This is a genomic window from Amycolatopsis sp. WAC 04182, assembly GCF_003947465.1.
In the GTDB taxonomy this organism is placed as follows: Bacteria; Actinomycetota; Actinomycetes; order Mycobacteriales; family Pseudonocardiaceae; genus Amycolatopsis.
Genome location: NZ_QHJJ01000012.1, coordinates 57,672 through 107,660, shown reverse-complemented (window position 1 = coordinate 107,660; position 49,989 = coordinate 57,672). Strand labels below are relative to the sequence as shown.

Below are 49,989 nucleotides of genomic sequence, written 5' to 3'. Positions count from 1 at the left end.
TAGTGTTTCGGTGGTTATAGCGTCAGGGAAACGCCCGGTCCCATTCCGAACCCGGAAGCTAAGCCTGACAGCGCCGATGGTACTGCAACCGAAGGGTTGTGGGAGAGTAGGACACCGCCGGACTAACTTCAGGACAGGGTCCTGACCAGGGTTGAGAACCCCAACAGGTTCTCCCCGGTCAGGGCCCTGTCTCTTTTCATGTCCATGGACCGACTAGAATGGTCCGTTGGCCCACCTGACGGGTGGGCGCACGTGTCGAAACTTTTCAATAGTGGCAGGAGGCCAGGTGTCCGAGTTCGGTCGACGTGACTCAGATGATGGCGCGTCCGGCCGGTCGGGTCGCCGGGACGACAGTCCCCGCGGAGGCCGGTCTGACGCGCAGCGAGGTGACCGGCGCGGTTCCGCCGGCGGCAGGCAGGACCGGGGCGGCCGCGATGGCGGCTACCAGGGCCGCCCGCGCAGGGACGACCGTGGTGCCCGCGGTTCCGGTGGCGGTTACGCCGGCAAGCCCGCGCGCAGCGGCGACGGCCCCCGTGACCAGCGCCCCGGTGGCAGCCGATTCGCAGGCCAGGGGCGTGACGAGAACCGCCCGCGCTACAACAACAGCGACGACCGTCGTGGACCTGGTGCCGGCGACCGTCGTGACGACCGGTCCGGTGGTCGCGACAACGACCGTCGTGGCGGGTTCCGTTCCGACGACCGGCGCGACAGCCGCGACAACAGGGGCGGCGACCGCGGTGGTTACCGCTCGGACAGCCGTGGGGGCGACAGCCGCGGCGGCTACCGCTCGGACAACCGGGGCGGCGACAACCGTGGCGGTGACCGCGGTGGCTACCGGTCCGACAACCGCGACAGCCGGGACAACCGCGGCGGCGATCGCGGTGGATACCGCGGCGGTGACAACCGGGACAACCGCGGCGGTGACAATCGCGGCGGCGACAACCGTGGGGGCTACCGGTCCGAGAACCGGGGTGGCGACCGCGGTGGTTACCGCTCGTCCGACAGCCGTCCCGAGCGTCGCTACGACAACCGCTCCGACAATCGGTCGGACAGCCGTTCGGACAACCGTTCCGAGGGCCGGTACGAGAAGCGCACCGACAGCCGCCCGGCTCGTTCCGGCTACGGCTCGGACAACCGCGGCCGTTCCGACGACCGCCCGTCCGGCAACCGCTACGAAGGACGCCCCCAGGGCAAGTCCTACGGCGACCGCGACAACCGGGGTGGCGACGACAAGCGTCCGTCCTATCGCGACGATCGTGGTGGCTCCCGTTCCGGTGGCTACAGCGGCGACCGCCGTCCCAGCAGCGGTGGCTACGAGCGCAAGAGCTTCGGCGACCGCGACAACCGCGGCGACGACAAGCGCGGTTCGTACCGGCCGTCCGGCGACCGTCCCGAGCGTCGCCCGTCCGACCGGCCGGAGAAGCGCTACGACGACAAGCGCGGCGGCTTCGACCGCAAGCGCGACGACCGTCCCCAGCGCGACCGTTCCGAAGGCCGCAAGGACTTCCGTTCGTCTCCGCGTACCGAGGACAGGCCGGTCGACGACGAGACCTTGGCGCGTGAGCTGCTCGAGGCTCCCGAGTTGCCCGAAGGCATCGAGTTCTCCGATCTCGACGAAGAGGTCCGCCGGGAACTCCGCACCCTGCCCAAGGCACTCGCGGAGACCGTCGGCAAGCACCTGGTCGCGGCCGGTGGCCTCGTCGACGAGGACCCCGAAGCCGCCATGGAGCACGCCAAGTACGCGAAGGCCAAGGCGTCACGGGTCCCGATCGTCCGTGAGGCGCTCGGCCTGGTCGCCTACCACGCGGGCAACTGGTCCGAGGCGCTGTCCGAGCTGCGGGCCGTCCGCCGGATGACCCGGGCCGACGACCACATCGCGATCATCGCCGACGCCGAGCGCGCCATCGGCCGCCCGGAGCGGGCGCTCGACCTCGCGAAGGAGGTCGACAAGGAGCGTCTGTCCAAGGCGACCCAGGTCGAGCTCGCGATCGTCGCGGCCGGCGCGCGGCGCGACCTCGGCCAGCTGGACGCCGCCGTCGTCTCCCTCCAGAGCGACGACCTCAAGGCGGAGAAGCGCGACCCGTGGAGCGCCCGGCTGTTCTACGCCTACGCCGACAACCTCGCCGCCGCCGACCGCAAGGACGAGGCGATCCGCTGGTTCCTGAACGCGGCAGAGGCCGACGAGGAGGACGAGACCGACGCCGCCGAGCGCGCCGCGGAGCTCACGAATGGCTGACGCCCTGTCGGCCGGGTACGACGCGGTCCTGTTCGACCTCGACGGCACGGTCTATCACGGCAGCAACGTGGTCCCGGGCGCACCGGAAGCGCTCCGGGCGCTTCGGGATCACGGCACGGCCGTCCGTTGGGTGACCAACAACGCCTCCAAGGCACCCGCGGAGGTCTCCGCGCACCTGGAGGCACTCGGGCTGCCCGCCACCCCCGAAGAGGTCCACACGAGCTCTCAGGCCGCCGCCGCCCTGCTGGGTGAGCGGCTGCCTCAGGGCGCGGTGGTCCTCGTCGTGGGCACGGACTCCCTGGCCGCCCAGATCGAGTCCGTGGGACTGCGGACGGTCCGGGAAGCCGGTCCGGACGTGGCGGCCGTGGTCCAAGGCCACTCGCCGCAGAACACCTGGGCCGCGCTCGCGGAGGCGTGCCTCGCCATCCGCGCGGGTGCGCTCTGGGTGGCGACCAACGTCGACGCGACCCTGCCCAGCGAACGAGGACTGCTTCCGGGCAACGGGTCGATGGTGGCCGCGTTGCGCACCGCCACCGGCGTCGAACCGCTGGTGGCGGGCAAGCCGGCGCCGGGGCTGTTCACGACGGCGGCACGGGACGCGGGCGCGGAACGGGCCCTCGTCGTGGGCGACAGGCTGGACACCGACATCGAAGGTGCCGTCGCGGCCGGGATCGACGCCCTGTGCGTCCTGACCGGCGTCGCCGACGCGGCGTCCCTGATCTCGGCGAGGCCCGAGGAGCGTCCGCGCTACCTCGCGTGGGACCTGTCCGGCTTGGCCAGCCGCGCGGATCTGCTCGAAATCGGGCCCAAGGACGGCTGGCGTGTCACCGCACAGGGTGACGTGCTCGAAGCCGACGGTGAAGGCGACTCCCTCGACCTCTTGCGCACGTTGTGCGCGGCGGCCTGGGAGTCGGGGATCACCGAGGTCCGTGGTGTGGGCGACACCGCCCGCGCCGCGCTCGCCGAGCTGCGCCTCGGCTGACCAGCGCTGCTAACTTGGTGGGGTGCAAGACCACTTCCACCCCGTGCCGCGACCGCCGGTGCCGGGCCCGCCGCCGGTGCCCGGGCCTCCGGCGGTCCAGGCCGATCAGTACGCGCAGCAGGACACGGATCCCCGAGCCGGGATCGACGAAGCCGTGGCGGGGCTCGACGACCTCGCCGCGCTTCCGCTCTCGGAGCACGTCGACCGGTTCGAGGCCGTGCACACCGAGCTGACGGTGGCGCTGTCCACCATCGACAAGGTCTGACCGCGTGCCCAAACGCGCCCGCCTGGACGCGGAGCTCGTCCGGCGGGGACTCGCCCGATCCCGGGAGCAGGCGTCGGCGCTGATCGCCGAAGGCAAGGTCACCGTGCGCGGCATGGTGGCCACCAAACCCGCGACCGGGGTCGAGTCCGGCGCGCCGATCGTGGTGCGCGACAACGACGACCCCGGCTGGGCGTCGCGCGGCGCGCACAAACTGCTCGGCGCACTTGAAGCCTTCACCCCGCAAGGCCTTTCCACCGAGGGAAAACGCTGTCTCGACGCGGGCGCCTCGACCGGTGGCTTCACCGATGTCCTGCTGCGCAACGGCGCCGCCACGGTGATCGCCGCCGACGTCGGCCGCGGTCTGCTGGATTGGCGCCTGCGCACCGACGACCGCGTGGTCGTCCTGGACAAGACGAACGTCCGCAACCTGACCCCGGAAGACCTCGGCGGGCAGGTCGACCTCGTGGTCGGGGACCTCTCGTTCATCTCGCTCAAACTCGTGCTGCCCGCGCTGGCCGCCTGCGCGCGGGACGGCGCGGATCTGGTGCCGATGGTGAAACCGCAGTTCGAGGTGGGCAAGGACCGGCTCGGCAGCGGCGGCGTCGTCCGGGATCCGGAACTGCGCGCCGAATCGGTGCTCGGTGTGCTCGCCGAGGCCGAGAAGTTGGACCTGAGCCTGCGCGGCGTCGTGGCGAGCCCGCTTCCCGGGCCGTCGGGGAACGTCGAATACTTCGTCTGGCTTACCCGCGGGGCGGGGGAGACCGCCGGCACCGACGCCGAGCGGCTCGTCCGGACCGCAGTCCTGGAGGGACCCCAATGAGCGATCGCGAGGTGCTGCTCGTCGTGCACCCGGACCGGGACGCGACCCGGGACGCGGCACGCGAGGTTTCGGCCCGTTTCGCCAAGGCGGGTGTGCGGCTTCGGGTACTCGACGAGGACGTCCGGGAGATGCTGGAAGCCGATGGCGGCATCGGCGCGCCCTGCACGGTCATGGCGCCGGAGCAGGACCCGGCCGCCGGTACCGAGCTGGTGTTCGTGCTCGGCGGCGACGGCACCCTGCTGCGGGCCGCGGAACTGGCGAGGCCGAACGGCGTTCCCGTCCTCGGCGTGAACCTCGGCCGGGTCGGCTTCCTGGCGGAGGCCGATTCGGACAAGCTCGCCGACACCGTCCAGCGGGCCGTCGACGGCGACTACCAGGTCGAAGAGCGGATGACCGTCGACGTCGTCGTGACCGTCGACGGTGAGGAGACCGTCCACACCTGGGCGCTCAACGAGGCCAGTGTCGAGAAGAGCTCGCGCGAGCGCGTGCTGGACGCCCTCATCGAGGTCGACGGAAGGCCCGTATCGTCCTTCGGCTGCGACGGCGTCCTGTGCGCCACTCCGACCGGCTCGACGGCGTACGCGTTCTCCGCGGGCGGGCCGATCATCTGGCCGGACGTCCAGGCTCTGCTGGTGGTCCCGAGCAACGCGCACGCGATGTTCTCCCGGCCGCTGGTCGTCTCGCGTGACTCGGAGATCACCGTCGCCATCGATCCGGACGGTTCGCCCGCCGTCCTGACCTGCGACGGATCGCGGACCTTCGATCTTCCCGCAGGCGCGGCCGTGCGGGTCACCTGCGGGCGGGTGCCGGTGCGCCTGATCCGGTTGTGGGAAGGCCCGTTCACCGACCGGCTGGTGCACAAGTTCTCGTTGCCGATCAAGGGCTGGCGGGAGCGGCACGCCCGCTGACGGATGTCAGGAAAGGGTCTTTCAAGACAATTTTCGTCCTGAACGACCCTTTCATGACGTGCCGGGTGCGGGAATGGTCGGGGTGGGCCGCTACGGTGGGCGTCGTGCTGGCCGAGATGCGCATCCAGGGCCTCGGAGTCATCGAGGACGCCCTGCTGGAACTGCACGCGGGCTTCACCGTCGTCACCGGTGAGACGGGTGCGGGCAAGACCATGGTCGTCAGCGGGTTGCACCTGCTCTCCGGCGGCCGAGCCGAAGTGTCCAAGGTGCGGACGGGAATGCTGAAGGCCTTCGTGGAAGGCCGCTTCGAGCTGGGCGGCGCCGAGGGCGCCACCCGGATCGTCACCGACGCCGGGGCGGAGGTCGACGAGGACGGCAGCGTCATCGCGCTGCGCGCGGTCTCGGTCGACGGCCGGTCCCGTGCCCACCTCGGTGGCCGTTCGGTGCCGGTCGGGGTTCTGGCCGACCTGTCCGAACAACTGATCGCCGTCCACGGGCAGAACGATCAGCTGCGGCTGCTGCGGCCCGCCGAGCAGCGCGCGGTGATCGACCGGTTCGCCGGCGAGGCCGTCACCGAACCGCTCGAGCGCTACCGCGCGGTCCGGGACGAGTGGCTCGCCGTCGTCGCCGAACTGACCGAACGCTCCACCCGCTCCCGCGAGATGGCACAGCAGGCCGACCTGTTGCGCCACGGCCTCGCCGAGATCGACGCCGTCGCGCCGGAACCAGGCGAGGACACCGAGCTCACCGAGCAGATCAAACGGCTCGCCGCGGTCGACGAACTGCGGGCGGCGGCCAGCGCGGCGCACGCCGCCGTCGCCGGTTCGGCCGACGGGGATCCGGACGCGCCCGGCGCACTGGGGCTGATCGGGGAGGCGAGCCGCCATCTGACCGGTTCCGAGGACGCGGTGCTGCGCGAACTCGGACCCCGGCTGGACGAGGCTTCGGTGCTGCTGTCCGAAGTGGGCACCGAGCTGGGCAGCTACCTCGAAACACTCGACGCCGACCCGGCGTTGCTGGAGAAGGTGCTCGCGCGCCAGGCGGATCTGAAGCGGCTCACACGCAAGTACGCGGCCGATGTGGACGGCGTGCTCGCTTGGGCCGACGACGCCCGCCGCCGGATGTCCACGATGGACACCTCCGAAGAGGCGCTGGCCGAATTGGCCAAGCGTCGCGACGAACTCGCCGTCACGCTGGCGGAACACGCGCTCACGCTGTCGGAGGCGCGGGTCGAGGCCGCCGCCGAGCTCGCCGAGGCGATCACCGCCGAGATGTCCGGGCTCGCCATGGGACAGGCCGAGATCGAGATCACCGTCGAGCGGCGCACCGTGGACGAGAGCGACGCGCACGCGGTGAAGGTCGGCGGCAGGCTCGTGCACGCCGGGCCCGACGGCGTCGACGATGTCGAGCTGCTGCTGAGGGCGCACAACGGCGCGCCGCCGCTTCCGGTGCACAAAGCCGCTTCCGGTGGTGAGCTTTCCCGCGTGATGCTGGCGATCGAGGTCGTCCTCGCGCACGCGGACACCGTGCAGACACTGGTGTTCGACGAGGTCGACGCCGGGGTCGGCGGCCGGGCCGCGGTCGAGATCGGCAGGCGGCTCGCGCGGCTGGCGCGCAGTCACCAGGTCCTGGTGGTCACGCATCTGCCGCAGGTGGCCGCGTTCGCCGATCAGCATCTGGTGGTGGACAAGGGCACCAGCGGCGGAGTGACGCGCAGTGGCGTGCGCGTGCTCAAACAGTCGGAACGTGTCGTCGAGCTCGCCCGCATGCTCGCCGGAATGGAAAGCACCGAGACCGGCCGGGCGCACGCGGAGGAATTGCTCGCCGTGGCCGAGGCCGACAAGAGCGCGCCGGACAAGCCCAAAGCCCGTCGCGGAGGGAAGCGAAAGAAGGCGAAGTAGTGCCTGTCACGACCGGGTAGCCCGATCCGGTGTGGGTTAATCGGCGTGTTTCCATCGGCGTGGCGGACACGGAAGGCCGCGCGGATTTGTCACTATCGGTCGCATGAAGCTCACCGGCTTGCTCTCGCGTAACCAAGAGACCCTCCCCGGGATCACCGGCGTCGCCAGGGTCGACCGGCGTACGCGCGAGCTGCTCCGCCGGCTGAGCCCCGGCGACATCGTCGTCCTCGACCAGCTCGACCTCGACCGGTCGACGGCCGATGCCTTGGTGGAGGCCGAAGTCGCGGCGGTGGTGAACGCCTCGCCGTCGATCTCCGGCCGTTTCCCCAATCTGGGCCCGGAGATCCTGCTCGAGGCCGGGATCCCGCTCGTCGATTCGGTCGGCGGCGAACTGCTGCGCAAGGTGAAGGACGGCACGAAGCTCCGTCTGCACGAAGGCGTCGTCTACATCGGTGAGCGGCAGCTCGGCTCGGGTGTCCAGCAGACGCGGGAAAGCGTCGCGGACCAGATGATCGAGGCCAAGGCCGGGATGTCCACCCAGCTCGAGGCGTTCTCCGCGAACACGATCGAATTCCTCCGCCGGGAACGCAGCCTCATCCTCGACGGGGTCGGTGTCCCGGAGATCCGGGTTCCGCTCAAGGACCGGCACGCCCTCGTGGTCGCGGGCGGCAACGGGCACGCCGAAGACCTCAAGAAGCTGAAGAAGTACATCGGCGAGCACCGGCCGGTGCTGATCGGTGTCGACGCCGGGGCCGACACCCTGCGCGCGCAGGGATATCAGCCGGACGTCATCGTCGGCGATCCGCACGGGATCGGTGCGGAGACGCTGCGCAGCGGCGGCGAGGTCGTGGTCCCGGCGCAGCCGGACGGGCACGCGCCGGGTGTCGAGCGCATCCAGGACCTCGGGATCGGCGCGGTCACCTTCCCCGCGACGGGCAACGCCGAGGACCTGGCGCTGCTGCTGGCCGACGCGCACGAGGCGAGCCTGGTGGTCACCGTCGGTTTCCAGGCGACGCTGCGGGAGTTCCTCGACCACGGCCGGTCCGGCTCGAACCCGTCGACGTTCCTCACCCGGCTCAAGCTCGGCACGAAACTGGTCGACGGCAAGGCGGTCGCGACCCTGCACCGCAGCCGGGTGTCCATCGGCGCCATCGTGCTGCTGGTCGTCGCGACCCTGGTGGCCGTCGCGGCCGCACTGCTGGTGTCCGATGTGGGTTCGGTCTACCTCGACTGGATCCGCGACACCTGGAACTCGTTCATCGCCTGGGGCAAGGGACTCTTCACGTGATTTCACTGCGGTACCACATCGTTTCCATCGCCGCCTGCTTCCTGGCGCTCGCCCTCGGAGTGGTGCTCGGGTCCACGGCGCTGAACGGTGCCCTGCTTTCCGGTCTGGCCGGTCAGAAGGAGGATCTGGGTTCCCAGGTCGCGGATCTGGAGGCGCAGCGCAACACGCTCAACGCCAGGCTCGGCGACGCGGACGCGTTCGCCGGCGCGATGGGGCCGAAGGTCGTCGCCGGGCAGCTGGACAAGCGTTCGGTGGTGCTGGTGACCACGGAGGACGCGAAGCCCGCGGACCGCGACGCGCTCAAGCAGCTCGTCGGTCAGGCCGGCGCCGCCGTCACCGGGGAGATCCAGCTGACCGAGGCGTTCTCCGACCCGATGCGGTCCGATCAGCTGCGTGACGTCGTTTCGCGGCTCCAGCCTGCCGGTGTCCAGTTTCCGACCGCGGGTGACCCCGGCACCCTCGCGGGCGCTCTGCTCGGCTCGGTGGCGTTGCTGAACAAGGACAACGCTCAGCCGCAGTCCACGCCGGTGGAGCTGGCGGCCGCGCTCGGCGGGCTCACCGACGGCGGTTTCCTCAAGACCGGCGGGGAGGTGAAGCCCGCGCAGCTCGCGATCGTGCTCACCGGTTCCAAGTACACCGGGGACGGCGCCGGTGACCGCGCCTCGACCATCGCGCGGTTCGCCGCGCAGCTGGACCGTTCCGGCGCGGGCACCGTCCTGGCGGGCGACGCGGGATCCGCCGACGGCACCGGCGCGATCGGCGTCGTGCGCGCCGACACCTCGTCGACCTCGATCCTGTCCACTGTGGACAACGCGGAGACCGCGGCGGGCCGGGTCACCACGATCTTGGCGCTGCGCGAGCAGCTCGAAGGCGGCGCGGGCCGCTACGGCATCGCGGGCAACGCCCAGGCTCCGGCCCCCGGTATCGCCGCGGCCGGCAACTAGCCCCGACCGCATTCAGAGGACTAAACGCGGGGCCAGAGGCGGTTTTTGGGGAGCGGGCGGGCGTAGGAGCCGGCCCGGCTGGTCTTGAGATTCAGCGCCACCAGCGATTCGGCCAGGCGGACGGCGGCGGCGACGCCGTCGATCACCGGGATGTCCAGCATCGCCGAGATCCGGCGATCGAGTCCGGTCATCCCCGCGCAGCCGAGGACGAGGACTTCCGCACCCGCGTCCCTGGCACGGCGTCCGGCGGTCAGCAGCGCCGATTCCGTCCGGCGTTCGTCGGTCAGTTCGAGGACGCCGAGCCCGGCACCGAGGACGCCGACGCAGTTCTGCGCGACGCCCGCGGCGTGCAGGCTGTCTTCGATGAGCCCGCACGTCCGGTCCAATGTGGTCACGACGCCGTAGCGTCTTCCCAGCAGACAGGCCAGATGCGCGGCGGCCTCGGTGATGTCGACGACCGGGACGTCGAGCAGCTCCCGGGCGCCTTCCCGGCCGTGCTCGCCGAAACCGGCCATCACGAGCGCGTCGAACGGCTCGTCCAGTCCGTTGAGAAGGTCGAGGACGGCCGCGGCGCTCAGAAAGCTGTCCAGCCAGCCCTCGGCGGATTCCGGGCCCCACAACGGGGTTCTGGCCAGGATTTCGGTGCCGGCACTCGCCGCGGCGCGGGCGCCCGCCTCGATCTCCTTGGTCATCGCCTCGGTGGTGTTGCAGTTGGTGACCAGGATCCGCATCACGCGACCCGCTGTTTCCGCGAAACGGCGAAGTACAGCGCCGCCGCGGAAGCGGTGCCGATGAACCACGAGTACGGCGCGGCGGGAGCGAAGAACGGCACCAGCGCGATGATCGCGGACAGCGCCGCCGTGGGCAGGAAGGTGACCATCGCGCGCGGGTTGAACCCATGCTTGTAGTGGTACGGCGAATCGGGCCCGGCCACGAACAGCTTGTCCACGTCGACCCGGCCGCGTTTCACCAGGTAGTAGTCGACGATCATGATGCCGAACAGCGGGCCGAGGAAGGCGCCGAGGCCACCGAGGAAGTAGTTGACCACCGCGGGGGAGGAGTACAGCTTCCACGGCAGCACGCACAACGCCGCGACCGCGCTGATCATCCCGCCGATGGTGAAGGTGATCCGTTTCGGCCAGATGTTGGCCAGGTCGTAGGCGGGGGAGACGAAGTTCGCGACGATGTTCACGCCCATGGTGGCGATCGCGAAGGTCAGCGCGCCGATGATGAGCACGGGCGTGTTGTCGATACGGGCCAGCAGTTCGGCGGGGTCGGTGATGGCTTCGCCGAACACCTGGAGGCTGCCCGCGGTCACCAGCACCGACAGCAGCGCGAACGCCGTCGAGTTGATCGGCAGGCCCCAGAAGTTCCCGCGCCGCACCGTTTTCTGGTTGGGGGCGAACCGGGAGAAGTCGCAGAAGTTGAGCATCAGGGTGCCGTAGATGGACAGGATCAGGCCGACGGCGCCGAACCACTGCCGTACTTGCTCCCCTGTGGACAGTGCCTTCGGGTTGCTGGTCAAGGAGATGTTCCAGTCGGCGGCGGCCAGGATCCACACCGCGAGCGCGATCATCACGACCCAGATACCGGGGCCGCACCAGTCCTGGAACTTGCGCACGGCCTCCATCCCGCGGGTGAGCACCAGCGCCTGCGCGAGCCACAACGCGATGAAACAGATCCAGCCGAGCGCGTGCAGACCGAGGAAACCGACCTCTGTCAACGGTTTCAGGCCCGGGTCGATCGCGAGCACGAGCAGCGTGATGGCCACGGACGCGAGGTAGGTCTGGATGCCGTACCAGAAGATCGCGATGATCGCGCGGATCAGCGCGGGCAGGTTCGCGCCGAAGGTGCCGAAACTGATACGGGCGACCACGGGGAAGGGGACGCCGGTCTTCTGGCCGATGCGGCCCATCAGGTTCATGCCGAAGTAGATGAGCACGAAACCGGTCAGCAGCGCGGTGAACACCTGCCAGGCCGAGAGCCCGAGGACGAACAGGCCCGCCGCGAAGGTGTAGTTGCCGAGGTTGTGCACGTCCGACATCCACAGCGCGAAGATGTCGTAGACCTTCCAGCGGCGTTCTTTCGCCGGGGCGAGATCTTCGTTCCAGAGCCGGGGATCGGCGTTCTCGGTGGTAGGCGCTTCGGACCGGGTTGCTGGGGCGGCGGTCATGCGGGCCTCCGATCGACGGGGACGTCCGGTCGATTTGGTATCCCAAAATTTGGCATCCCAAATATCACCCCGCGGTGGCCCGTCGTCAAGGTTTCTGCCGATAAACTCGGTGTTACAAGCTGTTACAGCGGTGGTGAAGGGGGCTCAGGTGGCCGAGGACGGACCGCGTCAGCCGCTGGCCGCGACCCGGCAGCGGGTCCGCGACGAGCTGCGTGAACGCATCCTCGCCGGACGGCTGAAGCCGGGGGACAGGCTGGTCGAACGCGAGCTCGCCGAGGACCTCGGAGTCTCGCGGGTCCCGGTGCGCGAGGCCATCCGCAGCCTGGAGGCCGAAGGGTTCCTCGCCGTCCAGTCGCCACGGCGCATCGTCGTGCGCCAGCTGGCCAAGGCCGACGTCGAAGAGCTGTTCGACGTCCGCGAGGCACTCGAAGGGCTCGCCGCCGGACTGGCCGCCGAACGGGCGGGCAAAGCGGAACTCCGCGCGCTCGAACGACTGCTCACCGACGCCGCCCGTGCGACCGAAAGCGGCGACCCGGCCAAGATCACCCTGCTCAACACCCGCTTCCACGACCAGATCGTCGCGCTCGCCGGCAACGGGCTGCTGCACGAGATCCTCCGCCCGCTCGAGGGCAGGCTGCGCTGGCTGACCAGCCAGAACGAGCACTGGGGCGAACTGCTCGACGAGCACCGCCGCCTCTACGACGCGATCGCTTCGGGCGACGCCGATCGCGCGCGGGCCCATGCCGTCGAGCATGTGCGGGTGAACCGGGCGGTCACGCTGAAGGCGTTGTTCCCCGAGGGCGGCGGCGAGCGTTCCGCGGGCTGAAGGGGACCTTCACCTCATCTCACGCGATGAAGGGCGCTTTCACCGCATCGCATGCGGTGAAAGTCCCCTTCAGCCCCAGCGCCCGCGAGCGACCGCGCCGACGCCCGGTGCTCGTGTCGCGAAAGCCACTTTCGGGACACCAGGCGTCGCGAAAGTGGCTTTCGCGACACGCCACGTTCGACTTACCTCTCTATAACCCGAACAGCCCACTCGTGGACCTTCAACGGCCGAGCATCGAGGTCCAGGCTTCGGCGAATCCGGGGAAGGTCTTCCCGACCGTCTCCGGATTCTCCACCTCGACCCCTTCGACCTTCAGGCCGAGCACCGCGGCCGCCATCACCAGCCGATGGTCGTCGTAGGTGCGGAACTTCCCGCCGTGCAGCGGCGCCGGCGTGATCCGCAGGCCGTCCTCGGTCTCGCGGACGTCGCCGCCCAGCGACGACAGTTCGGTGGCGAGCGCGGTCAGCCGGTCGGTCTCGTGGCCGCGAAGATGCGCCACCCCGGAGATGACCGACGGTCCCTCGGCGAAGCACAGCAGCGCCGCGATCACCGGGGTCAGCTCGCCGACGTCGTGCAGGTCCAGCTCGACGCCGGGGATCGTGCCGCTGCCGGTGACCGTCAAGCCCGCCGCGTCGAGTTCGGCGGTGGCGCCCAGGACGGGCGCCAGGCTGCGCAGCCAGTCCCCGGGCTGCGTCGTCCGCTGCGGCCAGCCCGCGATCCGCACCGTGCCGCCGGTCGCGATCGCCGCGGCGACGAACGGCGCCGCCGTCGAGAGATCCGGCTCGACGATGTACTCGGGGCAGGAAAGCCGTGTCGGCGCGACATGGAACTCGGCGCCCTCACGGTCCACCGTGGCCCCGAACCGGCGGAGCATCTCGACGGTCATCGCGATATGCGGCTCGCTCGGCACCTGGCCGCCCACGAGACGCACGGTGACACCCTGCTGGAACGACGGCCCCGCGAGCAGCAGCGCGGACAGGAACTGGCTCGACGCCGAGGCGTCCAGGTCGACCCTGCCGCCCCGCAAGCCGCCTTCGCCGTGGACGGTGAAGGGCGGCGCGTCGCGGCGGTCGTCGTCGATGCGGGCGCCGAGGTCGCGCAGCGCCTTCAGCAGCGGCCCGATGGGACGGCGGCGGATGGCCTCGTCGCCGTCGAACAGCGCCGGGCCGGTACCCAGCGCGGCGAGCGCGGGGGTGAACCGGGCGACCGTGCCCGCGTTGCCGAGTTCCACCCGGACGGTGTCGTTCGGATGCACGCGCCCGGGGCCGAGCGGGTGCACGAGGTAGCCGGAGATGCTTTCCTGCGAGTGGGCGCCGAGGGCGTAGATGGCGCCGAGCATCAGGCGCGCGTCCCGGGAGTCGAGCGGGGTCCGCACCCGCGTCGGCGCGCTGGCGAGCGCGGCGAGGACGTAGGCCCGGTTGGTGATCGACTTCGAACCGGGGACACGGATGTCCGCGTCGAGCGGGCCTTCCGCGACCGGTGCGGTCCAGGTGTCGTGCGCGTCTGTCACGTCGCGAGGGTAGCGGTTTTCCACTCCATCGGACGCTTGCGGCGTGGCCGGTGAGCGCCCCGGCGGGCGTGCGATAAGGTGGAAGCCCGTGGGACTTCAGTCGCGGGCTACCAAGTATGTCTTTGTCACCGGAGGCGTTGCCTCCTCTCTGGGTAAGGGACTCACGGCTTCCAGCCTGGGTCAGCTCCTTACCGCACGTGGGCTCCGGGTCACGATGCAGAAGCTGGATCCGTACCTCAACGTCGATCCGGGCACGATGAACCCGTTCCAGCACGGTGAGGTGTTCGTCACCGACGACGGCGCCGAGACCGATCTGGACATCGGGCACTACGAGCGTTTTCTCGACCGGGCTCTCGACGGCAAGGCGAACGTCACCACCGGGCAGGTGTACTCCGAGGTCATCGCCAAGGAGCGCCGCGGTGAGTACCTCGGCGACACCGTGCAGGTCATCCCGCACATCACCGACGAGATCAAGGCGCGGATCACCGCCGCGGCGGGCGCCGACGAGGACGGGAACAGCCCGGACGTCGTGATCACCGAGGTCGGCGGCACCGTGGGCGACATCGAGTCGCTGCCGTTCCTGGAGGCCTGCCGTCAGGTCCGCCACGACGTCGGCCGCGACCAGTGCTTCTTCCTCCACGTCTCCCTGGTCCCGTACCTCGCCCCGTCGGGTGAGCTGAAGACCAAGCCGACCCAGCACTCGGTCGCCGCGCTGCGCAACATCGGTATCCAGCCCGACGCGCTCGTCTGCCGCGCCGACCGTGAGCTGCCGGAGGACCTCAAGCGCAAGATCGGCCTGATGTGCGACGTCGACACCGAAGCCGTCATCGCCTGCCCCGACGCGCCGTCGATCTACGACATCCCGAAGGTGCTGCACCGTGAGGCGCTCGACGCCTACGTGGTGCGCCGCCTCGGGCTGCCGTTCCGCGACGTCGACTGGACCGTGTGGGGCGACCTGCTCGACCGCGTGCACAACCCGTCGGAGACGGTGCGGGTCGCGCTCGTCGGCAAGTACATCGACCTGCCGGACGCGTACCTGTCGGTCACCGAGGCGCTGCGCGCGGGCGGGTTCGCCCACCGCGCCAAGGTCCAGATCGAGTGGGTCCCCTCGGATTCCTGCGAGACCCCGGCCGGTGCGGCCGCGGCCCTGTCCGACGTGGACGGTGTCCTGGTGCCGGGCGGCTTCGGCGTCCGCGGCATCGAGGGCAAGGTCGGCGCCATCGCCTACGCCCGTACCCACGGGCTGCCGCTGCTGGGCCTGTGCCTCGGCCTGCAGTGCATGGTGATCGACGCGGCGCGGAACCTGGCGGGTATCAAGGACGCGAACTCGGCCGAGTTCGAGGACGGCCCGAACCCGGTCATCTCCACGATGGCCGACCAGCGTGACGTCGTCGCCGGCGAGCGCGACATGGGCGGCACCATGCGGCTCGGCGCCTACGTCGCCAAGCTCAAGCCGGGTTCGCAGGTCGCGAAGGCGTACGGCAGCACCGAGGTCTCCGAGCGGCACCGTCACCGCTACGAGGTCAACAACGCCTACCGCAAGCGCCTTGCCGACGCCGGTCTGGTGTTCTCGGGTACCTCGCCCGACGACCACCTGGTCGAGTTCGTGGAGCTGCCCGCCGACAAGCACCCGTTCTTCGTCGGCACCCAGGCGCACCCGGAGCTCAAGAGCCGCCCGACCCGCCCGCACCCGCTGTTCAGCGCGTTCGTGAAGGCCGTCGTCGACCGCAAGGTCGCCGAGCGGCTGCCGGTCGAGCTGCCCGAGGCCCCTCAGACGGTGGCCCGGTGACCGAACCCGGTAAGCACGAATTCACCGTCGCGTCCACAAAGGACGTCCACATCGGACGCGTCGTGGGGCTTCGGGTCGATGAGGTCGTGATGCCCGGGGGCGGCACCGCCCGCCGCGAGGTCGTCGAGCACCTCGGCGCGGTCGCCGTCGTCGCGCTCGACGAGGACGGCGCGGTGACGCTGATCCACCAGTACCGCCACCCGATCGGGCGGCGGCTGTGGGAACTGCCGGCCGGGCTGATCGACAAGGCGGGGGAGGACCCCGTCGGCGCGGCCCAACGCGAGCTGGTCGAGGAGGTCGGGCTCAGCGCCGAGCGCTGGGAGACCCTGGTCGACGTCGCGGCGTCGCCCGGCTTCACCGACGAGGTCGTCCGCGTGTACCTCGCCCGCGGCCTGTCCGAAGTGGACAGGGAGGTCCTCGGTGACGAGGAGGCGGACCTCGTCATGCGGAAGTTCCCGCTCGCCGAGGCGGTCCGGATGGCGCTGGCCGGTGAGCTGGTGAACGGGTCGACCGTCGGTGGCGTGCTCGCCGCGCATGCGGTGCTTTCGGGGGCGGCCTCGTCGCGGCCCGCGGACGCGCCTTGGGAGGACCGGCCGACGAAGTTCGCTTCGCGCGGTCGCTAGCGCTTCGCGCGTGACATGAAAGGCCCCTTCATTGCGAATTTTGGAATGAAGGGGCCTTTCATGTCAGTTCCGGGAGCGGAGGTCAGTCGCGGAGACGGCGGCCCTGCGCGTCGGTGCCGCCGTTCGCCAGCAGCACGATCCCGTCGACGATCGGCCAGACCACCCCGATGCCGCAGGTGACCACCACGACCGCCAGCTGCCCCAAAGCGAGCCCGACGTGGCCGGTGTAGAAGCGCCCGATCCCGACCGGCAGCACGATCTGCAGCACCCCGGCGGCGACCTTCGACTTCGGTGAATACGGCATGACCGCGGCGGGCTGCTGGTACACGGGCACGAACGGCGGCGGGTCGAACCGCGGCGCCAGGTACGCCGGATGCGGGGCGGGCAGGTCCTGGAACAGCGGCCGGAGTTCGCCGAGCGTCACGGCCTCGTACGCGGCGAGGACGCGGCCCTCGTACTCGTCCGGCGTGATCCTGCCCTGGCTGTAGTGGTCGGCGAGCAGCCGCGCCGCCTCCTCGCGCTCGGCGGTGCCGGCGCGCATTCCGTCCGGGTCCGGTTGCTGCGACATACTCCCAAGGTAGCCCGTCTCACACCCGCGACGCGGTCCCCGAGTGCCACCAAGAAGTTCTCGGTGGGTTCTAGAGTGTCCGTGTGTCACGGGCAGGCGGTACCGGAGTCGCCCAGGTGGTCGCCGCTTACCTCGACCATCTGGTGGTCGAGCGCGGAACCGCGCGGAACACCCTCGACAGCTACTCCCGCGACCTGCGCCGGTACACCGCGTACCTCGGCGCCGCCGACGTCGAGCGCTTCAGCGACGTCACCTCTTCGCACATCACCTCCTTCGGCGCGGCGCTGCGCGAAGGCGACGAAGAGCATCAGCCGCTGGCCGCGTCCTCGGCGGCCCGCGCGCTGGTCGCGGTGCGGGGGCTGCACAAGTTCGCGCACGCCGACGGCATCACCGAGAACGATCCGGCCCGCGAGGTCCGCCCGCCCGCCGCGGCCAAGCGGCTGCCCAAGGCGCTGCCGGTGGACGACGTGCTGAAACTGCTGGAAACCCCGCCGCCCGAGGGCGAACGCCCCCTGCGGGACCGGGCGTTGCTGGAACTGCTCTATTCCACCGGCGCGCGGATCTCCGAGGCCGTGGGGCTCGACGTCGACGACATCGACGACGCCGAACGGACCGTGCTGCTCGACGGCAAGGGCGGCAAGCAGCGCATCGTGCCGATCGGCCGTCCCGCCCTGGAAGCGGTGCACGCGTACCTCGTCCGCGCGCGGCCGGCGCTCGCCACCCACGGCAGGGGGACGCCGGCGATGTTCCTGAACGCCCGCGGTTCCCGGCTTTCCCGGCAGAGCGCGTGGCAGGTTCTCAAGGACACCGCGGAATCGGCGGGGATCACGGCGGGCGTCTCCCCGCACACGCTGCGCCATTCCTTCGCCACGCACCTTCTCGAAGGCGGCGCCGACGTCCGCGTCGTGCAGGAACTCCTCGGCCACGCTTCGGTGACCACCACCCAGGTGTACACGCTGGTCACGGTCAACACGCTCCGCGAGGTTTACGCGACAGCACATCCCCGCGCGCTCGGCTAGAACGGGGCCTAATCGACCCGGTCGGTCCCGGCGTGCCTCGTTGGCTCGACTCACGGATCGCGCATAGGCTGCCGAGGATCCTGCCGAAGAGGAGCTTTCGCGTTATGTCGACACCGAACGAGCCGGCGAAGCCGTCCGCGTCCGCCGGTTCGGCCGCGGCGAGCCTCAGCCAGGTGACCATCGCAACCCCCGCCGAACACGACGGCGACGAACCGTCGGAGGACACGATCTCTTCCCGCGGCCGCAAGGCCAAGCGCGCCAAAGAAACCAAGCAGCAAGAACTCGAGAGGGAAGGCATCGGCCCCACGGGCCGTCCGTTCCGCGAGATCCCCGATCCGCCGCCGCTGGACCGGCATGGTCCCGCACTGGTGATGGCCATGTGCAACCAGAAGGGCGGGGTCGGCAAGACCACCTCGACCATCAACCTCGGCGCGGCGCTGGCCGAATGCGGCCGCCGGGTACTGCTGGTCGACTTCGACCCCCAGGGCGCGCTCTCGGTCGGCCTCGGCATTCAGCCGCACGAGCTGGACCAGACGGTCTACAACGTCATCATGGAGCGCTCGGTCAGCATCACCGACGTCATCCGGAAGACCCGGGTGGACGGCGTCGACCTGCTGCCGAGCAACATCGACCTGTCCGCGGCCGAGGTCCAGTTGGTCGCAGAGGTAGGGCGCGAACACACTTTGTTACGGGTCCTTCGTCCGGTCATGAACGACTACGACTATGTTCTTGTCGACTGCCAGCCCTCGCTAGGCCTGCTGACGGTGAACGCACTGACCGCCGCGGACGGTGTGATCATCCCGCTGGAGTGCGAGTTCTTCAGTCTGCGAGGCGTAGCGCTCCTGATCGACACCATCGAGAAGGTGCAGGAACGCCTCAACCCCAAACTGGACATCACCGGGATTCTCGCCACCATGTACGACCCGAGAACCCTGCACTCGAAGGAGGTCATGGCGAGAGTGGTGGAGGCATTCGGCGACACCGTGTTCGACACGGTGATCAACCGCACCGTGCGGTTCCCCGAGACGACGGTCGCGGGCGAGCCGATCACGACCTGGGCTCCCAAATCAGCGGGCGCGGCGGCCTATCGCGCGCTCGCCCGTGAGGTGATCGCTCGGTGAGCAGGCGAGCTTCCCTGCCCGGAGCGTCCGAACTTTTCAGGATCACCTCCAGCCCCGCCCTCGATCTCCCGCCCGCGCCCGAGCAGCCCGCCCCCGCGAAGGGGAACGGCAACGGGAACGGTTCCGGGAACGAGACGGGGCCAGCGCACAAGGAACAGCTGACCCGTGCCGCGCGCAGCGGATCCGGGCGGACCAAGCACGACGCGAAGATCACCGTCTACGTCTCCAGCGACGAACTGCTGGCGATGGAGCAGGCCAGGCTGAACCTCCGGGCGAAGCACGGCCTCGTCCTCGATCGCGGCAGGCTGGTCCGCGAGGCGGTGGCCGTGCTGCTGGCCGACTTCGACGCGGCGGGCGAGGACTCGGTCCTCGTCCAGCGCCTGCGGGCGGGCAGCGAGGACGGGAAAGAGACCGAGAGCTGATGGACGACCCGGCCGCGGCTGCTCCCAGCGGCTCAGAGCCGGTCGAGCGGACAGAGGCAGACGAGACCCCCGTCGTGCACGAGACCGTGCACGGCGGGATGGTCCCCGAAGGACTGGCCAGCGAAGAGCTGAGCACGTCCAAGTTCAAGGTGAACCTGTCGAACTTCCAGGGCCCCTTCGATCTGCTGCTCCAGCTGATCTCGCAGCACCAGCTCGACGTCACCGAAGTCGCGTTGCACCAGGTCACGGACGATTTCATCGCCTACACCCGTGCGCTCGGCACGGAGTGGAACCTCGACGAGACGACCGAGTTCCTGGTCATCGCGGCGACCCTGCTCGACCTCAAGGCGGCACGGCTGCTGCCCGCCGCCGAGGTGGAGAGCGAAGACGACCTCGCCCTGCTCGAAGCTCGGGACCTGCTGTTCGCGCGCGTGCTGCAGTACCGCGCGTACAAGCAGGTCGCGGCGCTGTTCGGGGAGCTGGAGGCCGGCGCGCTGCGACGCTATCCGCGGTCGGTCGCGCTCGAAGACCGGTTCATGGGCCTGCTGCCCGAGGTGATGCTCGGCGTCGACCCGGCGAAGTTCGCCGAGATCGCGGTCGCGGTCTTCAAGCCGAAGCCGCCGCCGACGGTGTCGATCGCGCATATCCACATGGGCCGGGTCTCGGTGCGCGAGCACGCCGCGCTGCTGCGGCTCAAGCTCGCGGAACTGGGCGAAGCGACCTTCGGTGAGCTGGTTGAAGACTGCGAGCACACCGTCGAGATCGTGGCGCGATTCCTCGCGCTGTTGGAGCTGTACCGGGAGGCCACGGTCCAGTTCGAGCAGCTGGAGGCGCTCGCCGAACTGCACGTGCGCTGGACCGGCGGGTCCGTGGAGGAGGCGTCGGTGGCGGCCGAGCACGATCGCGCCGTCGCTGAGGACGAGGAGTACGGGTGAGCCCCGAAGAGACCGAGAAGACCGAAGCGACCCCCGAGACCGAAGCGACCACCGAGGCCAGTGATGGGCCGAAAGCTCCCATCGCCGAGTCCGACGAGGCGAAGGACGCTTTCGTCGCGTCGGATGAGGTGAAGGACGCTTTCAGCCCGCCGGAGGCCGAGACGGAGCCGGCGGCCGACGAAGGTCTCGTCGCAGCGGGCGACGGCGACTACCCCGACCTCACCTCCGACGAGGCGCTCGAAGCGGCGCTCGAGGCGTTGCTGCTGGTCGTCGACTCGCCGATCAACGAGGAATCGCTCGCCGACACGGTCGGCCAGCCGGTGTCGCGGGTGACCGTGGCGCTGCGCACGATGGCGCAGAAGTTCACCGAGCGGACCAGCGGAATCGACCTGCGCCGAGTCGGCGAAGGGTGGCGGTTCTACACTAGGGACGTCTATGCCCCGTTCGTGGAGAAGCTTCTGCTCGACGGCCAGCGTTCCAAGCTGACGCGAGCCGCTCTGGAGAGCCTCGCCGTGATCGCCTATCGGCAGCCGGTGACCAGGGCCAGGGTCGCCGCCGTCCGAGGGGTGAACGTGGACGGGGTGATCAGGACGCTGCTGGCGCGCGGCCTGATCGAGGAGATGGGGACCGACCCCGAAACCACAGGCACGCTGTACGTGACGACCGAGCTGTTCCTGGAGCGACTGGGCCTCTCGTCCCTGGCCGACCTTCCGCCCATCGCTCCGTTGCTACCCGAAGTGGACACCATCGATGACATCTGACCCGCATCCCGACGGCATTCGGCTGCAGAAGGTCCTTTCGCAGGCGGGCGTCGCCTCGCGGCGCGCGGCCGAGGACCTGATCGTGCGCGGTCGCGTGAGCGTGGACGGCAAGGTGGTCACCGAACTCGGCCGCCGCGTCGATCCGGACAACTCCGTGATCCACGTCGACGGCACCCGCGTCCAGGTCCGCGAGGACCTCGTGTACCTCCTGCTGAACAAGCCCAAGGGCGTGCACAGCACGATGAGCGACGACCGCGGCCGTCCGTGCGTCGGCGACTACCTGCGCGGCCGGTACGAGGAGACGCCCGGCATCGTGCACGTCGGCAGGCTCGACGAGAACACCGAAGGCCTTCTGCTGCTCACAAACGACGGCGACCTCGGCCACCGGCTGATGCACCCGTCGTTCCGCGTGCTGAAGACCTACTTCGCCGAGGTCGAGGGCATCGTCCCGCGCGGGCTCGGCAAGGAACTGCGGGCGGGCTTCGAGCTGCCGGACGGCATCGTCAAGGTCGATCAGTTCCGGGTCAAGGACATGCTGGCCGGGCGCACCCAGATCGAACTGGTCATCCACGAGGGTCGCAAGCACATCGTGCGGCGGCTGATGGCGGCCACCGGGCACCCGGTGCGCAAACTGGTCCGGACCGCGCTCGGGGACGTCCAGCTCGGCGCCCAGCGCTCGGGCTCGATCCGGCGGCTGAACCGCGGCGAGGTCGGCTCGCTGTACCGCGCCGTCGATCTGTAACCAAGACTTTCCGCTCTACTGCACAGGTGATCTCCGCGTTTAGCTCTCCCTGACGGGCTTTCAGCCGACGGGGAAGGGCTCAACCGTGAAAACAGTTGTGCTGGCAGGGATCTTGGCGGTCGCCGCGGCCGTGGTCGCGGCACCGCAGGCCGCGGCGAAACCGCGGAGCAGCGAACCGGTCTACGACTTCGCCCAGGCCGTCCGCGAGACGGCTTGGGTGGACATCGGGCTCGACGGGGACGGCGACGGCCGGTCGGACCGGGTCGCCGCGGACATCATCCGGCCGAAGGAACCGGCGGCGCAGGGCAAGAAGGTCCCGGTCATCATGGACGCGAGCCCGTACTACTCGTGCTGCGGGCGGGGCAACGAGAGCGAACTCAAGACGTACGACTCGGCGGGCAGGCCGGTCGGCTTCCCGCTCTACTACGACAACTTCTTCGTCCCGCGCGGGTACGCCGTGGTCCTGGTCGATCTGGCCGGTACCAACAAGTCCCGCGGCTGCACCGACATCGGCGGGCCCTCGGACGTCAACTCGGCGCGCAAGGTCGTCGACTGGTTGAACGGCCGCGCGAACGGCTACACGACGGCGACCGGTCCGGCCAGGACGAACGCGACCTGGTCGACGGGCGCGGTCGGCATGATCGGGAAGTCCTACGACGGCACGGTGGCCAACGGCGTCGCCGCGACCGGCGTCGACGGGCTCAAGACCATCGTGCCGATCGGCGCCATCAGCTCCTGGTACGACTACTACCGCTCCGACGGCGCGAACCTGCGCCAGGGCAGCCCGGCGGGGTTGGCGCAGACCGTGTCCCGGCGCAACGGCGGGCAGAACTGCGGTGCGGCGAGTCAGAAGCTCACCGCGGGAGCGACGGCGAACGGCGACTACAACGCCTTCTGGCTCGACCGGGACCACGTGCAGAGCGCCTCGAAGGTGAAGGCCAGCGTGCTCGCTTCGCACGGCCTCGGTGACCTCAACGTCAAGACGATCAACTTCGGGCAGTGGTGGGAAGCGCTGAACGTCGAGCGCAAGATCTGGCTGACGCAGGCCGGTCACGTCGACCCGTTCGACTACCGGCGGTCGGCGTGGGTCGACACCCTGCACAAGTGGTTCGACCACTACCTGCTCGGCGTGGACAACGGTATCGAGAAGACGCCGGGCGCCAGCGTGGAACGCGAGCCCGACGTCTGGGTGGACCAGCCGGCCTGGCCCGCGGGCAGCGCCGTCACCCTGCGTCCCGCGGCCGGGAACACTCCGGGAGTCGGCACCCTCGGCACCACCGCGGGGACCGGCACGGCGTCGTTCACGGATTCCTCCGGTCAGTCTTCGAACAGCTGGGCCGCGAAGCCGACCGAGACCGCGAGCGGACGCGTGCTGTTCAGCACCGGCGCGCTCGCGAAGGACCTGCACGTCTCGGGGACGGCGAAGGTGACCGTGACCGCGACGCCGTCGACGTCCACGGCGCGGCTCTCGGCGGTCCTGGTCGATTACGGCCCGGCGATGATCCGGAACTACACCGGACCGAAGGAAGGCATCAAGAACGAGCTGACTCAGTCGTGCTGGGGCGCGAGTGCGCCCGGTAACGACGCCTGCTATCTGAACACGAGCACCGACGCAGTCTCGGTGGGGCTGAACATCATCAGCCGCGGCTGGGCGGATCTGGCCAACCACGGTTCGCTGAGCCAGGAGTCGCCGCTGACGCCGGGGCAGCCGTACACGATGACGTTCCGGCTGGCGAGTACGGACCACGTCGTCCCGGCGGGCCATCAGCTCGCGCTGATCATCGGCGGGACGGACGGCTCGTTCATCTCCGGCCCGGCGCAGTACCCGAAGATCACGGTGGATCTGGGCAAGACTTCGCTGGCTCTGCCTGTGGCGGGCTCGGGACCGGTGGCGGTTCCGGCTCCGCTTCCGGCGGCTCCGGCGCAGATCGCTCCTGCCACCGTTTCGGGGCTTGAGCGCGGCTAGGCGAATGCCAGGAACGGTCCTTTCCTGGCAAATTTTGCCAGGAAAGGACCGTTCATGGCGTCAGCGCCCGGCGGTGACGATCCAGACCCCGCCGGGGATCCGCACTCCCCGCGGTGTCTCGAATTCGCCGAGCGCGTCCCGCACCCGGTCGCGGAGGCCCGCGACGGAGGCCTCCTCGACGCTCCGCAGATTGTGCTGGATCGGGGCCATCGAGAAGACGAAGTCGGTCGCGTCGGAAGCGTTCGCGCCGAAGCCCATGTCCGCGTCGACCGGACTGATCTCGATGTCGCGGAAACCCGCGGCCGTGAGCACTTCGGTGATCCGCTCCGGGGCCAGCAGCGAACCCATCCCTCGGGCGGCGGGGGAGGGCTCGCGGAGGTAGGGCGCGAGCGCCGCTGTCGCGCGGGCGTAGGCGCTGTCGACGTCGCCTGACCGCGGCCCCAGGAACGCCAGCCGGCCACCGGGGACGAGCGCGCCGTGAAGATGAGCGAACGCCGCCACCAGATCGGCGAAGAACATCACGCCGCCCCGGCTCATGATGACGTCGAAGCCAGGCCCTTCGAACGGGTGTACCTGCGCGTCTCCCCGGACGAACTCGACGTTGGCGATGTTCTCGGCTGCCGCGTCCAAGCGAGCCCGCTCCACCAGCGGCGCCGAAATGTCGATCCCCAGCGCGTGCCCGCTCCCGGCCTTTCTCGCGGCCAGCCGGGTGGTGAGCCCGGCGCCGCAGCCCACGTCCAGGACCGCGTGACCGTCTTCGATGTTCGCGGCGGCGAAGAGCGGCGCGTCGAAGGCTTCCATCATTCCGTTGTAGCGCTCCGGGTGATCCGCCCAGAGCCGTCCCTCCCAGCCGTTCCACGCTTCGGCCTGCTGCCGGTTGGCGATCGCCACCATCGGACACCCCATCGTCGTAGTTACTAGAGTTGAACTCTAGTGATTGACTCTAGAGATAGACTCCAAACATGAGTGGTGTCAAGAGCGCCCGGGCGGCGGAAACGCGGCGGCGGATCATCGCGGCCGCCGAAGAACTCTTCCTCGCCGACGGCTACGGGGCGACCAAGCTTCAGCAGGTCGCCGACCGGGCGGGGGTGGCCGTCCAGACCATCTACTTCACGTTCCGCAACAAGCCGACGTTGCTGAAGGAACTGGTCGACGTCGCGATCGCCGGGGACGACAGTCCGGTGGCGACGATGGAGCGGCCATGGTTCGCGCGAGTGCTGGACGCGCCGGACGCGCGCACCGCTCTCGCCGCCCTTGTCGCGGGTAGCCGCGCCGTGCTCGAACGGGTCGCCGCCGTCAACGACATGGTCCGCACCGCGGCCGCCGCCCACCCCGAAGTGCGTGAGCTCTGGCCTGATCGCGAAGACCCGCGCCATACCGTGCACGCGGCGGCGGCGAAGGCTCTACTGGAGAAGCCCGGCGTCAGAGCCGATCTCACGGTCGAGAAGGCGGCGGACATCCTCTATGCCGTGCTGAGTCCGGAGCTGTTCCTGATCCTGACCCGTGATCGTGCCTGGGCTCCCGGCGACTGGGAGCCTTGGGTGGAGGAACTCTTGGCCGCGCAGTTGCTCGAGAACGGCTGACCCCATGCAATGAAGGGGCCTTTCATAGCAAAATTTGCTATGAAAGGACCTTTCATGGCGCGTGTGGGGCGGGGTCAGCCGGTCTGGGAGGCGGGGCTCTTCGAGCCGAAGGGCTTCCGCTGTAGAGCGCGCGCCACCGGTTCGACGATGCGCGCGGCCGTCGGCCCGAGGATCGCCATCAGGAGCACGTACGCCGTCGCGAGTGCCGCCAGTTCGCCGGTCACCGCGCCCGCCGCCACCGCCAGCCCGGCGATGACGATCGAGAACTCGCCTCGCGCGACCAACGCGGCGCCGGCCCGGGCCCGGCCCATCTTCCCGATGCCCTGTCTGCGCGCGGCCCACCAGCCGGTGCCGACCTTCGTGAGCGTGGTGGCGACCGCCAGGACGACCGCCCAGCCGAGCACGGGCGGAATCGAAGCGGGGTTGGTGTTGAGCCCGAACACGACGAAGAACACGGCCGCGAACAGATCCCGCAGCGGTTCGAGCAGGTGTGTCGCGTTCTCCGCCGTCGAACCCGAGATCGCGATACCGAGCAGGAACGCGCCGACCGCGGCCGAAACCTGCATCGCCGAAGCCAGGCCGGCGACCAGCAGGGCGGCGCCGAGGACCTTGAGGAGGAACACCTCGCGGTCCGGGCTGTCCACCGCCGCGGAGACGTACCGGCCGAACTTCAGCGCGATCACCAGGACGACGGTGATGACCATCAAGGAGATCCCGACGGCCTTCATCCCGCCGAGGAAGCTCACCCCGCCGAGCACCGCGGTGAGGATCGGCAGGTACAGCGCCATCACCAGGTCCTCGAACACCAGGATCGACAGCACCACCGGCGTTTCCCGGTTACCGAGCCTGCCGAGGTCGCCCAGCACCTTCGCGATGATCCCGGACGACGAGATGTAGGTGACGCCCGCCATGACGATCGCGCCGATCGGCCCCCAGCCGAGGATGAGCGCGACGATCGCGCCCGGCGCGGCATTGAGCACGATGTCCACGAGCCCCGCCACCCACGAGCGTTTCAGCCCGGTGAACAGTTCGGCCGCCGAGTACTCCAGGCCCAGCAGGAGCAGCAGCAGGACGACGCCGATCTCGCTGGCGAGGTGGGTGAAGTCGCCGATGTCGCCGAGCGGGATCAGCCCGCCCTGCCCGAAGCACAGGCCGCCGATCAGGTACAGCGGGATCGGGGACATCCCGATCTTCCCGGCGAGGCGGCCCAACGCGCCCAGCCCGAAGAAGACCGCCCCGAGTTCGATCAAGGACAGTGCGGTGTGATCCATCGGCGATCAGCCGTACTTCAAGATCTTGACGGCGGCCTCGAGACCTTCCGAGGTGCCGACCGCGACGAGGACGTCGCCCGCGGTGAGGTTGAAGTCCGGCGTGGGGGACGGGTGGACCTGCCCGGCCCGCATCACCGCGACGACCGAGACGCCCGTCCGGGTCCGCATGGCGGTGTCGCCCAGCGTCCGGCCGTCGAACGGCGACGACGCCTTGATCGGCAGCTGCTTGGTGTTGATGCCGGGCAGGTCCCGGTGCTCTTCGGTCAGCTGGGCGACCAGCTGGGGCGCGCCGAGCAGGTTCGCCAGCGCGCCCGCTTCGTCGGTGGTGAGCGGAAGTGAGGCCAGGCAGGCGTCGGGATCGTCCGTTTTGGACACGATCAGCTCGACGTGCCCGTCGCGATGGGTCACCACGCCCACGCGGCGGCCGTTGCGGGTGGCGAAGTCCTTGCGGACGCCTATTCCGGGGAGCGGGGTCACTTCGACGTTCACGTGAACAACAGTAACTCACCGTTCGTTTCGCGCGGGACGGATCAGGAACAGCGCCGAGATCCCGAGCATCAAGGCACACGTCGCGCCGTGGATGCCGAGCGCGGCGCCCACGGATCCGTTGTGGGTCACCACGATCAGCATGTCGCCGAACGGGATGAACGCCAGTGCGAGCATCGCCCAGCCCAGCGCGCGGGCATTACGGAACAGCAGGAGCGCGAGCACCACGAGCGCTGTGCCGATGTCGCGGACGCCCTTGACGGCGAGGATCGGGTCGCCCTCGGACGGCATCACCGGCAGCCCGAATCCGCCCGTCTGGGTCGCCGGGAAGAACACGTAACCGCTCCCGAAGTAGAGGACGAAGAGCACGAGGGCGGCGGACAGGATGTAAGCGATCTTGGTTCTGGTCATGATCTCCGACTCCAAAAACTAGCAGCGCTAGGAACAAGACGGAGACTAGCGCTAGCACTGCTAGCTTGTCTAGCGGTGCTAGCATGTTCGTATGGTCACCAACCCCCGGCGCGAGCGGGATCGCTCGCAACGCGAACAGCTGATCGTCACCACCGCCCGCGAGATCGCCGAAGAAGAAGGCTGGGACGCGGTCACCACCCGGCGGCTGGCGGCGAAGATCGAGTACAGCCAGCCCGTGCTCTACAGCCATTTTTCCGGCAAGGGGGCGATCATGGCGGCCGCGGCGCTCGAAGGCTGCACCGAAATGGCCGCCGACATGCGGAAAGGCGCAGGGGCGGCGGAGGGCTCGCGGGAGGCGTTATTGCGGCTGGCCGAGAACTACTTCGACTTCGCCGACCGCAAACCCGCGCTCTACGACGCGATCTTCATCCTCGCCAGTGAATTGAGCTTCGCCAGCCCGGACAGTCCGGAGCCGCTCAAGGACGCGTTCGGCGCGCTGCTCGAAGTCGTGGGCCCGGTCTCCGGCGAATACGACCCCGGCCTCTACACCGAGACCTTCTGGGCGGCCTTGCACGGCCTGGTCACTCTCGAGCGCAGCCGACGCCTCCCGGCGGACGCGCGCACGGAACGGATCGGCATGCTCGTCGACCGGTTCGCCGTGGGCGGCTGAGGCGTGTCGCGTGCCACCAGGCAGAATGGTCGTCGATCAGGTGAGCGACGAATGAGCTGAGGAGAGTTTCGGTGACGGGAGCCCTGCGTGGTGTGGTCGCGATGGACGGCCCGTCCGGAACCGGGAAATCCACGGTTTCGCGGAAGCTCGCGACGAAGCTCGGCGCCGGTTACCTCGACACGGGCGCGATGTACCGCATGGTCACCCTCGCCGTCCTGCGCGCCGGGGTCGACCCGGCCGACGCGGACGCGGTCGCCGACGTCGCCCTGAAGGCCGAACTCGGCATCGGGACCCGCCCCGACGAGGCGATCGTCACCCTGGCGGGTGAGAACGTCGCCGCCGAGATCCGCGGCGCGGACGTCACCACCGCGGTGTCGCCGGTTTCGGCCGTCCCGGCGGTCCGTGAACTGCTGGTCACCCGTCAGCGCGAGATCATCGCCGAGGTGCTCGGCCGGGTCGGCGGCATCGTGGTCGAGGGGCGCGACATCGGCACCGTCGTCTCGCCGGACGCCCCGCTCAAGATCTTCCTCACCGCCTCGGCCGAGGTCCGCGCCGCGCGTCGCAGCGCGCAGGACTCCGCGGCCGGTCGCGAGTCCACCGTGGACGTCGCGAAAGCGGCAGTGGAACGGCGAGACCACCTCGACTCCACGCGGGCTGCTTCGCCCCTGCGCGCGGCCGAAGACGCCGTCGAGGTGGACACTTCGGCGCTCAACATCGACCAGGTGATCGTCGCGCTGGCGGAACTGGCACTGCATCGCGGGCTCCTCGAAGGCTGCCCCGCCGAGGCCGCCAGGTGAGCGCGAAGGGACTGCCCGAAGGCGCGAGCGGGCCGATCCACACTTTCGGCAGGGGAATCTCGAAGTTCATCGTCCGGCCCGCTTTCCGGGTCCGGGTCCACGGTGGCGAGCGGGTTCCGGCGTCGGGTCCGGTGGTGTTCATCGCCAACCACAGCTCGATGGTGGAACCGCAGCTGCTGTTCGGAATGTTGTCGCGCCGCACGGCGTTCCTGGTCAAGGAGGAACTCTTCCGGGGGTTCGTCGGCTGGTTCTTTCCGAAACTGGGCCAGATCCCGGTGAAACGGGGTGCGGTGGACCGCAAACCGCTGATGATGGCGGTCAAGGTGCTCGAGGACGGCGGTGCGGTGGGGATCTTCCCCGAAGGCACCCGCGGCCTCGGTGACGCCGAAAACTTCGAGCGCGGCGCGGCCTTCCTGGTCCGCGCCGGGAACGCGACCGTGGTTCCGGTCGCCACTCGGGGGACGTACAAACCCGCCGGCGCCAAGAGGCGTTGGCGGCCACGCGTCGACATCATGGTCGGCGAACCTTTCACTCCCGCGATCGGGAAGGGAAGGACAGGGCTGGAGGAGGGAACCGAGCGGCTTCGCATCGCGCTCGCGGACCTCGTGAAGGCACTGGACGAATGGCGCTTGGAGCACGGGCTCCAAGACACGCGACAGAATGTGAAATAAGCAATGACAGAGCTTGACGGAGTCGGCGAGATCGACGGCTCCTGGTCCGACGAGTCCGAATTCACCGCGCTCGACGCGCAGATCGCCGCGGGCGAGGCCGAGGAGGAGGCGCAGCTCGCGCAGCCGGTCCTCGCCGTCGTCGGCAGGCCGAACGTGGGCAAGTCGACCCTGGTAAACCGCATTCTCGGCCGCCGCGAGGCGGTCGTGCAGGACGTCCCCGGCGTGACCAGGGACCGCGTCGCCTACGACGCCTTCTGGGCGGGCCGCCGGTTCACCCTGGTCGACACGGGCGGCTGGGAGCCGGACGCCACGGGGCTCCAGGCCTCCGTCGCCGCGCAGGCCGAGATGGCGATGGCCACCGCCGACGCGGTCCTGCTGGTGATCGACGCCAGTGTTGGCGCGACGGCCACCGACGAAGCCGTCTCCAAGGTGCTGCGCCGCTCGAAGAAGCCGGTGCTGCTCGCCGCCAACAAGGTCGACGACGACCGTCTGCTCGCCGATACCGCGTCGCTGTGGTCGCTCGGCCTCGGCGAGCCGTACCCGGTCAGCGCGCTGCACGGCCGCAGCTCGGGCGACCTGCTCGACGCCATCGTCAAGGCGCTGCCGGAGATGCCGCGCGACGGTGACCGCGCCACCACCGGCCCGCGCCGCGTCGCGCTGGTCGGCAAGCCGAACGTGGGCAAGTCGAGCCTGCTCAACAAGCTGTCCGGCGAGGAGCGGTCCGTCGTGGACTCGGTCGCCGGCACCACCGTCGACCCGGTCGACTCGCTGGTCGAGCTGGACGGCGAGACCTGGCGGTTCGTCGACACGGCGGGCCTGCGCAAGCGGGTCAACTCGGCCAACGGCGCGGAGTACTACGCCTCGCTGCGGACCAAGACCGCGATCGACGCGGCCGAGGTCGCGATCGTGCTGCTGGACGCCGCCGAACCGCTTTCCGAGCAGGACCTGCGGGTGCTGACCATGGTCGTCGAGGCAGGACGCGCCTGTGTGCTCGCCTTCAACAAGTGGGACCTCGTCGACGAGGACCGCCGCCACGCCATGGTCCGTGAACTGGACCGCGGCCTGGTGCGGGTGCCGTGGGCGGACAAGGTCAACATCTCCGCGCTCACCGGCCGGTCCGTGCGCAAGCTCGCGCCCGCGCTGCGGACCGCGTTGAAGTCCTGGGACCAGCGGGTCCCCACCGGGCAGCTGAACGGCTGGCTCGCCGACCTCATCGCCGCGACCCCGCCGCCGGTGCGCGGCGGCAAGCAGCCGAAGGTGCTTTTCGCGACCCAGGCGGGCATCCGGCCGCCGACGCTGGTCCTGTTCACCACTGGCTTCCTCGAGGCGGGCTACCGGCGGTTCATCGAACGCAAGTTCCGCGAGCGGTTCGGTTTCGAAGGCACACCCGTCCGGGTGAATGTCCGGGTCCGCGAAAAGAAGCAGCGGCCCAAGGCGGGCGGAAAAGCGGCCGGAAAATCGACGGGTAAACCGAAGGCCCGCTGATTTCTCACGATGTAGGTGAATAGTTCACTGGATGGACACGCCGATGACCTCGGGTTTCGGCGTGTCCGCCGGTGAGGTTCGACACTCTGCCGAGACCCTCCCGAGATATGTCGTTCACCTGCGGTAAAGTCATAGGTCTGCTAGCGGGCGCCTCATTCGGAGAGCGAGCCCGAATGACGCACTTCGCGAAAGGTGTGTGATGGGCTTGCGCGCCCATGGTTCAGTCTTGCCCGTGGTGATGCCCCGATGACACTCACCGCCGATTCCCGGCCGATCGCCTGTGTCGCCGACGTCACCGTCGCCCCGTCACCCGCTCCCGTCGCCGACCGAGCCCTGTTCTGGTCCGGCCTCGGCGCCGGTGAGCGCACCCTGATCGACATCGTCGCCGAGACCGCCGCCCGCCACCCCAACGCGGGCGCGATCGAGGACGGCGAGACCACGCTGTCCTACCGCAAGCTCGTCGAGGAGATCGACGCCTACGGCCGCAAGCTGACCGCCAACGGGGTCGGCGTCGGCGACCGGGTCGGCGTCCGGATCTCCTCCGGCACCGCGGAGCTCTACGTCGCGATCCTCGCCATCCTGTCCGTCGGCGCCGCCTACGTGCCGGTCGACGCGGACGACCCGGACGAGCGCGCCGAGCTGGTCTTCGGCGAGGCCGAAGTCGCCGCCGTCGTCTCCGATGGCGGCGCGATCACCGTCGTGGGCTCGCCCGGCGGCATCGAGGGCTCTCCCGCCCCCGCCGACGACGCGTGGATCATCTTCACCTCCGGTTCGACCGGCAAGCCGAAGGGCGTCGCCGTCTCGCACGCGTCCGCCGCGGCCTTCGTCGACGCCGAAGCCCGGCTGTTCCTCACCGAGGAGCCGATCGGCCCCGGTGACCGCGTGCTCGCCGGCCTGTCCGTCGCGTTCGACGCGTCCTGCGAAGAGATGTGGCTCGCCTGGCGCCACGGCGCCTGCCTGGTCCCGGCGCCGCGTTCGCTGGTGCGGACCGGTGTCGACCTCGGACCGTGGCTGGTCGCGCAGGGCATCACCGTCGTCTCGACCGTCCCGACGCTGGCCGCGCTGTGGCCCGCCGACGCGCTCGAAGACGTCCGCCTGCTGATCTTCGGCGGCGAAGCCTGCCCGCCCGAACTGGCCGAGCGTGTCGCCGTCGAAGGCCGCGAAGTCTGGAACACCTACGGCCCGACCGAGGCCACCGTCGTCGCCTGCGCCGCGCAGATGACCGGCGAGGGTCCGGTCCGGATCGGCCTGCCGCTGGTGGGCTGGCAGCTCGCCGTCGTCAACGAGGCGGGTGAGCCGGTCGCCATGGGGAAGACCGGCGAGCTGGTCATCGGCGGCGTCGGCCTGGCCCGCTACCTGGATCCGGAGAAGGACGCCGAGAAGTTCGCGCCGCTGCCCTCGCTGGGCTGGCGCCGCGCGTACCGCAGCGGTGACATGGTCCGCGCCGAAGCCGAGGGCCTGCTGTTCCTCGGCCGTCTCGACGAGCAGGTCAAACTCGGCGGCCGCCGGATCGAACTCGGCGAGGTCGACGCCGCGCTCCAGGCGCTGCCCGGAGTGCAGGGCGCCGCGGCCGCGGTCCGCCGCACGAAGGCGGGAAACCAGGTGCTCGTCGGGTACGTCGTGCCCGCCGAAGGTGTCGAATTCGACCACGACGAGGCCGCGACCCGGCTGCGCGAGCAGCTGCCCGCCGCGCTCGTCCCGCTGCTGGCCCTGATCGACGACCTGCCGACGCGTACCTCCGGCAAGGTCGACCGCACCGCGCTGCCCTGGCCGCTGTCCACTGTGGACGCCGCGAAATCCGGGCTGTCCCCGACGGAGAGCTGGCTCGCCGAAGGCTGGGCGGAGATCCTGGGCGTCTCGGTCGACAACCCGAAGGCCGACTTCTTCACCAACGGCGGTGGAAGCCTGACCGCCGCGCAGCTGATCGCGCGGATCCGCACCCGGCACCCGCAGGTGTCGGTGAGCGACATCTACGCCAACCCGAAGCTCGGCGCGCTCGCGTCGCTGCTGGACGCGTTGAGCGGCGAGAAGACCGAACGCCGTGACATCGCGCCGACCCCGCGCAAGGCGGGCGTCATCCAGTCGCTGCTGATGATCCCGCTGATGGGCCTGGTCGGCCTGCGCTGGACCACGATCGCCGCGACCCTGTCGAACGTGCTGTCGCTGGCCGGTTTCGCGTGGGCGCCGACGCTGAGCTGGGCGTGGATCGCCGTCGCGTGGATCGCGCTGTTCAGCCCCGCCGGCCGCATCGCGATCTCGGCGACCGGCGCGCGGCTGCTGCTGCGCGGCGTCCGCCCCGGCAGCTACCCGCGCGGCGGGAGCGTCCACTTGCGACTGTGGACGGCCGAGAAGCTCGCCGAGTTCAGCGGAGCGGACAGCGTCGCGGGCGCTTCCTGGATGACGACGTACGCCAAGGCGCTCGGCGCGCGGATCGCCAAGGACGTCGACCTGCATTCGCCGCCGCCGGTCACCGGCATGCTGAAACTCGGCCGCGGTGCCGCCATCGAACCCGAGGTCGACCTGACCGGGCACTGGGTGGACGGCGATCTCGTGCACATCGGCAAGATCCGCATCGGCGCCGACGCGCGGATCGGCGCCCGCAGCACGCTGTTCCCCGGCGCCCGGATCGGCAAGGGCGCGGAGATCGCGGCCGGGTCGACCGTCCGCGGCAATGTGCCTGCCGGGCAGCGCTGGGCCGGTGCGCCCGCCGCCCGAGCCACGAAGGACTCGCTGAAGTGGCCGTCGAGCCGCCCGCCGCGCTCGCGGTTCTGGGCTTCGGTCTACGGCGCGACCTCGGTCGCGCTGGGTCTCCTGCCCGCCGTCGCCGCCCTGCCCGCTGTAGCGGTGCTGGGTTACGCGATCGCCGGTGCTCCGTCGCTGGGTGCCGCGCTCGGCCAGGCGCTGCTGTTCACGCCGCTCGCGACCATCGCCTACTTCCTGTCCTACGCCCTGCTCGTGCTCGTCGGCGTCCGTTCGCTGAGCATCGGCATGGTCGAGGGTTACCACCCCGTGCACGGACGTGTCGCGTGGCAGGTCTGGGCGACCGAGCGGCTGATGGGCATGGCGCGTGAAGGGCTGTTCCCCTTGTACGCCAGCCTGTTCACCCCGGTGTGGCTCCGGATGCTCGGGGCGAAGGTCGGCCGCAACGTCGAGGCGTCCACCGTCCTCGCGCTGCCGAAGATGACCCAAGTGGACAGTGGCGCGTTCCTCGCGGACGACACCATGGTCGCCACCTACGAACTCGGCCACGGCTGGCTGCACGTCGCGCCGGCGCGGATCGGCAAGCAGGCGTTCCTCGGCAACTCGGGGATGGCCGCGCCGGGACGTTCGGTGCCGAAACGCGGTCTGGTCGGGGTGCTGTCGTCGGCCCCGCTCAAGGCGAAGAAGGGCTCGTCGTACCTCGGGATGCCGCCGCTGCCGGTCCGCCGGTCGGTCGGCGAGTCCGACACGAGCCGCACGTACACGCCGCCGCTGCGGCTGAAGGCGGCGCGTGCGCTCGTCGAACTGTGCCGCATCGTGCCGGTGATGTGCGGTGTCGCGCTGACCGTGCTGGTGGCCGCCGGGATCTTCGCGCTGGCGGCGTCGTACGGCTTCCTGGTCGCGCTGCTGCTCGGCGGGCCGCTGCTGCTCGCCGCCGGTGCCGTCGCCGCGCTGACCGCCACCGCGATGAAGTGGCTGCTCGTCGGCCGGTTCCGCGCGGTCGACCATCCCTTGTGGAGCTCGTTCGTCTGGCGCAACGAACTCGCCGACACCTTCGTCGAGGCGCTCGCCGTGCCGTGGCTGATCGGTTCCCTCGGCGGCACGCCGCTGCTTCCGGCGTGGCTGCGGACCATGGGCGTCAAGATCGGCCGCGGTGTGTGGCTGGAGACGTACTGGCTGCCCGAATCGGACCTGGTGAGCCTCGGCGACGGCGCGACGATCAACCGCGGCTGCGTCGTGCAGACGCACCTCTTCCACGACCGGATCATGACGATGTCGCCGGTGACCCTGGACGAGGGAGCGACGCTCGGGCCACACGGTATCGTGCTGCCTGGCGCGAGCATCGGCGCGCGGACGACCGTCGGACCGGGCTCTTTGGTGACCCGGGGCGACGCGGTTCCCGCCGATTCGCGCTGGCTGGGCAATCCCATCTCGGCCTGGACGAAGTAGGAAGCGGGGTTCGTTCGCGGGTGATTTCGAAGGCCTCCGCACAGCCCTCGCCCGGCTCGGACATTTCCGGTGACTCCTATCTGCCCCGGCACGGTAACGGCGGTTACCGGGTCCGGCACTACGATCTGGAGCTGGACTACAAGATCGGCCCCAACCGGCTGTCGGCCTCCGCGGCCATCACCGCGGAGGCGACGCAGGCGCTGTCACGGCTGACCCTCGACTTCGGCGAGTTCCGGATCAACCGCGTGCTGGTCAACGGGAAACCGGCCAAGTACACGCGGCGTGCGCACAAGCTGCAGGTGAAGCCGGCGAAGTCGCTGGCGCTCGGCAGCGAGTTCGTGGTCGAGGTCCACTACGTCGGCAACCCGAGGCCGCTTCCCGGACTGTGGGGCGACATCGGCTGGGACGAACTGACCGACGGCTCGCTCGTCGCGAGCCAGCCGGTCGGGGCGCCGTCGTGGTTCCCGTGCAACGACCACCCCTCGGACAAGGCGACCTATCGCGTCGCGTTGACGACGTCATCGCCGTATCTCGTGGCCGTCACCGGGAACCTGGTGGCGCGACACGAACGCGCGAGTACCACGAAATGGGTCTTCGAGCGGCCCGAGCCGACGCCGACGTACCTTATGAGCGTCCAAATAGGACGGTACGACGACATCGAACTCGTTTCCGGCCCCCAGCCTGGCTGGTTCTCGCAACCCTCCGTCGAGGCGTTCCGGATCAACGTCGACGGCGGCTCCGTGGTCACCTCGGTCCCGCAACGGGCCGCCGTGCCGCCGCGCCTGCGCCGGCCGTTCTCGCGCGATTTCGGGCGGCAGGGCCGGATCATGGACTCGCTGCAACGACTGTTCGGGCCGTACCCCTTCGGCGAGTACGTCATCGTCGTCACCGACGACGACCTCGACGACCCGATCGAGGCACAGGGTATGTCGATCTTCGGTGCCAACCACGTCGACGGGCGGCGCACCCACGAACGACTCGTCGTGCACGAACTGGCGCATCAATGGTTCGGCAACAGCCTGACCGTCGCCGACTGGCGGCACATCTGGCTGAACGAAGGCTTCGCGACCTACGCGGAATGGCTCTGGTCCGAGGAATCCGGCGGGCAGAGCGCGCACGAGTGGGCGAAGACCTGGCACGCGCGGATGAAGGTGAAGCCCGCGGATCTGCGGCTCTCCGACCCCGGCGTGGCGCGGATGTTCGACGAGCGCGTGTACAAACGCGGCGGGCTTCTGTTGCACGCCTTGCGTTGTACCGTCGGCGACGAGGTGTTCTTCCCGCTGGTGAAGGCTTGGGCGACGGAGAACCGGCATGGTCTGGTGACCACCGCGGCTTTTGTGGCGCTTGCCGAACGCTTCGCTGGTCGCTCGCTGGCTGGGTTCTTCGACGCTTGGCTGGACGCTCCGGCGCTGCCTTCGCTTCCCTGACGCGCATGTCCTGAAGGCCCCCTTTGAGACGTTAGACGTCTCAAAGGGGGCCTTCAGGACATCCAGCCGGTTGTCCACAGTGGTGCTGGTGTGACGAGTTGTCCACAGATCGCCGGAAGGCACTGGTGAGACCTCGTCAGAGCACTGACGATCATGGGATGAAAGCCGGAGCGTGGGCCGAAGATCCAGAGCGGCTCTATCAGCACAGCCGTGGCGGTGTCATCACCGTCGCTCGGCTCGTGGAACTCGGTGTTCCCGCCAGAACCTGCTATCGGCGCTGTCAGCCGGGACGGGCTTGGCGACTGCTGCTGCCGGGAGTACTGCTGCTCGGCGGAGGTGAGCCCAGCCACCGGCAGTTGATCGACGCCGCGTTGCTGTACGCCGGCCGGGAAGCGGTGGTCACCGGCGCGGCTGCCTGCCGTGGCCGGGGCTTGCGTGCGGTACCAGCCGGGCCGATGCGTGTGCATCTCCTGGTCCCGCACGAACAGAAGGTCATCAGTTCGGGTTTCGTGATCGTCGAGCGCACGACACGGATGCCACGACCGCACTTCGAGGACGGCGTTCCGGTGGCGCCACTCGCCCGCGCCGCTCTCGACCTGTGCCGAAGGCTCCGCTCGCCCAGGGCGGTTTCCGCCTTGCTCGCCGAGGCGGTGCAAGTCGGCCGGCTGAGCCCCGCGAAACTGTTGGAGGAGCTCGACGCGGGAAGCAATCGGGGCTCGGCGATCCCGCGAGCCGCCCTTCAGCACATCGCCGCCGGAGCCCGGTCGGTCGCCGAGATCGACGCGATGAACGTCTGGCGGCTCTCCGGTCTGCCCGAACCGGTCTGGAACCAGCCCCTCCGGGACGGAAGCGGCGAGTACATCGGAACCCCCGACGGCTACTTCAAGAAGGTCCGGCTCGCTTGGGAGATCGATTCCTACGACTTCCACTTCGCGAAGGAGGGCTATGCGAAGACTTTGGACAGGAACGCCAGGTATGCCGCCGCGGGGATCGCTGTGCTGCAGACCCTGCCCAGCCGTCTCCGGACAGAGCCCGAGGAGGTCGCCGCAGAGCTTCGCGCGGCGTACGAGGCTCGGCAGTTGAACTCAACCCAGGTTGAGGATGCAGGCTTGGGTCAAGCGAACATCCCCTGGGAGGAACGAAAGTGATTCTCGAGCTCGCCGAAGCGGGAGGTTGCCCGCGCGACCTCGTCGGTGGCAAAGCGGCGAATCTGGCGGAGATGACTGCGGCGGGTTTCCCCGTGCCGGAGGGTTTCTGCGTCACGACCGCCGCGTACCGGCAGGTGCTGGCCGACGGCGAAGGCGAGCTGGCCAGTGTGCCGCCTGACGACGTGGGAAAATTGGCGAGCCGGTTGCGGGCCCATGTGCTGACCGCGCCGATCCCGGAGTGGCTCGAGACCGCGATCGTCGAGGCCTACGAAAGGCTTTCGCAGGACGGGCCGGTCGCGGTGCGGTCTTCGTCGACCGCCGAGGATCTGCCGGACGCCAGTTTCGCGGGTCAGTACGACACTTTCCTCGGGGTACAGGGCGCCGGAGAGGTGCTCGCCGCGGTGCGCCGTTGCTGGGCGTCGCTGTGGTCGGACCGGGCGGTGAGGTACCGCGCGACGCACGACACCGATCGCGCACCCGCCATCGCGGTGATCGTGCAGCGGCTGGTCGACGCCGAATGCGCCGGGGTGCTGTACACGGCGAATCCGGTGTCGGGCAAGCGATCCGAAGTCATCGTCGACGCCGCACCCGGGCTGGGCGAAGCGGTCGTGTCCGGCGCGGTGACTCCGGACCACTATCGGCTGGGTGCCGAAACCCTGGAGGGGCCGGAAGACGGCTGCCTGACACCGTCGCGGCTGAGCGCGCTCGCGGCGGTCGGCAGGAAGCTGGAGAAGCGTTTCGGGGCGCCGCAGGACGTCGAGTGGGCGTTCGACGGCGAGGGTGAGCTGTGGCTGACCCAGTCGCGGCACATCACCACCCTGTTCCCGGTGCCGGAGAGCGAGGGGGAACTGCGCGCGTACTGGTCGGTCAACGTCTACCAGGGGATCAGCCGTCCCTTCACGCCGATGGGCGCGTCCATGATCCGGGAGCGCCAGCGGGGAATGGCGGGGTACATGACCGCGCTCGGCTTCTCCGACGAGATCACCGATGTGGACGGGTGGCTGTACTGGGACATCACCGACGGCGTCCGGAGCCCGGCGAAGCGGCCGAAGATGGCCGCGTTCGCCGAGAGCCTCGCGGCGCCGTCGGGCCGGATCGTCGAGCAACTCGGTCGTGATCGCCGGTTCCCGTCAGTGCCTTCGGGCCACGATGCCCCGCCGAAGAAACGGCGCCGCCGCTGGGAACGGATGGTTCTCGCGTGGCTGTGGCCGGATCGGGCTCGCGCCAAGGTCGTCCGCGACGCCGAACGGCGGATCGCCGCTTTCGCGGGGCCGGTCGAGGCGACCGCGGAAGAACGCTTGTCCTTTGTGGAATCCGTCCGGCGCGACGTCTGCCGGATCGAGGCGGATCTCCCTCGTGACGCCACTACCGCGGGTGCGACCGGCGGGCAGCTGGCCGGGCGGCTGCTACACGGTTACGTGGACGAGTCCGAGGTGGCCGACGTCTTCCGGGCTGTCCCGCACAATCCGACCACCGAGATGGACCTGGCGTTGTGGTGGGCGGCGACGGCGATCCGGCGCGACGACGAGGCCTTCCGGCTGTTACTGGAGACCGCGTCCGACGAACTCGCCGCCAAACAGCTCGCCGGGACCCTGCCGGAGGTGATCCAGCAGGGCGTCGCCGCGTTCCTGACGGAATACGGCTGCCGCGCCACCTCGGAGATCGACTTCGGCGTTCCCCGCTGGGCCGATGATCCCGAGCCGGTTTTCGCCATGCTGTCGAATCTGCTTCGCGCGGAAGGCGAAGAGCAGGACGCGAAAACCCGGTTCGAACACGCCGCCGCGGCGGCCGAAGCGCGGATCGTCGAACTCACTCGCCGTCTCCCGGTGACCGAACTGCACCGAGCGGTCCTCGCGCGTTTTCTGCTCCGCAGGTCGAGGCGGTTGCGGGGACTACGCGAGTTCCCGAAATTCTGCCTGATGCGCGGTTTCGCCGCACTCCGGACGCAGCTACTCGTCGTCGGCGAGGAGCTCGTCCGGGCGGAGCGGCTGGAGCGGGCCGGCGACGTGATGTTCCTCGATCTCGCCGAAGTCAGGGAAGTCTTGGGCAGCAGGGACTTCCGGGCGACGGTGGCGCGTCGGCGAGAGCTCTGGGAGCGGGAATCCCGCAGGCCCAGGGTGCCGTCGGTCGTGCTCTCCGACGGCACCGCGCCCGCCCTCGAAACCGATCCGGGCGGCGGTCTCATCGGTCTGGCCGCGGCGGCCGGGATGGCGACGGGCCGGGCCCGGGTGATCCACGATCCCGACGGGGCGCGGATCGAGCCAGGCGAGATCCTGGTCGCCGCGACGACGGATCCCGGGTGGACTCCGCTGTTCCTGACGGCGGCCGCGCTGGTGACCGAAACGGGCGGGATGATCTCGCACGGCACCACCGTGGCCAGGGAACACGGGATCCCGGCCGTGGTCGGCGTTCCCGGCGCGACCGCGGTGATCGCCACCGGGCAGGTGATCACCGTCGACGGTTCGGCGGGGACGATCAGGTTCGGGGAGGAGCCGCGTTGACGGCGGTGGCTTCCGCGCTCACCGGCGCGTTCAACTTCCGCGACGCCGGCGGCGGGCCGATCCGGCGGGGAAGGCTGTTCCGCAGCGACACCTTGCAGGCGCTGACCGCGACCGACAAGGAACTCCTGCTCGAGCGGTTCGGCATCGAAGGGGTCCTCGACCTTCGCTCCAGCGCCGAGACGGTCAGCGAGGGCCGGGCGGAACTGCCCGGTGTCCGCTATGTGAACGTGCCGCTCCATTCCGGCCAAAGAGGACGACCGAGGGCGCTTGAGGAGATCTACGCCTGCCATCTCCGGTCCGACGACAACCTCGTGGTCGCCGTCGAGATCCTCGCGGTCCTGCTGGCCCGGCCCGTCGTGGTGCACTGCGCGTCGGGCAAGGACCGGACCGGGGTCGTCACGGCCCTCGCGCTCGGCCTCGCCGGGGCGCCGCGGGAGATGATCGTCCGCGACTACCTGCGCAGCGCGTACAGCCTGCCCCGGGTGATCGCGCGGTTCCGGTCGCTCGGGTTGCCGGAGGAACTGTTCCGGTGCACGGAGGGCGCGATCACCGCCCTGCTGGACACCGTCGAGGAAGACTTCGGCGGTTTCGCGGGCTGGGCGCGGCACCGTGGCGTGTCCGACGCGGCGGTCCGCGCACTGCGCGGGAATTTACTCAACGTCAGGTGAATTGTCCGATAAGACATCCGATGTATGTACCGCTGCGCGAGTGAAAGGGGTGGTCAAAGCTCGGCGATATCTGGAAACATGCCGGTCGCCAGGACTTGATCTGCGGTAAACGTAGTATGAATCTGGAGGCGACCCATGGCCGAGCTGTCCAGGCGTTCGATGCTGAGGGTCGCGGCGGGGGCGGCCGCGCTGGGTGGTCTTTGGGCTCAGGGGGCTCCGCCGGCGCTCGCCGGACAGGACGTCCATCGCCGGATCGTCGACGACGCGCGCATGCTCTGGAAGCGGATGCCGAAGAACTGGCAGGAGGGTCCGTTCCTCGCCAACGGTTTCCTCGGCGTGCAGTTCTACGCGGGCGCGCAGCCGAACGTCCTCAAGGTGATGCTCGGTCATTCCCAGGTCCAGGACCAGCGCGGGCAGTGGGAAGCGGGCATCGGGTATTCGCGGCTGCCGATCGGCTACCTCACCCTCACCTTCGAGGGCGCGATCACGGCGGTGGACTGGCACCTGGACCTGTACAACGCCGAACTCGGCGGCACGATCACCACCACCCGGGGTTCGGTGCGGTTCTCCGCGCTGGTCCACAACGACCAGGACCTCCTCCTCGTCTCGCTCACCGGGGAGGCGTCCGCTGAATGGGGGTTCACGCCGCTCGAATCGGCGACGACCAGGACGATCCGCAAACCGCCCGAGTACACGGCCAATCCCGTTCCGAAGTCGGCCAGTGCGGGCGGGACCCGGTATTGTGAGCAGCCGCTCCACGCGGGCGGCGGGTACACGACGGCGTGGCGGGAGCGGAAGATCGGCACGCGACGGCTCCTGGCGGCGACGGTCGCGTACGCGTTCCCCGAATCGACCCACACCGCCGAGGCGATCAGGAAGGTCGATCGGGCGTCGGCGGTGCACCCGGACGGGCTCGTCGCCGGTCATCGGCGCTGGTGGAACGCCTTCTACCGCCGCAGTTTCGTCTCCGTTCCGGACAAGCGGGTCCAGCGGTTCTACTGGATCCAGCTGTACAAGACCGCCTGCGCCACCCGCGCGACCGGACCGGTCGTCGCCGAATGGGGGCCGTGGTTCCCGGAGGTCGGCAACAGCTGGACGGCGGTGTGGTGGAACCTCAACGTCCAGGTCACGTACCCGATCGTCAACAGCAGCAACCATCCCGAACTCGACGCCGTCACCGCGACCTTCCGGCGCGACCACGCCAACCTCGAACTCTCGGTCCCTCCCGCCTACCGGGACGGCGACACGTACGCCCTCTCGCATCCGGGGGACTGGCGGCTGCGGCCCGGCGGCACCCGCGCGGTCGGGATTCCGGGGCCCGCCACCAAGAACGACCAGACCGGCAACCTGATCTGGGGCCTGCACAACGTCTGGCTCGCGTATCGGCACAGCATGGACGTCCGCGTCCTGCGCGATGTGCTGTATCCGACGCTCGCCAAGGCGCTCAACTACTACCGCCACTTCCTCACCACCGGCCCGGACGGCGCTCTGCACCTGCCGATGACGAGGTCGCCCGAGTACGCCGACGCGGCCGACTGCACCTATGACCTGTCGTTGATCCGCTGGGCCGCCCGCACCCTCGTCGAATCGGCGGCCAAGCTGCGGATCGACGACCCGCGGGTGCCGGCGTGGCGGGAGCTCGGGGAGAAACTGGTGCCGTACCACCAGGATCCCGCGCAAGGGGTGCTGATCGGCGACGGTGTCCCGCTGGCCGACTCGCATCGGCACTTCTCGCATCTGCTCTGGCTCTATCCGCTGCGGGAGAAACTCTGGGACCGCCTCGGCGACCGGGACATCATGCGCCGCACTTTCGCGCACTGGGCCGGCGCGCAGGCGAAATGGCACGGCTACAGTTTCGCGGCGGCGTCGTCGATGAGCTCCGTGATGGACGCGCCCGAGGAAGCCCTGCGATATCTGAAGATCTTCCTCGACGGGACCGTCGTGGCCAACACGCAGCTGACACCGAACACGATGTACCGCGAGGGTGCGAACCTCGCGATCGAAAGCCCCATCACCGCCGCCCAGTCCATAGTGGACATGCTGCTACAAGGCGATCACGGAGTGCTGAAGGTTTTCCCCTCGGTCTCGTCGACCTGGCCCGACGCGTCCTTCGAGAGCCTGCGCACGGAGGGCGCCTTCCTCGTGGACGCTTCGCGCGCGAACGGGGCGACCGAATGGATCCGCGTCCACAGTGAGGCGGGGGAGCCGCTCACGCTGCGGCACGGGATCCCCGGTGACATCGACGTCCGTGACGGGCGCGGACGGCGGCTTCCGTGGCGGCACGCGGGTCCTGGCACGATCTCGATCCCGCTCGGCCGCGGCGGGACGGCCGTCGTCACGCGACGCGGCACGCGTCCGGCGCTGGAGCCCCGCGACGTGCCCGGCGACCGTGGAACTCCGGCATGGGGGGTCTGAAGATGGCCATCACTCGGAGGACGATGCTCGGCGGGGCGCTGGCGGGCGTGGCGGCGGCCGGATTCGCGCCGCCGGTTTCGGCGGCGGAGAACGACTTCGCGCTCGGCGGCCTCGACTGGTCCGGCTTTCTCGGGTCGGCCGACCTGATCTGGCGCCGCATGCCGAAGACCTGGTACGAAGGTCCCTTCCTGGGCAACGGTTTCCTCGGCTCGGGTATCTACGCCGAACCGGGCCGCAATGCCGTCCGCTTCACCGTCCAGCACAGCGAGGTGCAGGATCACCGGCCGGAGTTCGGCTCGCTGTTCGGGCTCGCGCGGCTGCCGATCGGGTACTTCACCCTCGAACCGGTCGGCGCCATCACCGGGATCGACTGGCGGATGGACCTCTGGAACGCCGAACTCAGGGGCACGATCACCACGGCCGCGGGCAGTCTCTCGCTGCGCGCGATCGTCCACACCGGACAGTCGATGCTGGCCGTCGAGATCGAACCGTCCGAGGGGGAGCGCGCCTTCGAGTGGACCTTCCACCCGGCCGAGGCGGTGAGCCCGAGAACGGACCCGAAGTTCGGCAAGCCGCCGCCCGCCGGGTACGTCGCCAACCCGCCCGCGAGCCTGGAAAGCAGTGGTGACAGCAGGCTTTCCGGGCAAACCCTTCTGTCGGGCGGCGAGCACGTCACGGCGTGGCGCGAGGTCACCCGCGGATCGAAGCGGACGCTGTACACGTCCGTGGCGTGGTCGTTTCCGAAGCGGACGGCCGCGCGAGAGGCGTTGAAGACGGTCCGCCGGGCAGAACCGTTCTCCGCGTTGACGGCCGGGCATCGTCGCTGGTGGCATGACTACTATCGGCACGGTTTCCTGTCCATTCCGGACACTCGGCTCCAGAGCTTCTACTGGATCCAGCTGTACAAGATCGCCTCCGCCGCGCGCCGGGAAGCGCCGGTGATGGCGACCTGCGGACCGTGGCTGGAGCCGACCCCGTGGCCCGCGACCTGGTGGAACCTCAACGTCCAGCTGGAGTACTGGCTCATCCACGGGTCCAATCACCTCGAACTGGACGCGGTGAGCCACGCGCTCGGCAAGTTCCGGGCGAACCTGACGAGCCAGGTCGCCGAGCCTTATCAGCACGATTCGGCGGGCATCCCGCGCACGACCGACATGACCTTGATCAACGGCGCAGTCGGGACGAACGCGGGCTTCCCGGTGGGCATCCCGGGCAAGAAGACGCCGACCCCGGAGGTCGGCAATCTCACCTGGGCCCTGCACAACGTCTGGCTGTCCTATCGGCACACCATGGACCGGCGCCTCCTGCGGGACACCCTGTTCCCGTTGCTGCGCAAGGCGATCAATTACTACCTCCACTTCCTGGCACCCGGGCCGGACGGGAAACTGCACCTGCCTGCGACGTTCTCCCCGGAGTACGGTGTGAACGCGCCGGACTGCAACTACGACCTCGCGCTGATCCGGTGGGGTTGCAAGACCCTGCTGGAGGCGGCGGCGGAACTGCGCGTCGACGACCCGCTCGCGCGGCGGTGGCGGGAAGTGCTGGCCACGCTCGTCCCGTATCCGGCCGACGCCAACGGCTACATGATCGGCGCGGGCGTGCCGTTCGCGAAATCGCACCGGCACTACTCGCATCTGCTGCAGATCTACCCGCTGTACGAGATCACCTGGGAGCGGCCGGAGCACCGGCGGATCATCGAGACCTCACTCGACCACTGGGTGGGCTTCGAAGGCGCGCTGCAGGGCTACACGTTCACCGGCGCCGCGTCGATGTCGGCGCAGATGCTGCGCGGCGACAAGGCGGCGTTCTACCTCGGTGAACTGCAGCGGCGCTACATCCAGCCGAACACGATGTACAAGGAATCCGGTCCGGTGATCGAGACGCCGCTTTCGGCCGCGCAGTCGCTGCACGACATGCTCGTGCAGAGCTGGGGCGGGGTGATCCGGCTGTTCCCGGCGGTGCCCGCCGAATGGGCGGACGCCGCGTTGCGCGACTTCCGCACGGAGGGCGCGTTCCTGCTCAGCGCTTCCCGGCAGGCCGGGAAGACACGCTGGGTCAAGGTCACCAGCGAGGCGGGGGCGCCGTGCGTGCTGCGGACGGACATGGACGGGGACTTGACCGTCCGCGACCGATGGGGGCGGCCGAAACGCTGGCGGCGGCTGCCCAACGGCGACGTCCACCTCGATCTGCGGCGCGGGGAGGAGGCCGTCGTGCACCGCGCGGGCGACCGGCCGGACCTCGAAATCCGGCCCGTCCCGGCGAACGGGACCAGCGCAGCATGGGGGATGCCGTGACGTCGTGAGCGGCGATACGCGAGAGTGTTCCTGTACTTCCTCCGGACGACAGGAGCACAGATGTCCCAGCCACCGCAGCCGGGCGAGCCCGAAGGCCAGGCGCCCGACCCCGGGGCTCCGCAGGGGCAGCCTCCCCAGCAGCAGTATCAGCAGCCCTATCCGCAGCAGCCGTACCAGCAGCAAGGCTGGTACGGCGCGCCGCAACAACAGCCGCCGCCGTCGTCGTCGAACAAGACGGTGCTCTGGGTGGGCCTGGGCGCGCTGGGACTCGTCGTGATCGTCGCCGTCGTGGCGATCACCGGCTTCGTGACGCCGGGGTTCTTCCTGCCGGACTCGAAGAGCGAGACCGCGGTCGCGGCGCCGTCTTCGGCTCCGACGTCGAGTGCGGAGAACACGACGACACAGAGCCCGGTGCAGATCCCGGCCGGTCGCGCCGATCTGCCGAAACGCACGGCGCCGCTGGCGGATCCGACGGACTGCGCCTACCCGGCGGATTCCACCGGTTCGGCGCCGAAGAAGGCGAACCCGCCCGCGGCGGGCCCGACCCCGGCGGCAGGCACGATGGACGTCACGGTCAAGACGACCGCGGGCGACATCGGGCTGACGCTCGACCGCGGGCTCGCGCCGTGCACCGTGGCGAGCTTCCTCTCGCTGGCGCAGCAGGGTTACTTCGACGGCACCTCGTGTCACCGGCTCGGTACCTCGGGATTGCAGATGCTCCAGTGCGGCGACCCGGAAGGCTCCGGGATGGGCGGACCGGGCTACACCATCCCTGACGAGGTCTTCCCCCAGATCAAGTACGGCCGGGGCATCCTCGCCATGGCGAAGAGGCAGGCGCCGAACTCGGGCGGCAGCCAGTTCTTCATGGTCTTCGGCGACGCGGAACTGCCGCCGGAGTACACGGTGTTCGGGAGCATCTCGGACGCCGGACTCGAGACCCTGGACAAGGTCGCACGCGGTGGTGTGGACGACTCGAAGGGGCCGGGCGACGGAACGGGGCCGCCGCGGATCCCGGTGACGTTCCAGTCGATCGCGGTGGGCTGACACGTTTTCCCGTGAAGGCCTCCTTGCCAACCCTCAGGGTAGGCAAGGAGGCCTTCACGGCGGGTACCGGACGCCGAACCACTGCTCGGCGTCGTACTCCTCGAACCGCTCCACCTCGGTGAAACCGAGCTTCGCCGCGACGCGCATCGAGCGTTCGTTGGCGGTCTGTGTGCAGAGCACCACCGGCTCGCCGGGAAGCGCTTCGGTGAACCAGTCGAGCGCCGCCGCGCACGCCTCGGCGGCGTACCCACGTCCCCACGCCCGCGGCAGGATCAAGTAGCCGAGTTCGGTTTCCCCGGCATCCGGGCGAATGTGCCCCGGACGCTCCGCGTCGCGCTGGTCGAGCGTGATCATGCCGATCATCGATCCGTCGAGTTCGATGACGAACAGCCCTGGGCGCCGGCCCGGAATCTCGGGTCTCGTGCGCTCGAGTTCGTCACGCGGTCGAGCGCCGCCGATGTAAGTGCCCACCTCCGGCGAGGCGAAGAGCTCGATGAACGCCGCACGGTCCCGGGCCTCGGACCCGCGGAGCACGAGTCGCTCGGTCTTGATCGGGGCAGGCGGCCAGGCGACGTGACCGAGCTTCGTCATGGGCGGCAACCTAGCGCACGCGTTGCTCCGGTGCCTGGAAGCCGCCGATCTCCTGCTCGAGCAGTTCGGCCAAGCGCAGCGGGGTGCGGTCTTCGAACATCGGGCCGATGAGCTGCGCCCCGACCGGCAGGCCCTCGGGGGATCGGCCCGCGGGTATGGCGGTGGCGGGCAGGCCGGGCATGGTGGCCAGGCCCGCCCAGACGAGTTGATCGAAGTACGGGTACTCGACTCCGTCGATGTCGATGCGCCGTTCCATCGGATTCGGGTGGTGGTCGTGCGGGAACGCGGGCGTCGGCGTGATCGGGCAGACCACGGCGTCGAACTCGGCGAAAAGCCGCCGCCAACCATGACGGTGGGCTTCCCGGCGCTTGTCCGCCTCCATCCAGTCGCTGTGGCTGAACAGCATGGCGCGCAGTCGCACGGCGTCAAGGCTCTGGTCGTCCGCGTCGGACCGTAGCTGCTCGAGCGAGTCGATGGGGAAACGCGCGACGGAGCCCGAAATCAGCAACTCCATGTAGAGCTTCGCGGCCTCGGCCAGGTCAGGCAGCAACGGACTGCGCCGCGCGACGCGGGCGCCACCGTGGACAAGCGCGTCGGCCACCAGGTGCACTCCCGCCCGCACGGCGGACCCGGTCGGAATGAGCGGATGGTCGTCGAGGACCAAGACCCGGAAATCACGGAGCCGTTCGTGACGGGCGGGCGGTAGCGCCGAACGGTGCGCCACGCCGTGCGTCAACGGGTCCGGCCCGGCCATGACGTCGAGCAGGAGCGCGAGGTCGCGGGCGGTGCGCGCCATCGGACCGACGACGGCGAGGTCGAAGTCGGCCGGAAAGGCAGGCTCGGACGGCGGGACCATGCCGCGGGCGGCCGCCAATCCGAGCGTCGGCTTGTGCGCGTAGACGCCGCAGAAATGCGCGGGAGTGCGCAGCGAGCCGGCGAGGTCGGAGCCGATGGACAGCGCGCCGAACCCGGACGCCAGCGCCGCCGCCGATCCGCCCGAGGACCCGCCCGGCGTGCGACCGTGATCCCACGGGTTGACGGTGGCGCCGTAGATGTCGTTGAAGCTCTGGATGTCCTGAAGCCCCAACGGCACATTGGTCTTGCCGAGCACCACCGCGCCCGCGGCCTTGAGCCGCGACACCTGAACCGCGTCCTCGGCGGGCACGTAGTCGCGGTGCTCCGGCATGCCCCACGTCGTGGGCAGCCCGGCCATGTCGTACGACTCCTTGACCGTCACCGGGACGCCGAGCAGCGGCCGGTCCTCACCACGCGCGCGTGCCTGATCGGCTCGGTGCGCGGCGGCCCGCGCGTGATCGAAGTCCGGTACGCAGATCGCGTTGATCGCCTCGTCTTCACGCTCGATCCGGGCGATCGCCTCGTCGGTCAGTTCCGCCGATGTCACCGCACCGGTACGCAACGCGGCAATGATTTCTTCGGCCGTCTGAAAGCTCGATTCCATGAATTCGAAGCTATCGGCGTGCTCATGGGGGCACGAAATTCCGGGCCATGCAACAGAAAGAGCACTTCGTGGACTTGTTCTGCGGCCGTAGGTGGATCGGCGCAGGTCACGGTGCTGAAAGTGGGTCGGCTCCGCCTGTGCGGGCCATGAAATGCCGCCTTGTGCAACGGGACGGACGTCTCAATTCGCGTTGGTCGCGCTGCCGGACTTTCCCTCTTTCGAAAGAGGTCGGATCCCGTGTGGTGTCCTGCCCATGCTGGCTTCGATGGCACGAATGGGGATCCGGCGATGGCCGGGACCGCCGGCGCGCCGAGTGACGGCGTCGCCGTCGAGGCGAAGAGGGGGCATTGGCAGTGGGCGCACTCGCGCTACTGGTTCGTGGACGGCGTCAGCATGTGGGCCGCCCGCGCCAGGCACTGGGAAACACGCGATCAGGCCCGATTCGGGATCGGCCGGGCCTGATCGCGCATGTGGGTGTCAGTTCGGCGGCTGCTGAGTCGGCGGGTTGGGCTGGGGTTGGCCTGCCTGGGGGTAGCCCTGCTGCGGCGGCTGGAAGCCCGGCTGTGGTCCCGTCGGGTAGTTGACCGGCCCGGGGTTCGGCGCGAAACCGGCCGGATGCCGAGGCGGATGGCCGCTCTTGGCGACCGCGATGGCGACCAGGAGCCAGGAGAGGAGCGCGACGGCGTCGAGCGGGATGCCGACGCCCATGAAGATCCATTGGATCTCGTCGACGGAAAGGCCGCCGGACGAAGCCCAGGACGGCACGTTCACCGACACGAACCGCCAGATGATGCCCGCCGCCGTCGCGACGAGCATGAGCACGAAGGCGGCCACCATCAGGCCGGACACTCCGCGGGAGCGGGCTTTGATCGAAAGGATCAAGCCGAGCAGACCCACGACGAGCTGCAATACCCGCGGGATGACGTCGATGCTCGCGAACGTAAAGGTTGACATGCCTGCCTTCCACAGCTTTCCGCCGGAGCTCGTGACGTCCGGACCGCGCCGAGGTGATCCTAGGTGGTGGCAACGCTTCACGTGGCGGGTTCAGGGAAGGACGAAGGTCGGGTACACGTGGGCGGTATGACCGATCGTGTTCCGTGGCAGGCCGGCGCCGTGGTCT

43 protein-coding genes and 1 rRNA gene are annotated in these 49,989 nt (G+C 69.7%); 33 read left to right on the top strand and 11 right to left on the bottom strand.

Translation table 11 applies throughout. The annotated features are described in order from the left end of the window. Window positions 1–6: 6 nt before the first annotated feature. The 9 genes from rrf (at window position 7) to DMH01_RS42035 (ending at window position 9,344) form a co-directional block, all read left to right on the top strand. A 5S ribosomal RNA gene (gene rrf, locus DMH01_RS42075) occupies window positions 7–123 on the top strand. A 163-nt stretch (window positions 124–286) separates the two neighbouring features. After that, on the top strand, window positions 287–2,236 hold the full coding sequence (locus DMH01_RS42070; RefSeq protein ID WP_125685046.1) for a hypothetical protein: 1,950 nt from the start codon (window positions 287–289) through the stop codon (window positions 2,234–2,236). Beyond that, a complete protein-coding gene (locus DMH01_RS42065) occupies window positions 2,229–3,218 on the top strand; it encodes an HAD-IIA family hydrolase (RefSeq protein ID WP_125685045.1) in 990 nt (329 codons plus the stop codon). Before DMH01_RS42070 ends, DMH01_RS42065 begins: the two co-directional genes overlap by 8 nt. 58 nt (window positions 3,219–3,276) lie before the next feature. Continuing rightward, complete coding sequence (locus DMH01_RS42060; protein WP_125685055.1) at window positions 3,277–3,483, top strand: hypothetical protein; 207 nt, start codon at window positions 3,277–3,279, stop codon at window positions 3,481–3,483. 4 nt (window positions 3,484–3,487) lie between these two features. After that, window positions 3,488–4,303 (top strand): TlyA family RNA methyltransferase, encoded by an 816-nt coding sequence (locus DMH01_RS42055; RefSeq protein ID WP_037348115.1) that lies wholly within the window; start codon window positions 3,488–3,490, stop codon window positions 4,301–4,303. Then, a complete protein-coding gene (locus tag DMH01_RS42050) occupies window positions 4,300–5,211 on the top strand; it encodes an NAD kinase (protein ID WP_125685044.1) in 912 nt (303 codons plus the stop codon). Before DMH01_RS42055 ends, DMH01_RS42050 begins: the two co-directional genes overlap by 4 nt. 104 nt (window positions 5,212–5,315) lie before the next feature. Then, window positions 5,316–7,112, top strand: a complete 1,797-nt coding sequence (recN, locus tag DMH01_RS42045) for a DNA repair protein RecN (RefSeq protein WP_199745834.1) — start codon at window positions 5,316–5,318, stop codon at window positions 7,110–7,112. A gap of 103 nt (window positions 7,113–7,215) precedes the next feature. After that, entirely contained in the window at window positions 7,216–8,400 is a 1,185-nt protein-coding gene (steA, locus tag DMH01_RS42040) for a putative cytokinetic ring protein SteA (RefSeq protein WP_034322271.1), read from the top strand. Beyond that, window positions 8,397–9,344, top strand: a complete 948-nt coding sequence (locus tag DMH01_RS42035) for a copper transporter (protein ID WP_125685042.1) — start codon at window positions 8,397–8,399, stop codon at window positions 9,342–9,344. The genes steA and DMH01_RS42035 overlap by 4 nt, the downstream gene beginning before the upstream one ends. A gap of 20 nt (window positions 9,345–9,364) precedes the next feature. On the opposite strand, the gene DMH01_RS42030 is transcribed toward DMH01_RS42035, so the two are convergent. Together DMH01_RS42030 and DMH01_RS42025 are read right to left on the bottom strand one after the other, a co-directional pair. Beyond that, window positions 9,365–10,075, bottom strand: a complete 711-nt coding sequence (locus tag DMH01_RS42030; RefSeq protein WP_125685041.1) for an aspartate/glutamate racemase family protein — start codon at window positions 10,073–10,075, stop codon at window positions 9,365–9,367. Next, complete coding sequence (locus DMH01_RS42025) at window positions 10,075–11,517, bottom strand: NCS1 family nucleobase:cation symporter-1 (RefSeq protein ID WP_125685040.1); 1,443 nt, start codon at window positions 11,515–11,517, stop codon at window positions 10,075–10,077. Before DMH01_RS42025 ends, DMH01_RS42030 begins: the two co-directional genes overlap by 1 nt. A gap of 148 nt (window positions 11,518–11,665) precedes the next feature. On the opposite strand from DMH01_RS42025, the gene DMH01_RS42020 reads away from it, so the two are divergent. Then, window positions 11,666–12,343, top strand: a complete 678-nt coding sequence (locus DMH01_RS42020; RefSeq protein ID WP_125685039.1) for a GntR family transcriptional regulator — start codon at window positions 11,666–11,668, stop codon at window positions 12,341–12,343. A 220-nt stretch (window positions 12,344–12,563) separates the two neighbouring features. Here the strand turns inward: DMH01_RS42020 and aroA are convergent, their stop codons facing one another. Next, on the bottom strand, window positions 12,564–13,853 hold the full coding sequence (gene aroA / locus DMH01_RS42015; RefSeq protein WP_125685037.1) for a 3-phosphoshikimate 1-carboxyvinyltransferase: 1,290 nt from the start codon (window positions 13,851–13,853) through the stop codon (window positions 12,564–12,566). 88 nt (window positions 13,854–13,941) lie between these two features. Here aroA and DMH01_RS42010 point away from each other — a divergent pair, with 88 nt between their 5' ends. Together DMH01_RS42010 and DMH01_RS42005 are read left to right on the top strand one after the other, a co-directional pair. Then, window positions 13,942–15,642: a CTP synthase gene (locus DMH01_RS42010; protein ID WP_125685035.1), complete on the top strand. Its 1,701-nt coding sequence runs from the start codon at window positions 13,942–13,944 to the stop codon at window positions 15,640–15,642. After that, on the top strand, window positions 15,639–16,265 hold the full coding sequence (locus tag DMH01_RS42005) for an NUDIX hydrolase (RefSeq protein WP_125685033.1): 627 nt from the start codon (window positions 15,639–15,641) through the stop codon (window positions 16,263–16,265). The genes DMH01_RS42010 and DMH01_RS42005 overlap by 4 nt, the downstream gene beginning before the upstream one ends. Before the next feature lie 82 nt (window positions 16,266–16,347). Here the strand turns inward: DMH01_RS42005 and DMH01_RS42000 are convergent, their stop codons facing one another. Continuing rightward, on the bottom strand, window positions 16,348–16,833 hold the full coding sequence (locus DMH01_RS42000) for a DUF1707 domain-containing protein (RefSeq protein WP_125685031.1): 486 nt from the start codon (window positions 16,831–16,833) through the stop codon (window positions 16,348–16,350). 116 nt (window positions 16,834–16,949) lie between these two features. On the opposite strand from DMH01_RS42000, the gene xerD reads away from it, so the two are divergent. From xerD to DMH01_RS41965, 7 genes are all read left to right on the top strand, one after another. After that, complete coding sequence (gene xerD / locus DMH01_RS41995; protein ID WP_125685054.1) at window positions 16,950–17,852, top strand: site-specific tyrosine recombinase XerD; 903 nt, start codon at window positions 16,950–16,952, stop codon at window positions 17,850–17,852. Between the two features lie 104 nt (window positions 17,853–17,956). Then, on the top strand, window positions 17,957–18,973 hold the full coding sequence (locus DMH01_RS41990; RefSeq protein ID WP_125685029.1) for a ParA family protein: 1,017 nt from the start codon (window positions 17,957–17,959) through the stop codon (window positions 18,971–18,973). Further along, entirely contained in the window at window positions 18,970–19,395 is a 426-nt protein-coding gene (locus DMH01_RS41985; protein ID WP_125685027.1) for a cobyrinic acid a,c-diamide synthase, read from the top strand. Before DMH01_RS41990 ends, DMH01_RS41985 begins: the two co-directional genes overlap by 4 nt. Beyond that, window positions 19,395–20,330 carry a ScpA family protein gene (locus DMH01_RS41980; RefSeq protein WP_199745833.1) on the top strand — a complete coding sequence of 312 codons (936 nt, stop codon included), beginning with the start codon at window positions 19,395–19,397 and terminating at the stop codon, window positions 20,328–20,330. Before DMH01_RS41985 ends, DMH01_RS41980 begins: the two co-directional genes overlap by 1 nt. After that, on the top strand, window positions 20,327–21,091 hold the full coding sequence (scpB, locus tag DMH01_RS41975) for an SMC-Scp complex subunit ScpB (RefSeq protein WP_125685025.1): 765 nt from the start codon (window positions 20,327–20,329) through the stop codon (window positions 21,089–21,091). Before DMH01_RS41980 ends, scpB begins: the two co-directional genes overlap by 4 nt. Beyond that, window positions 21,081–21,833, top strand: a complete 753-nt coding sequence (locus DMH01_RS41970) for a pseudouridine synthase (protein ID WP_005153474.1) — start codon at window positions 21,081–21,083, stop codon at window positions 21,831–21,833. The genes scpB and DMH01_RS41970 overlap by 11 nt, the downstream gene beginning before the upstream one ends. 97 nt (window positions 21,834–21,930) lie before the next feature. Then, window positions 21,931–23,799 carry a Xaa-Pro dipeptidyl-peptidase gene (locus tag DMH01_RS41965; protein WP_125685052.1) on the top strand — a complete coding sequence of 623 codons (1,869 nt, stop codon included), beginning with the start codon at window positions 21,931–21,933 and terminating at the stop codon, window positions 23,797–23,799. Between the two features lie 60 nt (window positions 23,800–23,859). Here DMH01_RS41965 and DMH01_RS41960 read toward each other — a convergent pair whose 3' ends face one another. Further along, window positions 23,860–24,693, bottom strand: coding sequence for a class I SAM-dependent methyltransferase (locus DMH01_RS41960; RefSeq protein ID WP_125685023.1), 834 nt, complete (start codon window positions 24,691–24,693; stop codon window positions 23,860–23,862). Between the two features lie 68 nt (window positions 24,694–24,761). On the opposite strand from DMH01_RS41960, the gene DMH01_RS41955 reads away from it, so the two are divergent. Further along, window positions 24,762–25,382, top strand: coding sequence for a TetR/AcrR family transcriptional regulator (locus DMH01_RS41955; RefSeq protein ID WP_125685021.1), 621 nt, complete (start codon window positions 24,762–24,764; stop codon window positions 25,380–25,382). 74 nt (window positions 25,383–25,456) lie between these two features. Here DMH01_RS41955 and DMH01_RS41950 read toward each other — a convergent pair whose 3' ends face one another. From DMH01_RS41950 to DMH01_RS41940, 3 genes are read right to left on the bottom strand one after another with little or no spacing between them, the layout of a single operon-like run. Continuing rightward, window positions 25,457–26,653 carry a cation:proton antiporter gene (locus DMH01_RS41950; RefSeq protein WP_125685019.1) on the bottom strand — a complete coding sequence of 399 codons (1,197 nt, stop codon included), beginning with the start codon at window positions 26,651–26,653 and terminating at the stop codon, window positions 25,457–25,459. A 6-nt stretch (window positions 26,654–26,659) separates the two neighbouring features. Beyond that, complete coding sequence (locus tag DMH01_RS41945; RefSeq protein ID WP_125685017.1) at window positions 26,660–27,142, bottom strand: cation:proton antiporter regulatory subunit; 483 nt, start codon at window positions 27,140–27,142, stop codon at window positions 26,660–26,662. Window positions 27,143–27,157: 15 nt separating this feature from the next. After that, complete coding sequence (locus tag DMH01_RS41940) at window positions 27,158–27,550, bottom strand: DUF4267 domain-containing protein (RefSeq protein WP_125685015.1); 393 nt, start codon at window positions 27,548–27,550, stop codon at window positions 27,158–27,160. 91 nt (window positions 27,551–27,641) lie between these two features. Between DMH01_RS41940 and DMH01_RS41935 the strand changes: the two genes are divergently transcribed. The 12 genes from DMH01_RS41935 to DMH01_RS41880 all read left to right on the top strand — a co-directional run bounded on the left by DMH01_RS41935 (window position 27,642) and on the right by DMH01_RS41880 (window position 46,819). Continuing rightward, window positions 27,642–28,220, top strand: coding sequence for a TetR/AcrR family transcriptional regulator (locus DMH01_RS41935; RefSeq protein ID WP_125685013.1), 579 nt, complete (start codon window positions 27,642–27,644; stop codon window positions 28,218–28,220). Window positions 28,221–28,312: 92 nt separating this feature from the next. Then, the gene (cmk, locus tag DMH01_RS41930) at window positions 28,313–29,017 is read left to right on the top strand and encodes a (d)CMP kinase (RefSeq protein ID WP_125685051.1); all 705 of its coding nucleotides are present in this window, start codon (window positions 28,313–28,315) and stop codon (window positions 29,015–29,017) included. Continuing rightward, window positions 29,014–29,688, top strand: a complete 675-nt coding sequence (locus DMH01_RS41925) for a 1-acyl-sn-glycerol-3-phosphate acyltransferase (RefSeq protein WP_125685011.1) — start codon at window positions 29,014–29,016, stop codon at window positions 29,686–29,688. Before cmk ends, DMH01_RS41925 begins: the two co-directional genes overlap by 4 nt. Window positions 29,689–29,691: 3 nt before the next feature. Next, a complete protein-coding gene (der, locus tag DMH01_RS41920; RefSeq protein ID WP_125685009.1) occupies window positions 29,692–31,173 on the top strand; it encodes a ribosome biogenesis GTPase Der in 1,482 nt (493 codons plus the stop codon). Window positions 31,174–31,419: 246 nt separating this feature from the next. Further along, window positions 31,420–35,322, top strand: coding sequence for a Pls/PosA family non-ribosomal peptide synthetase (locus DMH01_RS41915; protein WP_125685007.1), 3,903 nt, complete (start codon window positions 31,420–31,422; stop codon window positions 35,320–35,322). A 20-nt stretch (window positions 35,323–35,342) separates the two neighbouring features. Continuing rightward, the gene (locus DMH01_RS41910) at window positions 35,343–36,749 is read left to right on the top strand and encodes a M1 family metallopeptidase (protein WP_125685005.1); all 1,407 of its coding nucleotides are present in this window, start codon (window positions 35,343–35,345) and stop codon (window positions 36,747–36,749) included. Between the two features lie 158 nt (window positions 36,750–36,907). Beyond that, entirely contained in the window at window positions 36,908–37,897 is a 990-nt protein-coding gene (locus DMH01_RS41905; RefSeq protein ID WP_233621880.1) for a hypothetical protein, read from the top strand. Continuing rightward, the gene (locus DMH01_RS41900; RefSeq protein ID WP_233621879.1) at window positions 37,894–40,398 is read left to right on the top strand and encodes a PEP/pyruvate-binding domain-containing protein; all 2,505 of its coding nucleotides are present in this window, start codon (window positions 37,894–37,896) and stop codon (window positions 40,396–40,398) included. The genes DMH01_RS41905 and DMH01_RS41900 overlap by 4 nt, the downstream gene beginning before the upstream one ends. Window positions 40,399–40,403: 5 nt before the next feature. Further along, the gene (locus DMH01_RS41895; RefSeq protein WP_233621881.1) at window positions 40,404–41,066 is read left to right on the top strand and encodes a tyrosine-protein phosphatase; all 663 of its coding nucleotides are present in this window, start codon (window positions 40,404–40,406) and stop codon (window positions 41,064–41,066) included. Window positions 41,067–41,201: 135 nt separating this feature from the next. Further along, window positions 41,202–43,481 (top strand): hypothetical protein, encoded by a 2,280-nt coding sequence (locus DMH01_RS41890; RefSeq protein ID WP_125685001.1) that lies wholly within the window; start codon window positions 41,202–41,204, stop codon window positions 43,479–43,481. A 2-nt stretch (window positions 43,482–43,483) separates the two neighbouring features. Then, window positions 43,484–45,775 carry a glycoside hydrolase family 95-like protein gene (locus tag DMH01_RS41885; RefSeq protein WP_125684999.1) on the top strand — a complete coding sequence of 764 codons (2,292 nt, stop codon included), beginning with the start codon at window positions 43,484–43,486 and terminating at the stop codon, window positions 45,773–45,775. A 60-nt stretch (window positions 45,776–45,835) separates the two neighbouring features. Beyond that, window positions 45,836–46,819 carry a peptidylprolyl isomerase gene (locus tag DMH01_RS41880; RefSeq protein WP_125684997.1) on the top strand — a complete coding sequence of 328 codons (984 nt, stop codon included), beginning with the start codon at window positions 45,836–45,838 and terminating at the stop codon, window positions 46,817–46,819. A gap of 54 nt (window positions 46,820–46,873) precedes the next feature. On the opposite strand, the gene DMH01_RS41875 is transcribed toward DMH01_RS41880, so the two are convergent. Next, window positions 46,874–47,410 (bottom strand): GNAT family N-acetyltransferase, encoded by a 537-nt coding sequence (locus tag DMH01_RS41875; RefSeq protein WP_125684995.1) that lies wholly within the window; start codon window positions 47,408–47,410, stop codon window positions 46,874–46,876. A gap of 10 nt (window positions 47,411–47,420) precedes the next feature. Then, window positions 47,421–48,869, bottom strand: coding sequence for an amidase (locus tag DMH01_RS41870; protein ID WP_125684993.1), 1,449 nt, complete (start codon window positions 48,867–48,869; stop codon window positions 47,421–47,423). A gap of 288 nt (window positions 48,870–49,157) precedes the next feature. Between DMH01_RS41870 and DMH01_RS42835 the strand changes: the two genes are divergently transcribed. Next, the gene (locus tag DMH01_RS42835; RefSeq protein ID WP_158633297.1) at window positions 49,158–49,331 is read left to right on the top strand and encodes a hypothetical protein; all 174 of its coding nucleotides are present in this window, start codon (window positions 49,158–49,160) and stop codon (window positions 49,329–49,331) included. 15 nt (window positions 49,332–49,346) lie between these two features. Here the strand turns inward: DMH01_RS42835 and DMH01_RS41865 are convergent, their stop codons facing one another. Next, window positions 49,347–49,823 (bottom strand): hypothetical protein, encoded by a 477-nt coding sequence (locus DMH01_RS41865; RefSeq protein ID WP_125684991.1) that lies wholly within the window; start codon window positions 49,821–49,823, stop codon window positions 49,347–49,349. Window positions 49,824–49,989 lie beyond the last annotated feature (166 nt).

Excerpts from the sequence above, each read along its gene's own strand:
- DMH01_RS42065 (WP_125685045.1), top strand. The coding sequence starts at position 2,229 with ATGGCTGACGCCCTGTCGGCCGGGTACGACGCGGTCCTGTTCGACCTC.
- DMH01_RS42050 (WP_125685044.1), top strand. The coding sequence starts at position 4,300 with ATGAGCGATCGCGAGGTGCTGCTCGTCGTGCACCCGGACCGGGACGCG.
- steA (WP_034322271.1), top strand. The coding sequence starts at position 7,216 with ATGAAGCTCACCGGCTTGCTCTCGCGTAACCAAGAGACCCTCCCCGGG.
- DMH01_RS42030 (WP_125685041.1), bottom strand. The coding sequence starts at position 10,075 with ATGCGGATCCTGGTCACCAACTGCAACACCACCGAGGCGATGACCAAG.
- DMH01_RS42025 (WP_125685040.1), bottom strand. The coding sequence starts at position 11,517 with ATGACCGCCGCCCCAGCAACCCGGTCCGAAGCGCCTACCACCGAGAAC.
- DMH01_RS42000 (WP_125685031.1), bottom strand. The coding sequence starts at position 16,833 with ATGTCGCAGCAACCGGACCCGGACGGAATGCGCGCCGGCACCGCCGAG.
- DMH01_RS41990 (WP_125685029.1), top strand. The coding sequence starts at position 17,957 with ATGTCGACACCGAACGAGCCGGCGAAGCCGTCCGCGTCCGCCGGTTCG.
- DMH01_RS41980 (WP_199745833.1), top strand. The coding sequence starts at position 19,395 with ATGGACGACCCGGCCGCGGCTGCTCCCAGCGGCTCAGAGCCGGTCGAG.
- DMH01_RS41970 (WP_005153474.1), top strand. The coding sequence starts at position 21,081 with ATGACATCTGACCCGCATCCCGACGGCATTCGGCTGCAGAAGGTCCTT.
- DMH01_RS41960 (WP_125685023.1), bottom strand. The coding sequence starts at position 24,693 with ATGGTGGCGATCGCCAACCGGCAGCAGGCCGAAGCGTGGAACGGCTGG.
- DMH01_RS41955 (WP_125685021.1), top strand. The coding sequence starts at position 24,762 with ATGAGTGGTGTCAAGAGCGCCCGGGCGGCGGAAACGCGGCGGCGGATC.
- DMH01_RS41950 (WP_125685019.1), bottom strand. The coding sequence starts at position 26,653 with ATGGATCACACCGCACTGTCCTTGATCGAACTCGGGGCGGTCTTCTTC.
- DMH01_RS41940 (WP_125685015.1), bottom strand. The coding sequence starts at position 27,550 with ATGACCAGAACCAAGATCGCTTACATCCTGTCCGCCGCCCTCGTGCTC.
- DMH01_RS41935 (WP_125685013.1), top strand. The coding sequence starts at position 27,642 with ATGGTCACCAACCCCCGGCGCGAGCGGGATCGCTCGCAACGCGAACAG.
- der (WP_125685009.1), top strand. The coding sequence starts at position 29,692 with ATGACAGAGCTTGACGGAGTCGGCGAGATCGACGGCTCCTGGTCCGAC.
- DMH01_RS41915 (WP_125685007.1), top strand. The coding sequence starts at position 31,420 with ATGACACTCACCGCCGATTCCCGGCCGATCGCCTGTGTCGCCGACGTC.
- DMH01_RS41905 (WP_233621880.1), top strand. The coding sequence starts at position 36,908 with ATGAAAGCCGGAGCGTGGGCCGAAGATCCAGAGCGGCTCTATCAGCAC.
- DMH01_RS41890 (WP_125685001.1), top strand. The coding sequence starts at position 41,202 with ATGGCCGAGCTGTCCAGGCGTTCGATGCTGAGGGTCGCGGCGGGGGCG.
- DMH01_RS41885 (WP_125684999.1), top strand. The coding sequence starts at position 43,484 with ATGGCCATCACTCGGAGGACGATGCTCGGCGGGGCGCTGGCGGGCGTG.
- DMH01_RS41880 (WP_125684997.1), top strand. The coding sequence starts at position 45,836 with ATGTCCCAGCCACCGCAGCCGGGCGAGCCCGAAGGCCAGGCGCCCGAC.
- DMH01_RS41875 (WP_125684995.1), bottom strand. The coding sequence starts at position 47,410 with ATGACGAAGCTCGGTCACGTCGCCTGGCCGCCTGCCCCGATCAAGACC.
- DMH01_RS41870 (WP_125684993.1), bottom strand. The coding sequence starts at position 48,869 with ATGGAATCGAGCTTTCAGACGGCCGAAGAAATCATTGCCGCGTTGCGT.
- DMH01_RS42835 (WP_158633297.1), top strand. The coding sequence starts at position 49,158 with ATGGCCGGGACCGCCGGCGCGCCGAGTGACGGCGTCGCCGTCGAGGCG.
- DMH01_RS41865 (WP_125684991.1), bottom strand. The coding sequence starts at position 49,823 with ATGTCAACCTTTACGTTCGCGAGCATCGACGTCATCCCGCGGGTATTG.